Genomic DNA, 55,399 nt, shown 5'->3' with positions numbered 1-55,399 from the left:
CGCACTCCCCCTCCAGGTACGACAGGACCTCCCGGTTGCGCGAGTCCATGCCCAGGGCTCGCGGCGACCCGGTGAAGCCGACGTATTCCAGGTGGCGCAGCAGGGCGTGCACGGAGGGCGTCCACGGGCCGGCGTTGCGCCGTACCGTGTCGCCCACCCGCACGACGGTGCTGACGTTCCCGCCGTGCAGCGGGATCTCCTGCGAAGTCACGTACGTCTCTCCCGAGGCGCCAGGCCGGTCCGCGGCCGTCTCCCCGCGCCCGGGCGGGGCGCGTCACCAGAGTCACCCGAGATTACGCGTCGACGCCAAGCGGCTCGGTGCCGAGGAGCGCGTCGACGAACTGTGCGGGGTCGAACGGGGCCAGGTCGTCGGGGCCCTCGCCCAGTCCCACCAGCTTCACCGGGATGCCGAGCTTGCGTTGCACGGCGATCACGATGCCGCCCTTGGCGGTGCCGTCGAGCTTGGTCAGCACCACGCCGGTGACGTCGACCACCTCGGTGAAGACCCGCGCCTGCTCCAGCCCGTTCTGCCCGGTGGTGGCGTCGAGGACCAGCAGCGTCTCGTCCACCGGCCCGTGCCGGGAGACCACCCGCTTGATCTTGCCGAGCTCGTCCATCAGGCCGACCTTGTTCTGCAACCGGCCGGCGGTGTCGATCAGCACCGCGTCGACGGAGGCCTCGATCCCGCGCTGCACCGCGTCGAACGCCACGCTCGCCGGGTCCGCGCCCTCGGGACCCCGGACCACCTCCGCACCGACCCGGCCGGCCCAGGTGGCGAGCTGATCGGCGGCGGCCGCCCGGAACGTGTCGGCGGCGCCCAGCACCACGCTGCGGCCGTCGGCGACCAGCACCCGGGCCACCTTGCCGCAGGTGGTGGTCTTGCCGGCGCCGTTGACGCCGACCACCAGCAGGACCGCCGGGGTCCCGCCGGGCCGGGTCGAGCGCAGGGTCCGGTCCAGCGTCGGGTCCAGCGCGCCGACCAGCTCGTCGGCGAGCAGGGTACGCAGCTCGGTGGCGCTGCGGGTGCCGAGGACGGAGGTCCGCTCCCGGAGCCGGTCGACGATCTCCCGGGTCGCCTCGACCCCGACGTCGGCGCCGATCAGGCTGTCCTCGATCTCCTCCCAGACCTCCTCGTCGAGGTGGTCGCGGGCGAGCAGCGTCAGCAGCCCCTTGCCGAAGACGTTCTGCGAACGGGACAGCCGGGCACGCAACCGGACCAACCGCCCGGCCGTCGGCTCGGGCCGCTCCCGTACCGGCGGCGCCAGCACCTCGGCGGGGGGCGCGGCGACCTCGGTGGGCGGGGCGCGCGGCGCCTGCACCTCGGTCGGTGGCGGCACGGGTGGGACGGGCGGGGCCGGCGGGATCGGCGGGAGCGGCGGGGCGGGCCGGCCGCCGCGCCGGCGCACCACCAGACCGGCCGTCAGGGCCACCGCGAACAGCACGAGCACGCCGACCACGATCAACACGGCGACGAGGTTGTCCATACGGCCGATCCTGTCAGACGTCGGGCCGGCCGGCGCAGCCGCCGCACCTGCGGCGTGGCGAGTCGCCCGAGTAGGCTCGCCGCCAGATTCCGGCGGCGTCCGCCGGGTACGCCGGCCAGCAGGAGGGATGCGCCAGCCAGCCGGCGGTAAGGAACCGGCTGGACGGGAATCCGCCGCCCGCCGCCCACCACCCGCTCGGAGGTTCCGCCATGCCCACCGCTCGGCTGCTGATCGGCCCGGTACTTCGCCGGGTGGTCGGATCCAGGGCCACCGTCTGGGTGGAGAGCAGCGGGCCGGCGCTGGTCCGGGTGCGTACCCGGGACGGGGCGAGCGGCGAGGCGCCCACCTTCACCGCCTTCGACCACCACTACGCGCTGGTGGTGGTGGAGGGGCTCACGCCCGGCTCGGCCGCACCGTACCAGGTGCTCCTCGACGACGAGCAGGTCTGGCCGGAACCGGGGTCGACGTTCCCGCCGAGCGTGATCCACACCCGCCCCGAGGGCGATCCCGGGGCCACCCTGGTCTTCGGGTCGTGCCGGGAGACCACCCAGCACGCCACCGCGCGGCGGCTGCCCCCGGACGCGCTCGACGCGTACGCCCGGCGGTTGATGGCCGGGTCCGGCGCGGACGCCGACCGGCCCGACCTGCTGGTGCTGCTCGGCGACCAGGTGTACGCCGACCAGACCTCGCCGACGGTGCGCAAGCTGCTGCGGCGGCGCCGCAACCGCCGGGCGGACGCCCCGGTCGACCAGGTGGTCAGCTTCGACGAGTACACCAAGCTCTATCTGGAGTCGTGGCGGGATCCGGAGATCCGCTGGCTCCTCTCCACCGTGCCGAGCGTGATGATCTTCGACGACCACGAGATCATCGACGACTGGAACACCTCGGCGCCGTGGCGGACGGAGACCCACGCCCAGCCGTGGTGGCCGGAGCGGGTCGCCAGCGGGCTCGCCTCCTACTGGGTCTACCAGCACCTCGGCAACCTGTCCCCGGACGAGATCGCCGCCGACCCGGTCTACGCCAAGGTCGTGGCGGCCGAGGACGCCACCGAGGTGCTGCGCGAGTTCGGCCACCGGGTGGACGCCGAGGCGGCCGAGTACGACGCCGCGCTCGGCCGGGGTGAGACACCGGCCGAGGCCGCCGCGGCCGGCCGGTACCAGTGGAGCTACGCCCTGGACGTGGGCCGCACCCGGCTCGTGGTGCTGGACAACCGGTGCAGCCGGGTGCTGGACCGGACGCACCGGGCGATGCTGCCGCCCGCCGAGTGGTCCTGGTTCACCGACCGGGTGCACGGCGACTACGACCACCTGGTCGTCGGCTCGTCACTGCCCTGGCTCCTGCCGCCGGGCATCCACCACCTGGAGTCCTGGAACGAGCGGCTCGCCGACTCGCCCCGCCCCCGGGTGGCGGCGCTCTCCGAACGGCTGCGCCGGGCGCTCGACCTGGAGCACTGGGCCGCGTTCCGCCGCTCGTTCGACGCGCTGGCCATGGTCTTCGCCCGGCTGGGCACCGGCCCGACGGACCACCCGGACGATCCGGTGGGCGCCGGACCGGCGTACCGGCCGCCGGCGTCGATCAGCGTGCTCTCCGGTGACGTGCACCACTCGTACGTCGCCCGTGCCCGGTTCGGCACCGGGATGCGCACCCCGGTGCACCAGTTGACCTGCTCGCCCATCCACAACCAGGTGCCCGCCCCGATGCGCCCGCTGATGCGGCTCGGCTGGTGGCGCGGGCCGGCCCTGGCCACCCGGGCGCTGGCCCGCTCGGCCGGGATCCGCCGCCCGCCGATCGGGTGGCGCCGGCTGGACGGGCCGTACTTCGGCAACGCGGTGAGCACGCTGCGGCACGACCGGCGCTCCGCCGAGGTGGTCATCGAGGGCACCACCCGGGAGGGGCGGCTGCAACCGGTCGCCCACCGCCGCCTGACCGCCTGACCGCCTGACCGCCTGACCGCCTGACCGCCTGGCCCGGGGCCCGGTCGACCGCGCTGGCTCTTCGGCGCCGGCGGTCGTGCGATCATGTCCGGATGACCTGGACCGCCCCGGAAACCGACCGCGACCCGGCTCCCGTGGTGGCCGACGAGCGCACCATGCTCGACGGCTGGCTCGACTTCCACCGGCAAACCCTGCTGACCAGGTGTGCCGGCCTCACCGCCGAGCAGCTCCGGACGGCCAGCGTCGAGCCCTCCCGGATGACCCTGCTGGGTCTGGTCCGGCACTGCGCCGACAACGAGCGGTACTGGTTCCGCCAGCAGTTCGCCGGGCTTGACCTGCCGAACGTGTACTTCACGCCGGAGCAGCCGGACCGCGAGTTCGAGGACATCATCGACGCCGACCCGGAGGCCGACTTCGCCACCTTCCGGGAGGAGATCGAGCTGGCCCGCCAGACGGCGGCCGGCCGCTCGCTCGACGAGACGTTCGTCAGCCCCAAGGGCCGGGACGTCAGCCTGCGCTGGGTCTACCTGCACATGATCGAGGAGTACGCCCGGCACAACGGGCACGCCGACCTCCTCCGCGAACGGATCGACGGCGCCACCGGCGAGTGAGGACGGTGCGGCTGCGGCGCTGGCCACCCCGGAGCGGAACGCGCTCGCGGTGAGCTGGTTGAACGGCGGAACGCGATACCGTCGCACGGCATCCCGGACCGCCCCGGTGATCGACGGCGATCAGACGCCGAGTACCGCCCGCAGGTAGCGCGCGTCGGCCGGACCGGTCCACCGGTACGCGGAGAGGCCGGCCGCCCGGGCGCCGAGCACCGACCGGTCCTCGTCGTCGACGAAGAGCACCCTGGCCGGCGGCACGTCGATGGCCAGGCACGCCTGCTGGAAGAACTCCTTCGCCGGCTTGTGCACCCCGAGCCTCGCGGAGTTGACCACCGTGTCCACCTCGTCGGTGAGGGCCAGTGCGGCCAGGTCGGCGTCGAGCCGGTCGGTCGCGTTGGTGGCCAGCCCGACCCGCAGGCCGGCGGCGCGGGCGGCCCGGACGAAGGTGAGTACGTCCGGATCGACCTCGCCGCGGTAGTCCTGCCACTCCTGCACCGCCGCCCGGGCCTTCTCCGGGTCGCCGGCCGGCCCGGCCAGCGCCTCCGCCACGCTCGTCACCCAGTCGGCGTGGCTCACCTCGCCGGCCACCGCCGGGCGGAGCCGGGACCACCGCATCGCGGTGTCGAGGATCGCGCCGGCCGGCAGCCCGTGCCGGCGTTCCACTCCGGCGGTCACCTCGGGGTCCCACGAACGCAGCACCCCGTCCAGGTCCAGTAGCACCGCGGTCGGGCGTTCCCGGGGCATCAGTCCTCCTCGTCGTTGAGCCGCTGGCTGATCACCTGGGTCACGCCGCTGCGCATGGTCACGCCGTACAAGGCGTCGGCCACCTCCATCGTCCGCTTCTGGTGAGTAACAATGATCAACTGGCTCTTCGCGCGCAACTGGGCCAGCAGCGTGATCAGGCGGCCCAGGTTGACGTCGTCCAGCGCCGCCTCGACCTCGTCCATGATGTAGAACGGGCTGGGCCGGGCCCGGAAGATCGCGACCAGCATGGCCACCGCGGTCAGCGACCGCTCGCCGCCGGAGAGCAGCGAGAGACGCTTGATCTTCTTGCCCGGCGGCCGGGCCTCGACCTCCACCCCCGTGGTCAGCAGATCCTCCGGATCCGTCAGCACCAACCGCCCCTCGCCGCCCGGGAAGAGCACGGTGAAGACCTGCTCGAACTCCCGGGCCGTGTCGGCGAACGCGCTGGCGAAGACCTCCAGGATCCGGTCGTCCACGTCCTTGACCACGGTCAGCAGGTCCCGGCGGGTGGCCTTGAGGTCCTCCAGCTGCTCGGAGAGGAACTTGAAGCGCTCCTCCAGCGCCGCGAACTCCTCCAGCGCCAGCGGGTTCACCTTGCCCAGCAGCGCCAGCTCCCGCTCCGCCTTCGCGGCCCGCTTCTCCTGCACCGGCCGCTCGAACGGCACCGGCTCCGGCACCGGCCGGCCGTCCCGCTCGGCCGCGGTCACCTCGGCCTGGCTCGGCGGGACCGGCTGCTGCGGGCCGTACTCCGCGACCAGCGTCTCCACGTCCAGCGCGAAGTCCTCGGCCGCCTTCGCCTCCAACTGCTCGATCCGCAGCCGCTGCTCGGCGCGGGCCACCTCGTCCCGGTGCACCGCACTGGTCAGCCGCTCCAGGTCGGCGCCGAGCCGCTTGGCCGCGCCGCGTACCTCCTGGAGCTCGGCCTCCCGCGCGGACCGGGCCAGCGCCACCTCGTCCCGGTGCTCCTCGGCGGCGGCGAGCGAGACCGCGAGCCGGGTCAGCGCCTCCCGGGCGCCGATCTCCACGGCCCGGGCGATGGTGGCCCCGCGCACCCGGGCCGCGCGGCGGGCCGCCGCCCGCTCGCGGGCGGCCCGCTCCGCCCGGGCCTGCCGGGCCAGCGAGTCGGCCCGGCCGGCGATGGACGCGACCCGCTCCTCGGCGGTACGCACCGCGAGCCGGACCTCCATCTCGTTCTGCCGCGCCGGCGGCAGGTACGCGGCGAGTTCGTCCCGTTCGGCGGTGGAGGGCTCGGCGTCGATCGGGGTGGCCTCGGCCAGCCGCAGCCGCTCCTCCAGCTCGGCGAGGGTGGCGAGGTCGTGTTCCCGGGCCTGTTCGGCGCGGGACCGGGACTCGGCGAGCCGCTCGGTCTCCGCCTTCGCCGAACGGGCGGCGGCACCCAGCTCGGCGAGCCGACGGGCGGCCGCGTTGCGCTGCCCCTCCGCCTCCCGCTTCACCGCCGCCGCGGCGGCGACCGCCGCCTTGTGCTCCGCCACCTCGGCGCGCGCGTCGTCGAGCTGCTCGCGCAGCTCCGCGCTGCTCTGCTCGGCGGCTGCCCGGTTGATCCGGGCCTCCTCGACGGCGGCCTGCACCTCCAGGTAGCTGGGCGCCTTCGCCGACCCGCCCGCCGCCACGTACGCGCCGAGCACGTCGCCGTCGCGGGTCACCGCGCGCAGTTGCGGGTTGGCCGCCACCACCCGGGCCGCCGCCGCCAGGTCCTCGACCAGGACCACGTCGCGCAGCGCCCGGTGCACCGCCGGGCGGACGTCCTCCGGGCAGCCGACCAGGTCCGGGGCCCAGCGTGCGCCGTCCGGCAGCGCGGGGCGCAGCGAGTCGGCCGAGCCCAGCATGCCCGGCCCGGCCGGACCACCCACCAGGAGGTCGGCGCGTCCGGCATCGGAGATGCGCAGCAGCCGCATCGCCTCGACGGCCTCGTCGACCCCGGCCACCGCCACCGCGTCGGCCAGGCCGCCCAGCGCCGCCGCCAGGGCCGCCTCGTGCCCCGGCTCGACGGTGAGCATGCCGGCCAGGCTGCCCAGCAGCCCCGGCACCTCGTCCCCCCGGGCCAGCAGCGCTCCGGCACCGTCCTTGCGGCGCAGCCCCATGGCCAGCGCCTCCTCGCGCGCCTTCCAGGTCGCCGCGTCCTTCTCCGCCGCGCGTTCGGCGTCCGACAACGCCCGTACGGTGGCCGCCGCCGTCTCCTGGGCGGCGACCGCCTCCGCGTGCCGGGCGTCCAGGTCCGCGTTGTCCCGGTCCGCCTCGCTGGACCGCTCCGCCACCGCGTCGAGTTCGGCCTGCGCCTGCGCGGCCCGGGCCTGCGCGTCGGTGTGCGCGGCGACCAGCCGTTGGATCTCCTCGGCCGCCGAGCCGGTACGGGCCCGCGCCGAGTTGACCTGCCCGGTCAGCTTGGCCAGGCCCTCCCGCCGGTCGGCGATGGCCTTCGCGGCGACGACCAGCGCCCGTTCCGCCTCGGCGAGCTGGCGTTCGAGCTGCTGCCGGCTCTCCACCGCCTCGGCCAGCCGGATCTGGTCCTCGGTCAGCGCGGCACGCAGCTCCTCCTCGTGCGCCCGCACCTGCTCGGCCTCGGCTTCGAGCTGGTCCGGGTCCCGGCCGGGGCGCTCGTCGTCCGGGGTGGCGCTCAGGTGCCGCAGCCGCTCCCGGGCCAGCTGCTCGGTGGAGCGGAACCGCTCGGTGAGCGCGGAGAGCTGGTACCAGGTGTCCTGGGCCCGGGCCAGCAGCGGAGCGTCGGAGGCCAGCTCGGTCTCCAGGTCGGCCAACCGGCGCTGGACCTCGTGGTGCTCCTGCTCGACCTGCTCGCGCCGCTGCCGCAGGGCCGTCTCGTCGGCGATCTCCTTGTCCAGCGTCGAGCGGAGGGTGGCGAGGTCGTCGGCGAGCAGCCGTAGCCGGGCGTCGCGCAGGTCGGCCTGGATCCCCTGCGCCCGGCGGGCCACCTCGGCCTGCTTGCCCAGCGGCTTGAGCTGCCGGCGCAGTTCGGCGGTGAGGTCGGTCAGCCGGTTGAGGTTGACCTGCATCGCGTCCAGCTTGCGCAGGGCCTTCTCCTTGCGCTTGCGGTGCTTGAGTACGCCCGCGGCCTCCTCGACGAACGCCCGCCGGTCCTCCGGCTTCGCGTGCAGTACGGCGTCCAGCTGCCCCTGCCCGACGATGACGTGCATCTCCCGCCCGATGCCGGAGTCGGAGAGCAGTTCCTGGATGTCGAGCAGCCGGCAGGAGTCCCCGTTGATCTCGTACTCGCTCTCACCCGAGCGGAACATCCGACGGGTGATCGACACCTCGGTGTACTCGATCGGGAGGGCGCCGTCGGTGTTGTCGATCGTCAGGGTGACCTCGGCGCGGCCCAGCGGTGCCCGGCCGGCGGTGCCGGCGAAGATCACGTCCTCCATCTTGCCGCCCCGCAACGCCTTGGCGCTGTGCTCGCCGAGCACCCAGGCGATGGCGTCGACGACGTTCGACTTGCCGGAACCGTTCGGTCCCACCACGCAGGTGATCCCCGGCTCCAGCTTGAAGGTCGTGCTCGAGGCGAAGGACTTGAAACCCTTCACCGTCAGGCTCTTGAGATACACGCTCTCGATCCTCGTCCGACGTGACCGCCGGGCGGACTCCCCGCTGGCCGATCCGCCCACTCCGGTCCCGGTCGGCCCCGCTGGCCGGTCGGGCGGCACCCGCGCCCCGGATCTCCGGCCCGGTCCGCCTCGCGCCTTCGAGCGCGGACCCCACCGGCTTGCGCCCGGCGCGGGGAGCCTGGTCAACCCGCAGGGTAACCCGGGGCGGCGTGCGCCACGACGCGGCACGCACCGGTCAGCGTATCGGATCGGCCGATAATGCCTGCCGATAGCGTGACCAGGGGCGGCACCATGGCGTAGCGGGCGGGGCGGCGGCACCGATCCGGAAAAGAACTGCGCGCCGCCACGGATGTGTCGGCGCGCGATTTCTTGATGCGATGGAGTTGTTCAGACGGGGGCGCCGGTCGCCCGGCGCCCGGAGATCACGTCAGCGCGGGCTCGGCCAGCCGGAGCAGGTCGTCTGCCTCGGCAACGGCCGCGGCGAGCCGGTCATTTTCGGCACGCAACCGCGTCGTCTCGAACTCCAGTGCCTGAACCCTGGCACGCAACCGGGTGACCTCGTCGAGCAGGCGCCGGTCGGGCGCCGCACTAACGTGGCCGTAGAGGGCCTTCGCCATTTCGTCTCCTTGTAATGCGCTGCCGGAAAGGCCGGCCAACGCGCGCCCAACTCGTTCGCACTACCCATCCGCGACGAAAGGCGGACATGGTCGGGCGCGACTGGCGACACTTCTATAGTGTGCCGATGTCCCGGCTGAGTCAAGTTCCGCCGGAACACGAGCAGTGTGCCGTTGACCGCACCGCCGACCGGGACCGGGCGAGGGACGAGCCGGGTCGCTGTTCGGACGGCGTCGAGTCTATCGACCGTCGACGCCCCGGTGGTGACCGACGCCCGGCCCCCGCGCGCACCGGGCCGGTCCCGCCGGCGTCCGGCCCCGTTCCGGCCGTGCAACCGCCTCCGACCTCCCCTTATATCTTCCTTAGCCGCGTTGCCCGGGCCAGCGGGCCGGCGTAGCGTCCGGACGGTCCGCCGACCTGCCCGGACAGCCCGAGCAGGCGTTCCGGCGGCGTCTCGGCGCCGATCAGGAGCCGACCCGGAGGCTCAGCCCGGGGCGGCGGCCCGGCAACCGGCCGGGCGGCGGATCAAGGGCCGACGGTCGGCGAGGCGGACCGACGGCGGAGCGGAGGAGGCGTGCGCGTGCGGGAATGGGACGACCCGATCGACCGGGGCGGGGCCGACCGGTGGCCGACCGGCCCGGGCGAACGGCCGGCGTACCCGCCCGAGCGGCCGGGCCACCCGGCGCGGGGGTCGACGCGCGGGAACGTCGAGACCGACCTCGGCTCCTTCACGGTGGGGCGGGGCCGGGCGGATCCGCCGGGCCACCCGACGCACGGTGACGCCGGCCGGCGCGGCGGCCACGGCCGACACCGCCGCCCGAGCCGGCTGCCCGGCCCGCTGGCGCTCGCGCTCACCGTCGCCGTCCTGCTCGGCCTCTTCGGCGTCGGTGCCGCGCTGCTGCCGCCCAGCCTCACGAGCGCACCGGGGGACGCCCGGCCGGACCAGGCCCTGGACGCGGCCGGACCGGTGCAGCCGCCCGCCGCCGATGCCGTACCCGAGCCCGCCACCGAGGTGCCGACCGCCGCACCCGAGCCCACCAGCCGTACCAGCACCGCCCCGCCGCCCTCCCCGACGGCTCGGGTCACGGCCGCCCGTACGCCGTCCCGGACCGCCAGCTCGCCCGCCCGGCGTACGCCCAGCCAGACCGCGAGCCGCACGGAGGCGGCCGGCGACAGCCGGGAGGAGCAGGTCCTCACCATCGTCAACCGGGAGCGCGCGGCCAACGGCTGCGGCGCGGTCGTGCGCAACGACGACCTGACCGAGGCGGCCCGCCTGCACAGCCAGGACCAGGGCGAGCACACCAACATGTCGCACACCGGCAGCGACGGCAGCACGTTCGTGGAGCGTGCCCGGCGGGCCGGCTACCGCAGTCCGATCGGCGAGAACGTGGCCATGGGCTATTCCAGCCCGGCCGCCGTGATGGACGGCTGGATGAACAGTCCCGGCCACCGGGCCAACATCCTCAACTGCGACGCCCGGGCGATGGGGGTCGGGGTGGCGACCGGGGCCGACGACCGCCTGTACTGGACCCAGATCTTCGGCTCCGTGGCCTGAGCCGGCCCCCGGCGGCCGTGCCGGACCGCCTCGCCGGTCGTTGAGCCCGGTGAGGGGGTGTCCGGCTGGTGAAGACCACGGCGCACTGAGATGCGGGTGGGCGGCACCGACCGACGACGCCCGCGGCGACGGCCGCCGGGGCGCTCCGGCGACCGCCCCGGCCGGATCCGGGGGCTCGCCCTGCTCACCGTGCTCGCGCTGGCGCTGCCGGCGGCCACGGCGTGCCGGCCCTTCCCGATCCGGGCGTCCGCCGGCCGCCCCGGGCCGACCGGTCCCGCGATCAGCTGGCAGTGGCAGCTCACCGGCCCGGTCGACGTCACCGTGGACGCCGACGTCTTCGCGCTGGACGGGTTCCGCACCCCGGTGGAGGACATCTACCGGCTGCGCGCCCTGGACCGGTGGCTGGTCTGCTACGTCGAGGCCGGCATCCACCACGACTTCCGCCCGGACGCGGGGCGGTTCCCGGCCGCCGTGCTGGGCCGGCCGACCGGGACCAACGACGGCCGGTGGCTGGACATCCGGCAGTGGTCGGCGCTCGAACCGATCCTGGCCGACCGGTTCCGGCTCTGCCGGGGCAAGGGCTTCACCGCGGTACTGCCGGCCGGCATGGACGGGTACGCCCACCGCTCCGGCTTTCCGCTGACCTTCGACGACCAGCTCCGCTTCAACCGCCGGCTCGCGGCGCTGGCCCGCAACACGGGTCTCTCCCCCGGCCTGACCAACGACCTCGACCAGGCGCTGGCGCTGGAGCCCGCCTTCGACTTCGCCGTCACCGAGGACTGCTTCCGGCGCCGCCAGTGCCAGCGGCTGCTGCCGTTCGTGGAGGCCGGCAAGCCGGTCTTCCACGTCGAGTACCGGGCGGCGATCGCCGACTTCTGCACCACCACCCGCGGCTACGGGTTCGCCTCGATCCGCAAGGACCGTGACCTCGGCGCCCGCCGCGACGTCTGCCCGGCCTGACCGGCGGTACCCGCCGCACGGTCGCCGGCGGTGGAGTCAGCTCCGGGCGGCGGTACGGGGCCGGGGCTGGCAGCGCGGGCAGCTGTAGGAGGAGCGGTTCATGAAGGGCTCCCGCCGGATCGGCGCACCGCACCGGCGGCAGGGCAGTCCCTCCCGCCCGTAGACGTTCAGCTCCCGGTCGAAGTACCCGCTGTCGCCGTTGACGTTGACGTAGAGCGCGTCGAAGCTGGTCCCGCCCTGCTTGATCGCCTCGCCGAGGACGTCCCGGACGTGGCCGAGCAGCCGGCCGATCGCCGGGCCGGTGAGCGCCTCGGTCGGCCGGGCGCCGTGCAGTCTCGCCCGCCACAGCGCCTCGTCGGCGTAGATGTTGCCGACGCCGGAGATCAACGTCTGGTCGAGCAGCGCCCGCTTCACCTCGGTACGCCGCCGGCGTACCGCCGCGACGAACTCCGGGTCGGAGAAGTCGGGGTCCATCGGATCCCGCGCGATGTGCGCGATCTCGGCCGGCAGCGCCGCCCCGCCCTCCGAGACCGAGAGCCCGCCGAAGGTGCGCTGGTCCACGAAACGCAGCTGCGGACCACCGTCGTCGAACGTGAAGCGGATCCGCAGGTGCGTCTCGTCGGCCGCCTCCGCCGGCTTGACCAGCAGTTGCCCCGACATGCCGAGGTGGCCGATGACCGCGTCACCGCTGTCCAGCGGCAGCCAGAGGTATTTGCCCCGGCGCCGGACGTCCACGATCACCTGCCCGGCGAGCACCGCCGCGAAGTGCCCGCCGCCGGCCGGGTGACGGCGTACGGCGCGCGGGTGCAACACCTCGACGCCGGCGATCCGCCGCCCGGTGACCCACCGAGACAGCCCCTCCCGGACCGTCTCCACCTCGGGCAGCTCAGGCATGTGCCACCGTCGTCAGTTCGCCCGGCTCGGAGCCGCGGCGGAGCCGGCGTCCGCGGTACGGGTGGGATCGACCGGCGCCCCGTCCAGCGGCGCGGCGGGGCCGTCCACCGGCAGCGCGTCGAGTGCGGCGGCGTCGGGTGTGGCGGTGGCCGGTGCGGCGACCGACTCCGGCGTGACCGTCGCCCCGGGCGGGAGTGTGCCGCCCACCACGGCCGGCTCGGCGACCGGCTCGGAGAGCGTCCGCCAGGCCGCCTCGGCGGCCCGCTGCTCGGCCTCCTTCTTGCTGCGGCCCTCGGCGCCGCCGTACTTGCGGCCGGCCACCACCACCCAGGCGGTGAACGTCTTCGCGTGGTCCGGCCCGGCCTCGTCGATCCGGTACTCCGGAACGCCGAGCCCCAGCGCCGCGGTCAGCTCCTGCAGGCTGGTCTTCCAGTCCAGCGCCGCACCCCGCCCGGCCGACTCCGCCATCAGCGGGTCGAAGAGGCGGTGGATGACGATCGCGACGGTGTCCAGCCCGTACTGGAGGTAGATCGCGCCGAGCAGCGCCTCCAGGGTGTCGGCGAGGATGCTCGCCTTGTCCCGCCCCCCGGTCGTCTCCTCACCCTTGCCCAGCAGGAGGTAGGGGCCCAGCCCCTCCGGCCCGAGCCGCCGGGCCACGTCCGCCAGCGCCCGCATGTTGACCACGCTGGCCCGCAGCTTGGCCAGCTGACCCTCCGGCAGATCCGGATGGTTGTGGAAGAGCGCCGTGGTGATCACCACGCCGAGCACCGAGTCGCCGAGGAACTCCAGGCGCTCGTTGGTGGGCAGGCCACCGTTCTCGTACGCGAAGGAGCGGTGTGTGAGCGCCCGTTCCAGCAGTTCCGGGTCGAGCGCCACGCCGAACGCCGTCTCCAGGTGGCCGGTCGGCGGTCGTCGCCGCTTGTCCTTGGTCATGCCGTTACCTCGGTGTCGGTGATGCGGTTGCTCCCGTTCAGCTCGGCGAGCAGCGCGGCGAGCGCGGCGATCGCACGGCGGCGGTGCAGGTGGGCGGCGAGCGCGATGCCCGAGGCGACGTCGTCGTCCCGGGCCGCACCGTGGCAGACCACCACGGCACCGGCCACGCCCAGCAGGGCGGCGGCCCGCGGAGCGCCGCCACCGGCCGGTGGGCCGCCGGCCATCGCGTACGCGCCCTCGATCCCCTTGAGCAGCACGTTACCGGTGAACCCGTCGGTGACCACCACGTCCGCGCGGTCACCGGTCGCCACGTCGTACCCCTCGACGAGGCCGACGTAGCGGGCGTCGGCCGGCAGCATCTGCTCGGCCAGGACCGGATCGGCGGCGCGGCGGGCCCGGTCACCCTTGCCCGGCTCCGTACCGATGGAGAGCAGTCCGACCCGCGGCCGGGACACGCCGTGGGCGACCACCGAGTACGCCGCGCCGAGCACGGCGTGTCGGGCCAGGGTGGCCGGGCGCGCCTCCAGCGATCCGCCGACGTCGAGCAGCGCGACGGGACCGGTCAGGGCCGGCAGGGTGGCGACCAGCGCGGGCCGGCGCACTCCCGGCCAGCGGCCGAAACCGAGCACGGCGGCGGTCACGGTGTCGCCGGTCGGGCCGGCGGAGACGACGGCGTCGGCGGCCCCGTCGAGCACGGCGCTCACCGCCACCCGGACCGGGCCGGTCGGCCGGCGGGGCGTGCCGGTGTCGGCGGCGGTCGCGGCGTCCGGAACCGGGCACAGCGCGACCCGGCCGCGATCGGCCGCGGAAAGGGCAGCCAGCAGCCCGTCGGCCACCTCGGGTGGACCGACGAGCAGCAGCCGGAGATCGGGGTCGGCGCCTAACGCCCGCAGAGCGCCGTCAACCACGACGGCGGGAGCATCGTCCCCGCCGAGGAGGTCGACGGCGATCCGCACGGTGCCCGGCTCCATCGGTACGCCGGCCGCAAGTCGGCCGACGTCGGCGGGAGCCGGTACACCGGGCAGTCGCCAGGGCGGGTGCGCCGACCGACCGGCGGTCGGTGGCGTCACTCGAGGTCGGCGATTCAGACGTCGATGACCTGGCGGCCGTTGTAGGTGCCGCAGACACCACAGGCCGCGTGCGGCAGCTTCGGCGACTTGCACTGCGGGCAGGCGACCGTCGCCACGACCGTGGCCTTCCAGTTCGCCCGACGGGACCGGGTGTTGCTGCGCGACATCTTGCGCTTCGGGACGGCCACGGTTCTACTCCTCTTCACGGGTCAGTTGCGACAGGCCCGCCCAGCGTGGGTCGACCTGCTGGTGGCTGTGGTCAGCCGGCAGCTCGTCCCAGTGCACCCCACACTCGGGGCACAGCCCTGGGCAGTCCTCCCGGCACACCGGGTTGGTCGGCAGCGCGAGCACCACCGCGTCCCTCAGTACCGGTTCCAGGTCGATCAGGTCGCCCTGAATCCGACCCACCTCGTCCTCGTCGGTCGTCTCGTCCGTGGTGCTGCGCTCGTAGGCGTACAGCTCCTGGATCGTGACGACCAGCGAGTCGGTGATCGGGCGGAGACAACGACCGCACTCGCCCTCGATCGGACCGGTGACGGTCCCGGAGACGAGCACGCCCTCGGACACCGACTCGAGCCTCAGGTCGAGGCTCAGGTCAGCACCCTCCGGTACCCCGATCAGCTCCACCCCGAGGTCCGCCGGTGCCGGTATCGTCCGCGTGACCGTACGCAGCACTCCAGGCCGGCGCGGCAGGTCCCTCGTGTCGAGGACCAGCGGCGACCTGGGGTTGAGGTGGGTCGGCAGATGTTTGGGCATAGTCAGACTCCGGCCTGTGCGGGCCGACGAGCCAGGTTACCTGAGCAGCGGGCCCATCGTCGAACGGGGGCAGCAGGGACAGTGGCCGAACCGCTCAGAAGGGCAGCGGGCGCTCGTTCTCCTCGCCCGCGAAGGTACCGATCTCGCGCAGCGCGTGCATCTTGTCCCGTCCGCGCTCGATCGAGGCCAGCGCCCGGGTCAGGAACTGCTCGAAGTTGGCCAGCGCGGTGTCGACGTAGTCGTCGACCTCCTCGCGCAGCCGTTGGGCCTCGGCCCGGGCCTCGGCGATGATCCGGGCGCCCTCGTGCTCGGCCGAGACGGTGATCTCGTTCACCGAGACCAGCCGGGCGTGCTCCGCCTCGCCCTCGCTGATGATCCGGTCGGCCTCGCGCTTGCCGGCGTCCATGATCTTGTCGCGCTCTTCCAGCAGCGCGGCCGCCCGGCGCAGTTCCACGGGCAGTTCGACGCGCAGTTCCTCCAGGGCACCGATCATCTCGGCGCGGTCGACCATGGCGTTGTTGCGCGACATCGGGACGGAACGCGCCGTTTCCACCAGGCCGATGATCTCGTCTATCCGATCGAGCGGGTCCACCGGTACCTCACTCCTGTCATTACGTCGGTCGACCTACATGATGAGGCGTCAGGCCGGGTTGCTGCTGAACCAATGATGCGGTGCGCATCGGAGGAGGTGACTAACCGGGCCGGAACCGGCGCGTCGCCGCCCGGGGCCGGCCGGACCGGCGCCTCGCCGGCGTCGACGGGCCGGCACCACCGGCGCGCCGGCGGGACCTCAGGAACCCGGGGTGGTCAATCGCTCCCGCAGGTGGCGCCGGACCACGTCCGGCACGTGCGGCGAGACGTCACCGCCCCACTTGGCAACATCTTTGATCAGGCTCGACGAGAGGAACGAGTAGGTCGGACTGGTCGGCATGAAGAGCGTCTCGACCCCGGCCAGCCCGATGTTCATCTGGGCCATCTGCAACTCGTAGTCGAAGTCGCTGACGGCCCGCAGCCCCCGGACCACGACGGCCGCCCGCTGGGTCCGGCAGAAGTCGACCAGCAGCCCCTGGAACGACTCCACCCGTACGTTGCCGTAGGAGGCGGTCACCTCGCGGAGCATCTCGATCCGTTCCTCGACGGTGAACAGGCCGCGCTTGGACTCGTTGATCAGCACACCGACGATGACCTCGTCGAAGAGCCGGCTGGCCCGACCGATGATGTCGAGGTGGCCGTTGGTGACCGGATCGAACGAGCCGGGACAGACCGCACGTCTCATGATCGGCGACCGTACCAAAGAGTGGTCTCGCCGTACCGGCGACTGCGCTCGGCAGTGAGCCCTTCCACCCAGCGCACGTCCGGGGTACGGCTCGACCGCTCCAGCACCAGCAGACCGTCGGTCGCCAGCCAGCCGTTGCCGACCAGGGCGACCTGGGCCGCGTCGAGTTCCTCCTCCGCCAGCGCGTACGGCGGGTCGGCGAAGATCACGTCGTAGGGCCCGTCCTGCGGCGGGGTGGCGAGCACCTGGGCGACCCGGCCGGTCACCAGCGTCGCGTCCGGGGTGGCCCGGAGCGCGGCCAGGTTCTCCCGGATGACCCGGGCCGCGCGGGGGTCGGACTCGACCAGCAGCACGTGCGCGGCACCTCGGGAGAGCGCCTCCAGCCCCACCGCGCCGGATCCCGCGTACAGGTCGGCGAACCGGGCCCCGGCCAGCTCCACCAGCGAGTCGAGCGCGCTGAACAGCGCCTCCCGGACCCGGTCGGAGGTCGGGCGGGTACGTCCACCGGTCGGGGCGGCTATCCGCCGCCCGCCGTGCACGCCCGCGACGATCCGGGTCATGCCCACTCCCCCTGCCTGACCGACCTCTGCATGGCGCCGACGCTACGCGACGGTCGGGGAAACCGGGAGATGGGCCGGGAACGGACAGATCGGTACACCGCACACACTGAGGGGAATACCTCCGTCACCACCGGTATATCAATCATTTCGAATCAACAACATCATCGTTAGAGAACCCTGAAGGGTGTCCCGCGATCACCGATGTCGCTAAGGTCGTGCGCTGTGCCGGCTAGCGCTCTGTCGGCTTACGACGTCAGGGAGGCGTACTCGCAGGTCACGCCATACCGGCCGTGACCCCCTTTGTACCGCTCCCCCGTCGTATCTTGGCGCCCTCATTTTTTCAGGAGTACGCGTGATCCGTACCAAGCTGCCGCTTCGGCGGCCGCTCGCCATCGTCGGGGCCACGTTCCTCGGCCTGACCGCCGCACTGGTGGTCGCCGCGCCGGCGAGCGCCCACCACAGCGAGGTCAAGGTCAAGGGTGAGTGCAACACCACCACGGGTGAATGGGACGTCACCTGGACCATCCGGAGCGTCGCTCCCGGCGGGGTGAGCAAGTTCAGGTTCACCGAGGCCCAGGCTCAGAAGCTCGTCGGTGAGACGCGGTCGGAGCTGTCGATCCCCGGCATCTCCACCACGGAGCGGGGAGACTACCCGTACGAGGTCAACAAGAACATCGAGTTCAAGCAGAGCCTCCCCGCCGAGACCACCGGCGTCTCGCTGGCGGTCAAGGCCGAGTGGGACAACAAGCACAACGAGAGGGACACGGTCCGCGCCCAGGTCACCTTCACGGGCACCTGCGCCAAGGACGAGGAGGAGCCGCCGCCGGCCACCTCGAAGCCGACGGCCACCGTCGGTGCCGAGTGTGACGGCACTGTCGTGGTCCGGCTGAGCAACGCCGAGGACGCCACGGCTCCGGCCAAGTTCACCGTCGCCGGCAGCGGCGACTTCGAGCAGAAGGTCACCGTCCCGGCCGGCGAGGAGAAGTCGGTCACGGTGCCGGCGGCCAACGCCAGCAAGGTCACGGTGACCGAGGAGGGGCTGAAGGAGCCGCTCTTCGACAAGGCCCCGGCCGCGGCCGAGGACTGCGTCGAGCCGGGCGAGCCCTCCCTCAGCTACGCCTTCACCTGTGACGAGCTGGTCTGGGAGGTCGACAACCCGGAGGACGGCAAGTCGATCACCGTCACCTTCACCCCGAACAAGGGCGAGGCGAAGACCGTCACGGTCGAGCCGGGCAAGGTCGAGACCGTCAAGTTCCCGGCCGAGGAGGGCCTGACCGTCACGCCCAGCTCCGAGGGTGTGCAGGGCAAGCCGCTGGCCTGGGAGAAGCCGGAGAACTGCGAGTCCGGTGGCGGTGGTGGCGAGGGTGAGCTGCCGCTGACCGGTGCCGCTGCCGGTGGCATCGCGGCCGGTGCCGCGCTGCTGCTCGTCGCCGGTATCGTCCTCTACGTGGTGGCCCGCCGCCGTCGGGTGACCTTCACCGCCTGATCGGCAGCAACCAGCTAGATCGCACCGCCTGAGGGCGCGTCGACCGGAAACGGTCGGCGCGCCCTCAGCGTGTGTGCCGGGCAGGCAGCACGTGGGATGTCCCGATCGTCGACGGCGCGGCCACCGCCGCAGTCGGTGCCCGCGCGCGGTGCTGCGCCGTCGCCCCGGTCAGGGCGAAGCGGCGGCCAGGGCCGCGGGGACTCAGCCCTTTTCCAGGTACTCGGCGCGCTCGGCGTCGACCAGGGCGGCCACCGAGTCCGCCAGCGCCGGGTGCCGGTCCAGCTCCGGGTCCTCCTCGACCAGGCTAATCGCCTCGACCCGCGCCTCCCGGATCAGATCCGCGTCGCGGAGCAGGGAGAGCAGCCGCAGGTGCGACCGGCGGCCGGACTGGGTGGCGCCCAGCACGTCGCCCTCGCGGCGCTGCTCCAGGTCGAGTTCGGCCAGCCGGAAGCCGTCGGTGGTGGAGGCGACCGCGTCCAGCCGCTCCCGGGCCGGTGACGCCTCGACCGCCTCGGTGACCAGCAGGCAGAGGCCGGCGGCCGAGCCCCGGCCCACCCGGCCGCGCAACTGGTGCAGCTGGGAGACGCCGAACCGGTCCGCGTCCAGCACGATCATCACCGTGGCGTTCGGTACGTCGACCCCCACCTCGATGACCGTGGTCGCCACCAGCACGTCGAGATCCCCGGCGGCGAACGTACGCATCACCGAGTCCTTCTCGTCCGCCGGCAGCCGGCCGTGCAGTACGCCGATCCGCAGCCCGTGCAACGGTCCGTCGGCGAGCAACGGGGCGACGTCCGCCACCGCCAGCGGGGGTCGCCGGCCGTCCTCACCCGGGCCGGCCGCCTCGCCCGGTGCCCCCACCTCCTCGGCGGTCGCCGCCTGGTCCCCGATCCGCGGGCAGACCACGTACGCCTGGTGGCCGGCGGCCACCTCCTCGCGCAGCCGGCGCCACGCCCGGTCGAGGTACGCCGGCTTCTCCGCCGCCGGTACGACGTGCGAGGCGATCGGCGAGCGCCCGCGCGGCAACTGCGACAGGGTGGAGATCTCCAGGTCGCCGTAGACCGTCATCGCCACCGTGCGCGGGATCGGCGTCGCCGTCATCACCAGGACGTGCGGCGGCTGCTCGGCCTTGGCCCGCAACGCGTCGCGCTGCTCGACCCCGAACCGGTGCTGCTCGTCGACGACCACGAGGCCGAGATCGGCGAAGTCGACCCCCTCGTACAGCAGCGCGTGCGTGCCCACCACGATGCCGGCCTGCCCGGCCGCCACCTCGGCCAGGGCATGCCGCCGGGCCGCCGCACCGAGCGAACCGGTGACCAGGGTCAGCCGGGTGCCGTCCGGGTCGCCGTCCAGTTCACCGGCCCGGGCCAGCGGACCGAGCAGGTCGCGCATGCCCCGGTAGTGCTGCGCCGCCAGCACCTCGGTCGGGGCCAGCAACGCCGCCTGGCCACCCGCGTCGACCACCTGGAGCATCGCGCGCAGTGCGCAGACGGTCTTGCCGGAGCCCACCTCGCCCTGTAGCAGCCGGTGCATCGGATGGGCGGTCGCCAGGTCGGCGGCGATCTCCTCCCCGACCTGGCGCTGCCCCGCCGTCAGCTCGTACGGCAGCCGGGCGTCGAACGCGGCGAGCAGCGCGGCCTCGCGGCGCGGGCGGGGTCGCGCCGGCCAGGCCGCCGCCCGGTACTTGCGCTGCGCCAGCGTCAGCTGCACGGCGAACGCCTCGTCCCACTTCAGACGGTGGCGGGCCCGGTACAGCGCCTCCTTCGTGGCCGGCCGGTGGATGTCGCGCAGCGCGGGGCCCAGGCCGACGAGGTTACGGGTGGCCCGCAGGGTCGCCGGCAGCGGGTCCTCCGGCGGGGCGACGGTGTCCAGCACCACCCGGACACAACGGGCGATCACCCAGGTCGGCACCGCCGCCGCGGCCGGGTAGACCGGGATCAGCGCCCCGGCGAACTCCTCGATCTCCTCGCTCGCCGCCGTACCGGGATCGGCCCCGCCCCCACCGGCACCGGCCTCACCGATGCCGTCCACGTCGCCGAGCAGCACGTAGTCCGGGCCGTTCAGCTGGCGTTTGCCCCGGAACTCGGTGACCTTGCCGGCGAAGAGCCCCCATCGGCCGGGCCGCAGGTCCCGCTCCCGCCACACCTGGTTGCCGAAGAAGGTCAACGTGAGCGTCCCGCCCGAACCGTCGCCGACCGTCACCTCCAGCAGGTTGCCCCGGCGCTGGCGCATCGGCCGTACCGCCGTGCGCTGCACCTGGCCGAGCACGGTGACCTCCTCGCCGACGACCAGGGAGCGGATGTCGGTGTGCTCGCCGCGCTCGTCGTAGCGGCGCGGGAAGTGGTAGAGCAGGTCACCCGCCGTGTGCAGGTCGAGGTGCTTGCCGAGCGCCTTGGCCGTCTTCTCCCCGACCAGCTTCCGCAGCGTGGTGTCCGGCCCGGCCGGTTCCGTCGCCGTCATCCGCACCCCACCAGCATCGTCGTCCGGCCCCCTGCCGACATCGTCATCCGCACCCCTGTCAGGATCGTCGTCCGCGCCGCTGTCGGCCTCGTCATTCGACGCCCACCAGCAGGGGATAGAACGGCTGACCACCGGAGTAGTGGTGCGCCTCGACGAACGGCCACCGCCGGGTCAGGTGCGCCGACAGGAGCTCGGCCAGCTCCGCCGGTGCGTCCGCGCCGAGCAGCAGGGTGACCAGTTCGCCGCCCCCGCCCAACATCCGGTCGAGCAGCGCGACGCAGGTCTCCACCAGGTCCTGGCCGATCAGGTGCACCTCGCCGTCCACCAGGCCGAGCACGTCGCCGGGCTCGCACCGGCCGGCCACCGTCAGCGCCTCCCGGCTCGCGTGGCAGACCTCCGCGTACCGGCAGGCGCCGGCCGCCTCCGCCATCGCGATCACGTCGTCGTCGAAGCGGCGCGCCGGATCCCGTACGGCCAGGGCGGCGAGCGCCTGCACCGGGGACCGGGTCGGCACGACGCTGACCCGTACCCCGAACCGCTGCGCCTCCTGCGTCGCCGCACCGGCCACCGCCTGGGTGTTCGGGTCGTTCGGCAACACCACCACCCGGGGCGCGCCGGTCGACCGGATCGCGGTCAGGAGTTCGGCGGTCGACGGGTTGCCCCCGACCACGGCGGCTCCCTCGGCCGAGAAGATCGCGGCGAGGCCGGCGCCGGCGGAGACCACGACGGCCGCCCGTTCCGGCGCACCTGCCGGCGAGGGCTCTCCGGTGGCCCCGGTCGCCGTCGGCCCCGGCCGTGGCGGTCGCGTCGGGGTCGGCGGCACCGGGCCGTCGTCGAAACCGGCCACGGAGACGCGGTCGTCGAAACGGGTCACGGAGATCTGGTACGGGCGGCCCGCGACCACCCCGGCCTCGATCGCCGCGCCGATGTCGTTGACGTGGACGTGGACGTTCCAGGTGGGCGTCGCGCCCGGCCCCGCCCCGTCGCCGACGACCACCAGCGAGTCGCCGAGCCGGGACAGCTCCGCCCGCAACCGCTGCACGGCCGCCGGCTCGGCGTCGAGCAGGAACTGCACCTCGTAGGCGTACTCCGTCGAGCCGGTCTCCCGAGCGGCGGTCGCCGGCCGTGCGCGCCGGGCCGCCCCGGGCGTCGCCACGCCCGCCGCCCCGGCCGGCGCGGCGCCGGTGACCACCTCCACCAGGGCGTCGAGCAGGACGCAGAGGCCACGGCCACCGGCGTCGACCACCCCGGCCCGGGCCAGCACCGGCAGCTGCTGCGGGGTCCGCGCCAGCGCCTGGCCGGCGGCGGTCGCGGCGGCCCGGGCGACCGTCGGCAGGTCGTCGGAGTCGATGCGTTCGGCCGCACCCGCCGCCGCGGCGGCGACGCTGAGCACGGTGCCCTCGACCGGCCGGGCCACCGCCGCGTACGCCGCCCGGCTGGCCGCCCCCAGCGCCGTGGCGAGAGCCCGGCCGCGCACCACCGGAACGTCGCAGAGCGCGTCGGCCAGCCCGCGCAGGAGCTGCGACACGATCACCCCGGAGTTGCCCCGGGCCCCGAGCAGGGCCCCTCGGGCCAGCCGGCGCAGCACCCGGCCGTGCGAGGTACGGGCGGTCGCCGCCGGGCCGTCCGGCCGGCCGGACGGCCCGGCACCGGTCTCGGCACCGGTCTCGGCACCGGTCTCGGAGGCGGGATGCGTCGCCGACGGATCATCCGGCCCCGCCTCGTCGGCGTCGGGCGTCAGCGCCCGCTGGGCGGAGCTGAGGGTGAGCACGAGGTTGGTGCCGGTGTCCCCGTCCGGCACCGGATAGACGTTGAGATCGTTGATCTCGTCCTGGTGCCGCTCGAGCGCGGCCAGCCCGCCCGCGCACCACCGGCGCAGGGCGGCGGCGTCGAGGGTCTGCAGCACGGCGAGAAGCCTACTGGCGCCCCCCGACTCCCCGCCGCGCAGCGCTGACTACGGTCGACGCGGTCGGCCCCGCCGTCGCGGGCGGGAGCCGACTGGTCGACCGGCCCGGGCATCGGGTAACCTGGCCAGGTTGCCGGGGCAGCACCCTGCCCGCAACCTTACGGACGATCAATTTCCAGGAGTATGCCGTGGCTAGCGTGTGCGACATCTGTGGCAAGGGGCCGGGCTTCGGCCACAACGTGTCCCACTCGCACCGGCGGACCAACCGTCGCTGGAACCCGAACATCCAGTCGGTGCGTACCCCGGCCGGTGGTGGCACGACCCGCAAGCTCCAGGTCTGCACCTCGTGCATCAAGGCCGGCAAGGTCGCCCGCGCCTGACGCGCGGGGCGGCTGACGCCCGCCGACGTACCATCTGTCCGGAAAGCCGCCGGGGCACGTCCCCGGCGGCTTTCCGTGTGCCCGCGCACCGCTTGGCAAAACGGGACGGTACGGCCGAATCAGAGCGAGCGGCCGAAGGAGCGCACCCCGGGCTCGTTGCGGTAGTAGCCGAAGTCCTCGATCCGTTGGTAGCCGCTGGCCTGGTAGAGCGCGATGGCCTCGGGCTGGCGGTCGCCGCACTCCAGGATCAACCGGGCGCGGCCGTGTTCCCGGGCGGAGCGCTCGATCGCGGCCAGCATCTTCCGGGCGACGCCCCGCCCCCGGGCCGTCGGTGCCACGTACATCCGCTTGAGCTCGGCGACCCGGCCGGATTCGCCGTGCGACCGCCAGCCGGCGCAGCCCACCGGTTCGCCGTCCAGGTACGCCAGCAGAAACGCCCCGGAGGGCGGATCGAACTCGCCCGCGTCCACCGGGGTGTCGTCACCGGTGCCGCCGTAACGGGTGCCCAGCTCGGTCAGCGCCGCCTCGACCAGCGGTCGCGCGGCGGGTGAGTCGTAGCGTACGGCGCGGATGTCCAGCTCAGTCACGGGTAAAGGGTACGACCGCCTTCGGGCGTTACCTGCGCCGCCAGCCCACCCGGCCCGACCGCCCCATGATCGCGCTGATCAGGGGGCGGTCACCCGGACACGCCGACGACACGCGCGAAGCACTCCCTGATCACGGCGATCATGGGGGGTGGAGGGGTCAGCGGAAGTGGTCCCAGCCGGTGGGGCCCTTGTAGGGGCGGCCGTCGAGCGTCAGGCCGGCGCCGTGCACGACGTGGCCGATCAGGCGCCAGCCCGACGGCAGACCCAGGTCCTCCGGGAACGTCGCGACGATGGCGTGGTCGTCGCCACCGCCGAGGATCCAGGCGAACGGGTCCACGCCGAGCGCGTGCGCGGCGTCACGCATCTGGTCGGGCACCTCGAACGCGGGCCCGCGCAGGTCGATCCCGACCCGGCTGGCCGTGGCCACGTGGCCGAGATCGGCGAGCAGCCCGTCCGAGACGTCGATCATGGCGGTCGCGCCGTGCCGGGCCCCCTGCGGCCCCGCCCCGTACGGCACCTCCGGCCGCCGGTACGCCTCGACCAGCATCTTCGGGGTACGGAAGCCCCGGGACAGCACCGTGTAGCCGGCGGCCGCGTACCCGAGCCGACCGGCCAGCGCGACCACGTCACCGGCCCGCGCCCCGCTCCGGACGACCGGGGCGCGCCCGCCGAGGTCGCCGAGGGCGGTGACCGCGATCGTCAGGGTGGGGCTGGCCGACATGTCGCCGCCGACCACGCTCGCCCCCACCTTGGCCGCCTCCGCGGCGAGCCCGTCCGCCAACTCCTCCGCCCACTGCACCTCCAGGTCGGGCGGCACACAGAGCGCGACCAGCAGAGCGGTCGGCACGGCACCCATCGCCGCGATGTCGGCCAGGTTGGCCGCCGCCGCCCGGTGCCCGATGTCGACCGCGGTGGACCAGTCCCGCCGGAAGTGCCGCCCCTCCACCAGTACGTCCGTGGAGGCGACCACCCGCCCGTCGGGCGCGTGCACCACCGCCGCGTCGTCGCCCGGCCCGAGCAGCGTGGTGGGCCCGGACGCCAGCCGCGCGGTCACCCGCGCGATCAGCCCGAACTCGCCGGCCCGTGCCACGCTCACGCCGCCTCCCGCCGGTCCGCGTGCCGGCCCGGTGCCCGGGACGTGCGGGACGTCCCCCGCACGACGGCGCCGGCCGTTGCGTGCCGTGGGCCCGCCGCCGCCCGGCGCGCCCCGGATCCGGCCCCGCCCGGCGCGAGCCGGTCGATTCGATCGCTCATCGTGTCTCCCCTGACCACCGATCGGGATCCGACCTGCTCCGTACGGTATTTTCACGGTCGAGCCGCTCGGCGGCGGACGGGAGGCGGGTCGTGGTCCAGGCGTACATCCTCATCCAGACCGAGGTGGGAAGGGCGCGTGACGTGGCCGCGCAGATCTCGGATATTCCTGGAGTCGTCCGCGTCGACGCGGTCACCGGCCCGTACGACGTGGTGGTCCTCACCGAGGCGCACAACGTCGACGAGCTGGGCAAGATGATCGTCAGCAAGGTGCAGTTGGTGCCCGGCATCACCCGCACCCTCACCTGTTCGGTGGTGCGACTGTAGATGGCACGGACCTCAGAATCCGACCGCACGGACCCGGTGGAGCAGCCGGAGCCGGACCGGGAGCGGGCCCCGGAGGCGGTCCCCGGGAAGAGCGCGGCCGGTCGCGACGGCACGACCCGCCAGGCGGCGCTCTGGGCGACCGCGGTCGCCCTGCCGCTGACCGCGCTCGTCGCGCTGCTGGTCTTCACACAGCTGCGCCCCACCCCGCCGGCGGAGCCGGCCGCGTCGGCGACCGCGCCCGGACCGCAGTCCACCGCCCCGGTGCAGATGACCGCGGCCGAGCTTGCCGAGCGACCGGCGATCGTCTGCCGGGCGCTGCTGTCCCGGCTGCCGGCCAGCGTCCTCGGCCTCAACCAGCGGCCGGTCACGGCCGGGCCGGAGCAGAACGCCGCGTACGGCGACCCCGCCCTCACCGTCGCCTGCGGCGTGCCGCCGCCGACGGTGGCGCCGGACGAGCAGCTGTGGATGGTCAACCAGGTCTGCTGGCAGGCGACCCCGGGCGATGCCGGCCTGGTGCTGACCACGGTGGACCGTGAGGTGGCGGTACGGCTGACCGTGCCGCCGGCCCACCGGCAGACGGTGGAGTGGGCCGCTCCGGTGGCCGGGTCGGTGGTTGCCTCGGTGCCCTCGGCGAAGGAGATTCCGTCCGCCTGCGGTGGCTGACCGCCGGCGATGTGCAGCGCCATCACGTCGTCAGTGCAGCCCGGTGCCCCGGCGCAGGGCGGTCCGGATGAGCCGGTTCACCAGCTTCGGGTACTCCAGGCCGGTCGCCGCCCACATCTGCGGGAACATCGACGTCGGGGTGAAGCCCGGCATGGTGTTGATCTCGTTGAGGTAGACGTCCAGCTCCGGGGTGACGAAGAAGTCGACCCGGGCCAGGCCGGCGCAGTCCAGCGCGGTGAACGTACGGCAGGCGTAGTCCTGGACCTGTCGGGTCACCCGGTCGGGCAGGTCCGCCGGGATGTCGTACTCGCAGGCCCCGTCGAGGTACTTCGCCTCGAAGTCGTAGAAGTCGTGCTCGGCGATCCGGATCTCGGCCAGCAGCGACGCCTCCGGACCGCCCCCGGCCTCGTCCTCCAGCACCCCGCACTCGATCTCCCGGCCGACGACCGCCGCCTCCACGAGCACCTTCGGGTCGACCTGGCGGGCCTTGGCCACCGCCGCGTCCAGCTCCGCCCAGTCGGACACCTTGGTGATGCCGACCGACGAACCGGCCCGGGACGGCTTGACGAAGACCGGCAGCCCGAGCCGCTCCCGGTCCTCCTCGGTCAGGCTGACGCCGCTGCGCAGCACCACGTACGGCCCGACCGGGATGCCCTCGGCGGCGGCCAGCTTCTTGGTGAACTCCTTGTCCATCGCCGCCGCCGAGGCGAAGACGTTCGCGCCGACGTACGGGATGCCGGCCATCTCCAGCAGTCCCTGGATGGTGCCGTCCTCCCCGTACGCGCCGTGCAGGGCCGGGAAGACCACGTCGACGCCGGCGAGTGCCCGCGCGCCCTCCCCCGGATCCAGGACCATCAGGCCGTTGCCGGTGGGGTCGGCCGGCAGCACGACAGCGGCGCCGGCCGCGGCGGTGATCTCCGGCAGCCGGCGCTCCGTGATGGCGAGCGCCGCCGGGTCGCCGTCGGTCAGCACCCACTGCCCGTCCCGGGTGATGCCCACCGGGACCACCTCGTACTCGTCGGGGTCGAGGGCCGAGAGGATGCTGCCCGCACTGACGCAGGAGATCGCGTGCTCGGTGCTGCGCCCGCCGAAGACAACGGCCACGCGGGTCTTGCCAGGGGTGGTCACTCCGGTCACCTTTCTCTCGCGTCACCACTCGTCGCGCCCGGCGGGGCGACCGTCCAGCGATCGGTCCCGGCCGCCGGCGGTCGCCGCGCGTCCCGCGACCGCCCGCGCCGCGAGGCGCGACCGCTCGCGCCGGGCCGTGCGGCCGGTCGCGGCACGGGGTGCGGTCGAGCAGCCCGGACGACGGGACCGGCCACCGGTGCCGCCGTCTCCGCTCCTCGTACGCTCACCGGCTGACCCTACTCTGCGTGGCCGGGTGCCGGGTCCACCCCCCGTTTCGGCACCGCCAAACCCTTGCGGCGGGGTGAGCACGTCGGCCACAACGGGTGACCGGGTTCGCCTGTGGCGGCTGGGACCGTCGGGACAAGGGGTGCGAAGCGGTCGGGCGGACATACAGCGTCCCGGTGCTGGCGAGCGCGGTCTAGGCTGCTCGTCTTGTGAGTTCCGAAACGGTGATCGCCAGCCTGACCGCGGCGGTCGACGCCAACCCCGGGGACGTGCCGCTGCGGCTGCACCTCGCCGGGCTGCTCCTCGACGCCCGACGCGCCGGTGAGGCCATCGCGCAGATCGGGCAGGCGTTGGCCCGCGACCCCGCCGACGCCCAGGCCCAGGCGTTGATGCAGCGGGCGCTCGGCGGCGGCGTACCGCCGGCCGGCAGCACCGCGACGCCCGGCCCGACGCCGCCCGCGGCCGGCGCCGCGGACGACGCCCTGGCCGCGTACGAGCGGGAACTCTCCGACGTCGTGCCGCCGCGCTTCGCGCCGGCGGCGGACGAGCCGGAGCCGGTCCGCGGCGATTCGGACCGGGTGTTCGACGTGGAGACGTCCACGGTCCGGCTCGCCGACGTCGGCGGGATGACGGACGTCAAGGAACGGCTGGAGCTGGCCTTCCTCGGCCCGCTGCGCAACCCGGAACTGCGCAGGCTGTACGGCAAGAGCCTGCGCGGCGGCCTGATGCTGTACGGCCCGCCCGGCTGCGGCAAGACCTTCCTGGCCAAGGCGATCGCCGGTGAGATGGGGGCGAAGTTCATCTCACTCTCCATTGTGCAGGTTCTGGACATGTGGATGGGCAACTCGGAGCGCAACCTGCACGAGCTGTTCCAGACGGCCCGGCGCAGCGCGCCCTGCGTGCTCTTCCTGGACGAGGTGGACGCCCTCGGCCACAAGCGGTCCAAGGCCAATTCGAGCAGCATGCGGACCCTCGGCAACCAGCTCCTGGCCGAGTTGGACGGTGTGGAGGGCAACAACGAGGGCGTCTTCGTGCTCGCCGCCACCAACACGCCCTGGGACGTCGATCCGGCGCTGCGCCGGCCGGGCCGGCTCGACCGGGTGGTGCTGGTGCTGCCGCCCGACGCCCCGGCCCGCACGTCGATCCTGGAGTACCACCTGCGGGACCGGCCGATCGCCAACATCGACGTACGGCGGATCGTCGCCGCCACCGAGGACTTCTCCGGCGCCGACCTGGCCCACCTCTGCGAGTCGGCGGCCGAGTTCGCGATGGCGGACTCCATCCGCCGCGGCGAGGTGCGCATGATCGAGCAGCGCGACTTCGAACGGGCGCTCTCCGACGTCCGGCCGTCCACCCGACCGTGGTTCACCACCGCCCGCAACGTGGCCATGTTCGCCAACGAGGGCGGCAGCTACGACGACCTGGTGGCGTACCTGAAGCGGCGCAAGCTGCTCTGACGGCGGAGCGCGGGGCCCAGCGTCGGGACGGGGCGTCAGGGCCGGGCGGAGCGGCGGCGGCCCACGGCGAGCACCTTCACCCGCTGCCGCCCGGCCCGCACCATGCCCAGCGCCGCGAAGGCGGCGGCGATCCGGTCGGCCGCCTCCCGACTGGTCGCGCTGACCACCTGACGGCGCCGCTCGGGCTCGATCCGCTCGTCCCGGCCCTCCCGGCTCAACGGTCGGACGTCGGTCAGCACCACGAGGAAGCGGGTCACCACGACCGGCCTGTCCCTCGACGCGCGGGCCCGGCGAACCGGGCACCTGGTGGGCGGACCCGGGCGGCCGTCCGGGCCGGCGGCACGGCCGGGCGGGCCGGTGCGGTGGCCGGCAGGGCCGCTTCCAGGGGCGGAGGACATCGGTCAGCCCCCACGGCCGACCGCCTCCGGCTCGGCGGTGGTGGCCGCGAGCCCGCCGGAGGAGTCCCGGCACACGTAGGCGAGGTCGGCGTGGATCCACGCGTCGTCGTTGTCGCGCAGGACGGGGCGGGCGCACCACCGACACCGGGAAACCCGGGGCCAGCACCGGGCCGTGGTCATCCGTCACCCCCAGGTCCGCAGCGGCGGGAGGACACGGCGATCGGGTACGGGAATCCGATCGCCGTGCGCCTCATTCCCCTTCGGTCACCCACCGCCACCGTCGACGCGACCACCGGCAGTGAGGAAGCAACAACAGATTGCCAGTTGTGAACGCATGAATGCAACTCTCATGGATGTTCTCTCATGTACGCATTCCCGTCTACATGTGACAGTATCGATGCATGGCTCCGAAGTCGTTCCGCGCCCGCCGTCTCGGCATCGCCCTGCGTACCGCCCGGGAGGCGGCCGGGCTCACGCTCGAACAGGCCGCCGACGAGATCAACAGCACCCGCAGCACGCTGTCCCGGTACGAGAACGCGCAGACGATGGTGACTCCCGCGTCGGTACGCGCGCTGCTCACCCTCTACAAGAGACCGGACAGCGAGCTGGAGGACATGGTCCTACTGGCCAAGGAGGCCCGGAAGCCGGGCTGGTGGGTGTCCTACTCGTACATCCTGGACCGGCGGACCATCGACTTCATCGCCGTCGAGGCCGAGGCCACGGCGATCGCCAACTTCGAGCCCTCGGTGGTACCCGGGCTGTTGCAGACGCCGGAGTACATCCGGGCGATCATGCGCGGCGGCCCGCACACCCTGGCGGACGAGGAGGTGGAGCAGCGGGTGCAGATCCGGCTCGGTCGCCAGCAACGCCTGAAGGAGGCCGATCCGCCGATCTACGACGCGATCGTCGACGAGGGCGCGCTACTGCGTCCGGTCGGCGGCGGGGACGTGCTGGCGGCCCAGCTGAAGACCCTGCTCAAGACCTCGGAGCTGCCGAACGTGACCATCCAGGTCATCCCGCTGCGGGCCGGCTACCACCGGGGCACCCGGGGCTCGCTGCACATCCTCGAGTTCGCCGACCCGGAGGACCCGATCCTCGCCTCGGTGGAGACCGTCGCCGGACAGCTGATCCTCGACCGGCCGCACGACCTCCGGACCTGCGCCAAGATCATGGAACACCTGCGGGCCGTCGCGCTGAGTCCGGCGGAGAGCCGCGACACCATCCACCACATGCTGAAAGGACTCTGAGATGTCACCGGAGACCACCACCCCGACCCTGTCCGGCGCGACCTGGCGGAAGAGCACCCGCAGCGGCGACCAGGGGGCCTGCGTCGAGTTCGCCCTCCTCGGCGGGCCCGGCACCACCGTGCCCGCCGCCGCGTCGCCCGCCGTCGCGATCCGCGACTCCAAAGACGCGACCGGTCCCGTACTCCTCTTCTCGCCGGCCGCCTGGACCGCATTCACCACCGCGCTGCCCGCCTCCCCCACTCTCCCCTGACCAGGGGAGGTTGGCGGTCGGCGAACGGCGTCCCCCTGGCGACGCTCGCCGGCCGCCCAGCCACGGTGCCCCACGCCCCCTGCGCCACCGGTCCGGGCCGGTGGACAGGGGGCGTGGCGGGTTCCGGCCCCCGTGCCACGACCCGGTACAGCCGGGCCACGAGGACCGCCAGCAGCGCCAGCTCGACCACCACCAGAACCCGTTCCACCAGGCCCATCATCACCCGGCCGCCGGGAAACGCGACGTAGTAGAGGGCCAGCAGGCCCAGCACGCTCGCCACCGCCAACGCCCGCAGCGCCGGCACGGCGCCGCGCCAGCGCGCGTCCGCACGCAGGGTCCGGAGCGCCAGCAGCGTGGCCACGGGCAGGGCGACGAAGGCGGCCACCGAGACGTACCGGTGCACCTGGCCGGCGGTGCTCAGCCCGACCGTCCCGATCGGGTCGGTGGGCACCAGGGCGGCCGCCGTCAGGCCCAGGCACCAGACCAGCAGCAGCACCTCCGTGGCGGCCCCGATCGGCGCCCGCGCGGCGCGCAGGGCCAGCGGTACGGCGAGCGAGGTGAGCCCGATGGTGAGGATCGCGATGTTCATCAGCCAGCCGCGGTCGGAAACCGCGTAGTCGCTGATGGTCAGCGACAGTGGACTCATTCCAGGGTCGGGGACGAGGTGGGCGGCGACGCCCAGGACGGCCGTCACGATCAGACCCATGGTCGCGACCAGGGTGAGCGGACGTGCGATCCGGGGCTGCGGGTGGAATCCGGGCGTCATGCGTCCACCCTGCTCCGGGCGTCCCACCAGGGGATCCGGCGCGATCCCGGACGAGTCCCCCGGATCGCACACCCTGAGTCGGTCAGGGTGGGGCGGGCCCTACCGGCGCCGCTACGGCTGGCCCCCCGACCGACCGTCCAGTGCGCGCAGTGCCGCGATGGCGACCCCCCGGGCCCCCGCCATGTCCAGGTCCGGCACCAACGCGAAGCGCGCCCGCGCCTCCTGCTCGGTCCGCAGCGAGGTGTGCTCGCGTACGGTCGCCAGGAACCAGTCGCGGAACGCGGGCGGCGCCTCCACCACCCCGCCACCGACGAAGTACGCGTCGGGGTCGGTGAAGTTGGCCACGATGGTGAAGAGCCGCCCCAGCGCCATCGCCTGCTGCTCGAAGATCCGCAGCGCCATCGGGTCGCCGTCCACCCCGTACGACCGGACCTGCTTGGCGGCCCGGGCCGGCTCCTCACCGGCCAGCGGATGGCCCACGAACCGGGTCGACCAGTACGGCAGCAGGTTGCGCCGGATGCCGGTCAGCGAGGCGACGCTCTCCACGTCCCCGACGAACCCGCAGTTGCACAGCGGCACCGGTTGCCCCTCGGCGAGCAGGCCGTACAGCGGGATGTGCACGTGGCCGAGTTCGCCGGCCATGCCGGCCGTCCCGGTCACCACCTCACCCCGCTCGATGACCCCGCCGCCGAGCCCGGTGCCGACGATGGCGGAGACCGAGGAGCGGTTCAGCGCGTCGTCGCCGAAGTAGGCGTGGTGGGCGTAGAGCGCGGCGGCGTTGCCGTCGTTGTGGTAGACGACCGGCAGCCCGAGCCGCCGTTCCAGCGCACCCCGGATGTCGAAGTCCCGCCACCCGGGCTGGGAGAAGTTCGTGGAGCCCCGGGAGGAGATGACCCCGGTGGCGCTGGCCGGCCCCGGGGTGTCCAACCCGACCGCCCGGACCAGCTCCCGGCGGGTACCCGTGCGGGCGAGCACCTCGTCCATCGCCCTGGCCAGCGCCTCGACCGCCACCTGCGGCCCCTCCAGGACCTGGCACGGGGTCTCCATGAGCTGGTCCACCAGGAAGCGCCCGGTCACGTCGAGCACGGTCGCGTTGTTGCTGTTGCCGCCGTTGTCCAGTCCGACCACGACCGGTAGGTCCGTACTCGCCATCTCAGCTGCCTCCCTCGGCTCGGACGGGCCCCCGGCGTGCCGTCCGGCGCAGGACCGCCGGCCGGTGCCGGCCGGTGGACCGGACACTCGGCGCGGAACGGGATCCGCGCCGACGGGCCGGCCGAGTCGAATGCCCTTACCCTCCCCGGGCCCCGGTTATCCCGCCCGCCCGCTCAGCACCGTGGCGTCCAGGTCGGGGTCGTGCACCACCTCGGCGGTCAGGCCGTGCCGGCCGAGCACCTCGACCGCCGCCGCCACCTGGTCGTCACCGACCTCCACCAGCAGGTGACCGCCGTCGGCCAGCCACTCGCCGGCTCCGGCGGCGACCCGGCGCAGCACGTCGAGACCGTCGGTGCCGCCGTCGAGCGCCACCGGGGGCTCGTGCAGTCGCGCCTCCGCCGGCAGCAACGCCAACACCTCGGTCGGCACGTACGGCACATTCGCCAGCAACAGGTCGACACCGCCGCGCAGGTCCGCCGGCAGCGGCTCGAACAGGTCGCCGAGGAACACCTCGGCGTGCCGGGGCGCCAGGTTGCCGGCGGCGCACCGTACCGCCGCCGGGTCGATGTCCACGGCGACCAGCCGGGCCGGCGGGACCGACGCCGCGACGGCCAGCGCCAGCGCGCCGGAGCCGCAGCAGAGATCCACCACCGTCGGCCGGGACCCGGCCAGCGCCACGGCCCGGCGGACCAGCAGCTCGGTACGGCGGCGCGGCACGAAGACCCCGACCTCCACGGCGACCCGCAGCCCGCAGAACTCCGCCCAGCCGAGCACCTGTTCCAGGGGTAGCCCGGCGACCCGGCGCTCGACCATCGCCACCAACGCCTCGGACGTACACGCGCCGGCGAGGAGCAGCTCCGCCTCCTCCTCGGCGTACACGCAGCCGGCGCCGCGCAGCCGGGCCACGACGGTCGCCGGGTCCACCCCGGGCAGCTCGACCGGAGCCGGGCCGGCCGGGTCGGGGTCGCCGGTGATCGGCATGGGCCTCCTCGGGGTGGACGGCGCAGCGCCGCCCTCCAGGCGATTGTCGTACCGGCCGTGCGGCAGGACGGACGGCCACGCGGCAGGACGGCTAACCGGCGGCGTCCAGCGCCGCGCCGAGGTCGGCCAGCAGGTCGGCGGTGTCCTCCACCCCGCAGGAGAGCCGGACGAAACCGGCGGAGACGTCGTCACCCCACTGCGCCCGGCGGTCGGCGGTGGTGTGCAGACCGCCGAACGAGGTCGCCGCGAACACCAGCCGGCTGTGCGTGAGGAACCGCGCCACCCGGTCGGCGTCGCCGAGGTCGAACGAGACCACCCCGGGCACCCGCCGCATCTGCGCGCTGGCCACCGGGTACGACGGGTCGTCCGGCAGCCCGGGCCACCGTACGCCGGTCACCTCGGGACGCGACCGCAGCGCCCCCGCCACCGCCGCCGCGTTGGCGCTCTGCCGGGCCAACCGCAGGTCGAGGGTGGCCAGCGAACGGTGTGCCAGCCAGGCGTCGAAAGCGCTCGGGATGGACCCGGTGGTGGTCCGCCAGGAACGCACCGGGTCGAGCAGCTCGGCGCAACGACTCGCCACGTAGCCGAGGAGCAGGTCGGAGTGCCCCGTCAGCGCCTTGGTGCCGGAGGCGACGACCAGGTCCGCGCCGAGGTCCAGCGGGCGCTGCCCGAGCGGCGTGGCGGTGGTGTTGTCGACCGCGAGCAGTGCCCCCGCGGCGTGTGCCCGGACCGCCAGCTCGGCCACGTCGCAGACGTCCAGGCCCGGGTTGGCCGGGGTCTCGACCAGCACCAGCCGTACGCCGTCCAGCGCCGGGTACGGCCCGGCGGTCGGTACGAAGTCGACCCGCACCCCCATGCCGACGAGCGTCTCGGTGGCGAACCCGCGCACCGGAAAGTAGCCGTCGGTCGGGAGCAGCACCCGGTCCCCGGGGCGCAGCACCGACAGCAGCACCGCGGTGATCGCGGCCTGCCCGCTGGCGAAGGCCAGGCAGTCGCCCCCCTCCAACTCGCCGATCGCCGCCTCCAGCCGCCGCCGGGTCGGGTTGTCCGGCCGGCCGTACCCGTTCGGTGCCGCCTCCGGGCCGCCCACCGGATCGAGGTGGTACGGCGCGGCGAAGACCGGTCCGGGCAGGAACGGCTCACCCGGCACCGGCTCCGGCAGCCCGGCGTGTACGCACCGGGTGCCGTCCCCGTAGGTCGACCCGTCGGGCCGCCGGCTCTGTTCCGGGTTGCTCATTCCGGCCTCGGCTTCCGGCTCATCAGCACCGCCATCGCGGTGTGCGGGTCGGCGCCCTCGTGGCAGACCCGCTCGACCTGCTCGGTGATCGGCATCTCCACGCCGTGCATCCGGGCCAGGTCGCGGATCGCCAGACAACTCTTGACTCCCTCGGCGGTCTGCCGGGTCGCCGCCTGCGCCTGCTCCAGGGTCTCCCCCCGGCCCAGGTGCTCGCCGAAGGTGCGGTTGCGGGCCAGCGGTGAGGTGCAGGAGGCGACCAGGTCGCCCAGGCCGGCCAGGCCGGCGAAGGTGAGCGGGTCGGCCCCGAGGGCCACGCCGAGCCGGGCGGTCTCGGCCAGCCCGCGGGTGATCAACGTCGCCCGGGTGTTGTCACCGAAGCCCATCGCGGTGGTGATGCCGTAGGCCAGCGCGATCACGTTCTTCACCGCCCCGCCCAGCTCGCAGCCGATCACGTCGTCGTTGGTGTACGGCCGGAAGTACGGCGTGGTGATCGAGGACTGCACCAGCGTCGCGCGGTTCATGTCGGTGCAGGCCACCACGGTCGCGGCGGGCTGCTCCTCGGCGATCTCGGGGGCCAGGTTGGGCCCGGAGACCACCGCCACCCGGTCCGTGGCCACCCCGGCGGTCTCGACGATCACCTCGCTCATCCGCTTGGTGGTGCCGAGCTCGATGCCCTTCATCAGGCTGACCAGCGTCGAGTCGGGTTCGAGGTGGCGGGCCCAATCGGCGAGGTTGCCGCGCAGGGTCTGCGACGGTACGGCCAGCACGACCAGGTCGGCACCGGCGATGGCGGACGCGGCGTCGGTGGTGGCGTGCACCGCCTCGGGCAGGAGCAGGTGCGGCAGATAGTCCGGGTTGGTGCGGAACGACTCGATGGCCTCCGCCACGGCCGGCCGGCGGGCCAAGATGACCACCTCCCGGCCGGCGTCGGCGAGCACCTTGGCGAACGCCGTACCCCAGGAGCCGGCGCCGAGCACGACGGCGTGGCTCATGCGGCACCGCCGGCCGGCGGTCGCTGCCCGGCCCGGTCGCCCGGCTCGGCGCCGCGCCGCTGCTGCGGCGACCAGAGCGGCGGCGGCGTCTCCTGGCGGATCTCGGCCAGCATGTCGCGCAGCCGCAGCATGATCGCGTCGCTCATCTCGTCCAGGGTGGCCTTGCCGGGGGTCGCCCCGGCCCATCGGCTCAGGTCGACCGGCGGGCCGGCCACCACGGTGACCGGGATCCGGGGGCGGAGGCTGAGCTTCTTGGTACGGGGGTCGAAGATCTTCTCCGGGCCCCACATCGCGACCGGGATCACCGGGGCCCCGGTGGCCAGCGCCAGCCGGGCTGCGCCGGTCTTGGCGCGCATCGGCCACAGGTCGGGATGCCGGGTCGTGGTGCCCTCCGGGTAGATCACCACCGCCCCGCCGGAACGGACGGCGGCGCTGAGGGTCTCCAGCGACCGGGCCGCGTCGACGGTGCCGCGTTCGACGGGTATCTGCTGGCACCACAGCAGGATCCGGCCGATCACCGGCACCCGGAACACGCTCGCCTTGCCGAGGAACCGGGGCCAGCGCCCGGCGTCGTAGATGAAGTGCGCGGAGACCAGCGGGTCGGCGTGGGAGAGGTGGTTCGGCACGATGATCACGCCGCTGTCGCCGGCCAGGTGCTCCATGCCGCTCCAGGCGCGCCGCGTCCAGACCGTCATCGTGGGCTTCACCAGCAACACGGCGAACCGTGACCAGAATCCCAGCCTGCGCCGTGCCACTGTGCCTCCTCGTCGTACCGACCGGGCGGCCTGCCCGGAATTGTCCCGCCGGCGCCCGCCCGGGGGGATGCCGCCACCCGCAGCGAAATCATGCCTGCTCGACCTGGGTACGGCCAGGGAGGGGTCGGTGGGCCGTGGCGGCGCCGCCCACCGGATCGGCGCCACCGGCCAGGGGCGGTGCCCGTCGGCGCGACGCCGGCGGGCTGGCAGGATTGCCGTGTGGCTGAGCCGACCTGGACCGTGCTGGTGCCGGTCAAGCGCCTCGATGCCGCCAAGAGCCGGCTGCGCGGAGCGGCCGACGGGGTGCCGCACGAACGGCTCGCCCTGGCCCTGGCGGAGGACACCGTCGGCGCGGTGCTCGGCTGCGCGCCGGTGCGCGAGGTGCTGGTCGTCACCGGCGACCGGACCGCCGCCCGGGTGCTGGGCGGGCTCGGCGCCCGGATCGTCGCGGAACCGCCCGGCGGCGGGCTCAACGCCGCGTTCGACCGGGGTGCCGCGCTGGCCGCCGAGGGCTGGGTCGCCGCCCTCACCGCGGACCTGCCGGCCCTGCGCGCCACCGACCTGACCGGCGCGCTGCGGGCCGCGGCGGCCGGCCCGCCCGGCGTACGACACTTCGTCGCCGACGCCCCGGGCAGCGGCACGGTCCTGCTCACCGCCGGCCCCGGGGTGCCGCTGGATCCGCGCTTCGGCGGGGACTCGGCGGCGGCGCACGCGGCGTCCGGAGCCCGCCCGCTGACCGGCGACTGGCCGACGCTGCGCCGCGACGTCGACACCCCGGCGGATCTGCGGGCCGCCGCGGCGTACGGACTCGGACCGCGTACCACGGCGCTGGCCCGGTGGGCCGTGACCGCCGCCGTGCAGCGCTGACCCCGGATCGGCGGGTACGGTGCTGGCATGCAGGGCACGGTGGCCACCTATGACCCGCGGACCCGGACCGGCACGCTGCTGCTGGACGACGGCACCAGCGTCGCCTTCCCGTCCGCCGCGTTCGACGCCTCCGGGCTGCGCCTGCTCCGGCTCGGTCAGCGGGTCCGCCTGGAACACGATTCCGCCGGTGAACTCGTCCGGATCACCCTGCCGACCTTCACGTGATCACGTCGACGCGGGGCGCCGTCCGTCCTGACGCGGGATCTGCCTTTTTACCCGCATCCGGGCCGACTTGGGGTGATCCGGTGGGGGCAAGTTCATTTTCCGTTCACCATCGCCGGGGAATGATTGGGACGTGAGTACCCCGCCGGCCCGCCGCCCCCCGTCCGCACGTCGCGCGTCCTCCACGCAGCCGGGAGGACCCGTCCCGCAGGCTGATGCCGATCCCACCGAGGTCCCACGGCCCGCCCGGTCCCGCAGGGCCACCGCCCGTTCGGCCCCGTCCCCCGAGCCGGCCGCGGTCCCCGACCAGGCCCCCGACAGCGGGCCGGACGCCGGAGACGGCCCGGATCGGCAGGTCGGGCCGGACGCCGGTGTGACGTCGGTCTCGCCGGAGAACGGAAGCGTCCCGGCACCGCCCCCCGGCCGAAGCGGCCAACCGCCGTTCACCGGGACCGGTCCGCCCCCGACCGGCGGGGACGGGCGGCCCTCCCGCGAGCCGGCCGAGCCGCTGCCGCCGGACCGCTTCCTCAACCGGGAGCTGTCCTGGCTGGATTTCAACGCCCGGGTGCTGGCCCTGGCCGAGGACCCGGCCACCCCGCTGCTGGAACGGGCCAAGTTCCTGGCCATCTTCGCCAACAACCTCGACGAGTTCTACATGGTCCGGGTCGCCGGTATGAAGCGGCGGTTGCAGGCCGGGCTGCCGGTGCGGGGCGGCAACCAGATGCCGCTGCGGCTCCAGCTCGAGCTCGTCTCGCAGACCGCGGCGCAGCTCGTCGCCCGGCACGCCGCGTGCTTCGTCGACGAGGTGATGCCCAAGCTGGCCGCCGAAGACATCGGTCTGGTGCACTGGGACGACCTGCCGACCCCGGAGCGGCAGCGGCTGGACAGCTACTTCCGGGACCAGATCTTCCCGGTGCTCACCCCGCTCGCGGTCGACCCGGCACACCCGTTCCCGTACATCTCCAACCGGTCGCTCAACCTCGCGGTCTCCGTACGGGACCCGGGCGGCGGGCCGGAACTCTTCGCCCGGGTCAAGGTGCCCAACAACGTCCCCCGGTTCGTACGCGTCGCCCGGGACGCCCCCGGCATGCGGTTCCTGCCGGTGGAGGACCTGATCGCCGCCCACCTCGACCAGCTCTTCCCCGGCATGCAGGTGGTCGAGTGCCACCTGTTCCGGGTGACCCGCAACGCCGAGGTGGAGGTCGACGAGGACCGGGACGAGGATCTGCTCCAGGCCCTCGAACGGGAGCTGGCCCGGCGCCGCTTCGGCCCGCCGGTACGCCTGGAGGTGGCCGCCTCGGTCACCGACCACGTGCTCGACCTGCTGGTCCGGGAACTCGACATGGACAGCCAGGACGTGCTGCGGGTGCCGGGGCTGCTCGACCTGTCGTCGCTGTGGCAGGTCTACAACGAGTGCGACCGGCCCGACCTGAAGGACCCGCCGTTCGTGCCGGCCACCCATCCCCGGCTGGTCGAGGGCGAGGTGCCACGCAGCGTCTTCGCCACCCTGCGCGACGGGGACGTCCTGGTGCACCATCCGTACCACTCGTTCGCGACGAGCGTGCAGCGGTTCATCGAGCAGGCGGCCGCCGACCCGGCCGTACTGGCCATCAAGCAGACGCTCTACCGCACCAGCGGGGACTCCCCGATCGTGGACGCGCTGATCGACGCCGCCGCCGCGGGCAAGCAGGTGGTGGTGCTGGTCGAGGTCAAGGCCCGCTTCGACGAGGTGGCGAACATCGGCTGGGCCCGGATGCTGGAGCGGGCCGGCTGCCACGTGGTCTACGGGCTGGTCGGGCTCAAGACGCACTGCAAGACGGCACTGGTGGTCCGGCAGGAGGGCAACCAGATCCGGCGCTACTGCCACATCGGCACCGGCAACTACCACCCGAAGACCGCCCGGCTCTACGAGGACTTCGGCATGCTCACCGCCGACCCGGAGGTGGGTGCCGACCTCACGGACCTGTTCAACGTGCTGACCGGCTACAGCCGGCAGACGGCGTACCGGCGGCTGCTGGTGGCGCCGCAGGGCATCCGCAGCGGGCTCGTCGAACGCATCGAGCGGGAGATCGAGCACGTCCGGCAGGGCCGTCCGGGGCTGGTCCAGTTCAAGGTCAACGCTCTGGTGGACGAGGCGATCGTGGACGCGCTCTACCGCGCCTCCCTGGCCGGGGTCCGGGTCGACCTGCTCATCCGGGGCATGTGCACGCTGCGGCCCGGCGTACGGGGCCTGTCGGAGAACATCCGGGTGCGCTCGATCCTGGGCCGGTTCCTGGAGCACTCCCGGGCCTTCCGGTTCGGCAACGGCGCGGTGGGCGAGGCGGCCGGGGCCGAGGTCCGGCACGACGCCGGCGAGTTCTGGATCGGCTCGGCCGACCTGATGCACCGCAACCTCGACCGGCGGGTGGAGGCCCTGGTGCAGGTCACCAGTCCGGTCGCCCGCGCCGAGCTGGGCGGGCTGATGACGACCGCGATGGGCGAGGAGGTGGAGGCGTTCGAGCTGGCCGGGGACGGCCGCTGGACGCGTCGGGCCGGTCGCCCGGGGACACCGCTGACGCATCTGCAGGACGCGTTGCTGGGCCGCGTCGCCGGAGCCGCAAAGTGAGCGCGGGTGGTGCCCCCGTGGAGGAGGAGCGCAAGTACGAGGTCGGCGCCGACTTCGCCCTGCCCGACCTCTCCGCCGCCGTACCGCCGGGTGGGCGGGTGTGCGAGCTGCCCGAGCTGACCCTCACCGCGACCTACCTCGACACCGCGGACCTGCGGCTGGCCCGGGCCGGGGTGTCGCTGCGCCACCGTCGGGGCGACGACCTGCCGTGGACGGTCAAACTTCCGGCCGACTCCCCCGGCGTACGGCACGAGATCTCCCGCCCGGGGCGACGCAAGAGCCCACCGGCCGACCTGGTCGAGCTGGTCGCGGTCTTCGCCCGGGGCGCCGACCTGGTGCCGGCGGCGGTGGTCCGGACGGTTCGGCGCCGCCACGAGGTGCGGGACGACGCCGACCGGGTGCTGGTGGAGGTCGCCGACGACGCGGTGTCGGTGCTGGACGGCAAGCGGGTCCGGGCGACGTTCCGGGAGATCGAGGTGGAGCGCAAGGCCGGCGACGGGGCCCTGCTCGACGCGGTCGAGGCCCGGCTGACCGAGGCCGGCGCGGTGGCCGGCGAGTTCGTCCCCAAGCACGTCCGGGCGCTCGGCCCGGCCGCCGCCGGGGCGCCGGACCTGGTCCCGCCCGGTGACCTGCCCGAGCAACCCAGTGCCGGGGACGTGGTGACCGCCGCGATCCGCCGGGGCGTGGCGCGGCTGGTCGCGCACGACCCGCTGGTCCGGCTGCGCGCGCCGGTCGGCGACGACGACACCGCCGTGCACCAGATGCGGGTCGCCTGCCGCCGGCTCCGCAGCGACCTGCGGACCTTCGGACCGTTGGTACGCAAGGACTGGGCCCGGCCGCTGCGCGACGAGCTGAAGTGGCTCGCCGCGGTACTCGGCGGGGCCCGCGACGCGGAGGTGCTGCGGGACCGGCTGCGGCGTACCGCGAACGCCGACCCGGTCAGTCCGGTGGACCCGGCGGCGGTGGACCGGATCGACCGGGTACTCGCCGACCGGCAGGCGGCGGCGCTGGCCGCGGTGGACGAGGCGCTCCGCACGGAGCGCTACCTGGCCCTGGTCGAGGGGTTGGTGGACGCGGCCCGGGCGCCCCGGCTGACCGGCCGGGCCGACGGGCCCGCCACCGAGGTGCTGCCCCGGCTGGTGGCCCGGCCGTGGCACCGGCTGACCGACGGCGAGGAGGGCGCGGACGGTGCCGCCGATCTCGACCCGGACGCACCGGACGAGCGGTGGCACGCGGTACGGATCAACGGCAAGCGCGCCCGGTACGCGGTGGACGCCGTCGCCCCGGTGGTCGGCGGCGGCGCGCCGAAGCTGGCCCGTGCGCTGGGCAAGGTGCAGAACCTGCTCGGCGAGCACCAGGACGCGGCGGTCGCCGCGCAGACCTGGTTGGCGATCGCCGCGCAGCGGCCGTCCGACCACGAGCTGGCGGTGACCGCCGGGCGGCTCGTCGAGCGGGAGCGGGCGAGCATCCGCGCCGTCCGGGCCGCGTTCCCGGACACCTGGGGCAGGGCGGCGCGGGGCCGCCGGGTGGCATGGCTGCGGTGAAACCGGTCCGGGCCGCCGGCGGGGTGGTCTGGCGTCCCTCCGGCTCCGGGATAGAGGTCTGCCTGGTGCACCGGCCCCGCTACGACGACTGGTCGCTGCCGAAGGGAAAGCTCGACCCGGGCGAGCATCCGCTGACCGCCGCCGTACGCGAGGTCGCCGAGGAGGCCGACGTACGCGCCGTGCCGCAGGTACGGCTCCCGCCGGTGCACTACGCGATGCGTGACGGCACCCCGAAGGTGGTGCAGTTCTGGTCCATGCGGGCGAACGGCGCCGGCGGGTTCCAGCCGGAGACCGAGGTCGACAACGTGCGCTGGCTGCCGGTCGAGCAGGCTCTCCGGTTGGTCAGCTACGAGCACGACGTCCGGGTGCTCCACGACTTCGCGGCGCTGCCGCCGGTCACCGCCGTGCTGGGCCTGGTCCGGCATGCCCACGCGGGCAAGCGGGGCACCTGGTCGGGCCCGGACACCGCCCGGCCGTTGGAGGCCGCCGGCTGGGCCGAGGCGCGTGCCCTGGCCGGCCTGCTCGCCCCCATCCGTCCGGTACGGCTGCTGTCGGCCGCGCCCCGGCGGTGCGTACAGACGCTGCAGCCGCTCGCCGAACTGCTCGACGAGCGGATCGAGGTCGACTCCGCCTTCGACGAACCGCTGCCGGGACAGGACGCCGAGGAGAACGTACTGGCCGCCGCCGGACGGCTGCTCGAACTGGCCCTGGACGCCACGTCGGCGGCGGTCTGCAGTCAGGGCAAGGTCATTCCGGGGGCACTCGCCCGGCTGGCGGCTTCGGGACTTCCCGCCCGATCGGCGGATCGCAACGGCCGGTCCGGCGCATCGGCTCCGCCGCGGTCGGCCGACGATTACCGTACGGGTAAGGGCTCCGGCTGGCTGCTCGCCTTTGCCGGCGGGCGGTTGGTCGCCGTCGACCGGTTGGTCGGCACCGACCGGCGCGCCGCCGAGCCCGGCTGATCCGCGCTCCGGGCCCGGTGCCCGGAGCACCCCGGACAGCACGAAGGGCGCCCCCCGAAGGATCGGTGGACGCCCTCGCGGTGCTCCGGTCAGCGCCGGGTGGCCTTCTTGGCCGGCGCCTTCTTGGCCGTGGACTTCTTGGTCGCGGTGGCCCGGGTGGCCGTGCTCTTGGCGGCCGTCTTCTTCGCCGCCGCCGTCTTCGTGGCGGTGGCGCCCGTCGTCTTCTTGGCGGTGGACTTCTTCGCCGGTGCCGCCTTCTTGGTCCCGGTTGCCTTGGTCCCGGCGGCCTTGGTGGTGGTCGCCTTGGCGGTGGTGCCCTTGGCGGGCGCCGCCTTCTTGGTCCCCGCCGTCTTCTTGGCCGTGGTGGCCTTCGCCGTGGTCGTGGTCTTCTTCGCCGCGACCGTGTTCTTCGGGGCCCGGCCGCTGGCGACCATCTCCTTGAACCCGGCTCCCGGCCGGAAGGCCGGAACGGATGTCTTCTTCACCTTCACCGACTCGCCGGTGCGAGGGTTGCGGGCTGTTCGAGCGCCACGTACGCGCTTTTCGAACACTCCGAAACCCGTGATGGCCACCCGGTCGCCCTTGGTGACCGCTGCCTGAACCTCCGCGAGGACCGCGTCGAGCGCCGACGTCGCAGCCTTCCGGTCACCCAGACGAGCAGCGAGAGCCTCGATGAGCTCGGCCTTGTTCACGACTTCCCTCCCAATGTGCAACTGGACTCAACGCGAGCCATTCTGCGCGCACGGTATGCCCTGTGCCACCGGGACACAAACATCTGCTCGAAAAAACCCATTGTGTCGCAACGGATTCGCCCCCGCCGGGCGAACCGGCGGGGGCGAAATCGGCTGTGCGGAGGGCGTTCGGGCTATGCCACGACGGGCCGGAAGGGTGATCGTCGCGCCTCGTACGCGGTGATGTCGGCCTCGTGCCGGAGGGTCAGTCCAATGTCGTCCAAGCCCTCCATCAGCCGCCACCGGCTGAAGTCGTCCAGGGGGAAGGACCAGGTGTCCTCGCCGGCCCGGACCTCCCGCGCGGCCAGGTCGACGGTGATCCGGGTGGTCGGGTCGGACTCCACGAGATCCCAGAGAACCTCGACGGCCTTCAATTCCAGCTCGACCGGGAGGAGCCCTTCCTTGAGTGCGTTCCCCCGGAAGATGTCACCGAAGCGGGGGGCGATGACGGCCCGGAAGCCCCAGTCCCGAAGGGCCCAGACGGCGTGCTCCCGGGAGGAGCCCGTGCCGAACTCGGGACCGGCCAGGAGAATCGACGCGCCGGAATATGAAGAATCGTTGAGAACGAATGCGGGGTCCTCCCGCCAGGCGTTGAACAGACCGTCGGCGAAGCCCGTCCGGGTCACCCGCTTGAGGTACACGGCGGGGATGATCTGATCGGTATCCACGTTGGACCGGCGCAGCGGAACGGCCGTGCCGGCGTGCACGGTGAACTTGTCCATGTCGGGTCAGCCCCTTTACAGATCGGCGGGGGCGGCCAGCCGGCCGACCACGGCGGTGGCGGCGGCGACCGGTGGCGAGACCAGGTGGGTACGCCCACCGCGGCCCTGCCGGCCCTCGAAGTTGCGGTTGGAGGTCGAGGCCGAGCGCTGGCCCGGCTTCAGGGTGTCCGGGTTCATCCCGAGACACATCGAGCAGCCGGCAAACCGCCACTCCGCCCCGGCCTCGGTGAAGACCCGGTCCAGGCCCTCGTGCTCGGCCGCCTCGCGCACCGCCGCCGAGCCGGGTACGACGAGCATGCGCACGCCGTCGGCGACCCGGTGCCCCCGCAGCACGTCGGCCGCGGCGCGCAGGTCCTCCAGGCGCCCGTTGGTGCAGGAGCCGACGAAGACCACGTCGACCGGTACGTCCCGCAGCCGGGTGCCGGGCTTGAGGTCCATGTACTCCAGGGCCCGGTGCGCGGCGGTCCGCTCCGCCTCGCTGACGAACTCCTCCGGGTCCGGCACCGCCGCGTTGAGCGCCGCGCCCTGCCCGGGGTTGGTGCCCCAGGTGACGAACGGGGTGATCCGGCTGGCGTCCAGCACCACCTCGGTGTCGAAGGTCGCGTCGGGGTCGGTCGGCAGCGAGCGCCAGTACTCCACCGCGGCGTCCCAGTCCGCGCCCTTCGGCGCGTGGGCGCGGTCCTTGAGGTAGGCGAACGTCGTCTCGTCCGGCGCGATCATGCCGGCCTTGGCGCCCCACTCGATGGACATGTTGGCGATGGTCATCCGGGCCTCCATGGAGAGCCCGCTGATCGCCTCGCCCCGGTATTCCACGATGTGGCCGCGCCCGCCGCCGGTGCCCACCTGGGCGATCAGGGCCAGGATCAGGTCCTTGGCGGTGACCCCCGGCGCCAGCTCGCCGATGACGGTGACCGCCATCGTCTTCGGCCGGATCTGCGGCAGGGTCTGCGTGGCCAGGACGTGTTCGACCTCACTGGTGCCGATGCCGAAGGCCAGTGCCCCGAACGCGCCGTGGGTCGCGGTGTGCGAGTCGCCGCAGACGATCGTCAGGCCCGGCTGGGTCAGCCCGAGCTGGGGGCCGATCACGTGCACGATGCCCTGGTTGTCGTCGCCGAGCGGGTGCAGCCGCAGGCCGAACTCCGCGCAGTTGCGGCGCAGCGTCTCGATCTGGGTGCGCGACGTGGGGTCGGCGATGGTGAGCAGGTCACCCCGCCGGGACCGGAAACTGGGGTCGTCGTACCCGGTCGGCGTGTTGTGGTCCTCGGTCGCGAGCGTGAGGTCGGGCCGGCGGACCGGGCGACCGGCCAGACGCAGGCCGTCGAAGGCCTGCGGGCTGGTCACCTCGTGTAGCAGGTGCAGGTCGATGTAGAGCAGATCCGGCTCACCGTCAGCGGATCGCACCACGTGAGCATCCCAGACCTTCTCGGCCAGGGTCCTGGGCGAGGACGGCTCTGGAGTGACTCCCACCATCTGGACATCCTAAATTCTGGGAGGTAGGTTTCGGCTTGTGGGACACAGTATGAGCGGTGTCGGCGTTCTCGACAAGGCGGTCGTCATCCTCGCGGCCTGCGTCGACGGCGCCAGTCTGGCCGAGCTCGTCGATCGCACCAAGCTGCCCAGGGCCACCGCGCACCGCCTGGCGCAGGCCCTGGAGATCCACCGGATGCTGGTCCGGGACACCCAGGGGCGGTGGCGGCCGGGACCGCGCCTCGGCGAGCTCGCCAATGCCGCTCCCGACGTCCTGCTCACCGCCGCCGAGCCACTGCTCGCCGCGCTGCGCGACGCGACCGGGGAGAGCGCCCAGCTCTACCTGCGCCGGGCGGACGAGCGCATCTGCGTGGCCGCCGCCGAGCGGGCCAGCGGGCTGCGGGACACCGTGCCGGTCGGCTCGGTCCTGCCGATGACGGCCGGCTCCGCGGCACAGATCCTGCTCGCCTGGGAGCCGCCCGAGGCGGTCATGCCGCTGCTGCCCCGCTGCAAGTTCACCGGCCGCACCCTCGCCGAGGTACGGCGGCGCGGCTGGGCGCAGAGCGTCGCCGAGCGGGAGCCGGGGGTGGCGAGCGTCTCGGCCCCGATCCGGGACCGCACCGGTCGGGTGATCGCGTCGGTCAGCATCTCCGGCCCGATCGAGCGGCTGGGCCGGCGGCCCGGGGACCGGCACGCGATGGCGGTGGTCCGGGCGGGACAGCGGCTCAGCGGCCTGTGAGGAGGGGTCCGGGGCAGCACACACCCCGGGCCCGTCACGCGTCGGGCGGGCGGCGGCCGGATCTGCCGGTTTCCGCCATCCGCCCCGGTCCGATATGTGATGCTCGACGGTAGAGCGACCGCCCGACCAGCGGTGTGGGCCACAACGACAACGGCCCGCGCCACCAGTAGTGACGCGGGCCGTCAAAAGTAGCCCCGACCGGATTCGAACCGGCGCTACCGCCTTGAGAGGGCGGCGTCCTAGGCCGCTAGACGACGGGGCCAGGACTCGCTTTCTTGTTGACCTTGCGGCCAACGCTGCTGAACTCTACCAGAGACCAGCAACCGATATCCTTGCGGGACATCGGTGGCTGGGGTACCAGGACTCGAACCTAGACTAACTGAACCAGAATCAGTCGGGCTGCCAATTACCCCATACCCCATCGGTGCTTGCCGCACCGAAAGCGAACTTTACCGGACCCGGTGGTGGAGACCAAATCGGGTCCGGTACCCGTACGCGCACCCGCGCGGACGCCCCGGCTCAGTCCAGCGAGACCACCGGGTTCGACAGTTCGCCGATCCCCTCGATGCGCACCAGGGCGGTATCCCCGTCGGTGAGCTGGCTAACCCCGGCCGGCGTACCGGTCAGGACCACGTCACCCGGGAGCAGCGTCATGACGTGTGAGATGTAGGACACCAGGGTCGGCACGTCGAAGACCATGTCCCGGGTCCGGCCGAGCTGGCGTACCTCCATCTCGTCCGGACCGCGACCGACCTCGCAGCGCACCTCCAGGTCCGAGACGTCCAGCCCGGTGGAGATCCAGGGCCCGATCGGGCAGAACGAGTCGAAGCCCTTGGCCCGGGTCCACTGGCCGTCCGCGCGTTGCAGGTCCCGCGCCGTCACGTCGTTGGCGCAGGTGTAGCCGAAGACGGCCCGCGCGGCGGCGGCCCGGTCGGCCCGCCGTGCCCCGGGTGGGCCGATCACCACCGCCAGCTCGGCCTCGTGCTCCACCTGCTTGGACTGGGCCGGCAGCCGGATCGCGTCCCGGGGGCCGATCACCGAGGTGGACGGCTTGAGGAAGAGCAGCGGCTCGGCCGGCACCTCGTTGCCGAGCTCACTGGCGTGCTCGGCGTAGTTGCGGCCGACGCAGACCACCTTGCTGGGCAGGATCGGGGAGAGCAGCCGGACGTCGGCCAGCGCCCACCGGGCGGTGGTGAACCGGATCTCGCCGAACGGATGGCCCTCGATCTCGGCCACCGTCAGCCCCTCCGGGCCGGCGCCGGGATCACCCTCGACCACGCCGAACGACATTCCCTTTGCATGAGCGAAACGAGCGATACGCACGTCGCCAATGTAGCCGCACCCACCGGTCGCCCGGCGCACCCGGCCGGCGAGGGCGGCCGGCGACGGTTGCCGGGCGGCGCACGATACTCCAGGCCCACGGCGGGGTCAGCGGTTCGTCCCTTCCCCGTCGGGTGACCGGCGGGCCGGCCTAGCGTCGGTTCGGGAGGTCTCTGGGATGCCTGCAACGACCCGACTTCGACCGGTAGGGGCAGCCATCGCGGGTTGCCTGTTGGCGACGGCGGCACCCGCCGCCGGCGCGGCGAGCGCCGCCGCACCGTCGGCCACCTCGGCCCCGTCCGCCACCGCCGCCCCGCCCATCACGGTCGCGATGACCGCCTCCGGCAGCACGCCACCGAACTACCAGATCCGGGTACGCAACGACACCGACGGCACCGTGAAGACGACGGTCCGGCAGGACCTGCCCCCGGGTGCCCGGGTGATGCTGGTCAGCCAGGGCGGCCAGGCGGTCGGCGGACAACCGGGACAACCGGGTACGGAGATCGCCTGGCAGGTGCAGTTGGGGCCCCGGACCACGGCGCTGCTCACCAGCACCCTCGGCCCGCCGGGCAACGGTGCCGACATCACCGCTCCGGCCTGCGCCTACGTCGCCAACGGCACGGTCCCGTACGACTGCGCGACGGCCACCTGGAACGCCACCAACGCCGGCGCGGGCGCGGGCGGCGGCACCTCGGTGCGGGCCGAACCGGGTCCGTCGCTCCCCTGGTGGCGCCGGAGTACCGTGCTGGGCGCGCTGGCGGCGGTCCTGGTGCTGCTGGCCGCCGCCGCATACCTGACCTGGCGACGGCGCGGACGGCGCCGGGGCGCGGCCGGCAGGGCCAACACGGGGCCCGCCGGCGCCCCCGCCGGCCCCCGCGCCACCGGGGACGGCCGCACCATCCGGCGGTCGGGCAATCCGATCGCCCGGGCCACCGCCCGGGTACGCGGCAACGCCAAGATCCCGGTGCCGGCGAGCATCCGGCGCGCCACCGGGCACGTCCCGGGCACCGCCCACGCCACCCGGGAGGACGCGCGGCCCCACGCCGGGAGCCGGGCACCCGGCGACGCCCCGGCCGCCGGCAACACCCGCGCGGGCGCGGACGCCCCGGCCCGCGACGACGGACTGCTCGGCGACGGCGGCCTGGTGGACGACATCGGGACGGCCGGGCCCGGTGGGCTGGTCGGGATCGCCGGCGGGGCCCGGTACGTCGGTCGCGCCCCGCTGCCGCCCCGCACGCCCGCACCCCGGCGGCAGGGCTCGGCACCGCCGGACGACGGGTCGACGCAGGCCACCGGCACCCAGCCGGTCGTACCGGCGGTCGACCCCTCGTCCCGGTTCGTCGGCCGGGCCCGGCGGCTGCCCGGGGTGGCCATCCGGGGCATCCGGCGGGCCCGCCCGCCCGCGTGGCTGGCGGTCGGGCTCGCCAGCGTGCTGGCGGTCGCCGTACTGGCCGGCACGAGTTGGACGGCGTCCACCCGGATGAGCGCCATCAGCAGCGGCCGGCAGCCGTCCAGTGGCGCCTGGGTGGGCCGGACGGCGGCCGGACCGGTGGGCATCTCGCTGCGGGAGAGCGCGTTCGAGTTCACCGTGTACCGGCTGACCTGTCCGCCGGGACCGCAGGGCTGCCGGGCCATCGTCGGGATGCGCAACCTCACCGACCGCAGCCAGCAGTGGTACGGCACCCTGCAACGGGCGTACCTGCCCAACGGTGACTGGGTGAGCGCGGACGTACCCGCCACCCAGGTGGCGAACGCCGGGAAGGACCCGTTCGCCGACCCGGTGCCGGCCGGCCAACGGATGATCTTCCCGTTGGTCTTCGCCCCGGCCGGCGCGGCGGCACCGACCCGGATCGAGCTGCGCAGCGCGGTCTTCTCCGCCGGGGTCAGCGTGCCGGTGCCGCACTAGCCCGGCGGGGTCGGCGTCAACGAACTCGTCATCCGGCCCACCGCGCAGGGCTGAGCGGTCCGGTGGCCGGTGCGCGGTGCGCGCCCCCGCCGGCCGTACCCTGGATCGGTGACCTCGGCCCTCGCTCCCGCCCGCGTGCTCGACGCGACGACCTGGCGGGCCCGGCGGCGGGCCCACGAGGAGCGCGTCGACGGCTGGTTGGCGCCGCACCTGCGCCGCCGGGCCGCCGGGGTGCGCCACCCGGTGGAGGACTTCCTCTTCACCTACTACTCGCACCGTCCGGCCCAGCTGCGTCGCTGGCATCCGGGAGCCGGCGTGGTGCTGCGCGACGCCGACGCGGCCGAGTTCGGCCGCGACTACCGCGCCGAGGCCGCCGGGCTCACCCTCGACACCGAGGCCGTACGGCGGCGTCGCGGCGACTCGGTCGGGTGGATCCGCTCGCTGCTGGCCCGGACGGCGCAGCGGCCGGGACACTTCGGCTGCTTCGGGATGCACGAGTGGGCGATGGTCTACCGGCAGGCCCGGGAGGAGATCCGGCACGACGCCTGGCCGCTGCGGCTCTCCCCCGAGGAGACGGCCCGGACGGTGGAGAACAACCGGATCCGGTGCAGCCACTTCGACGCGTACCGGTTCTTCACCGCGCCGGCCCGGCCGTTGAACCTGCTCGCCCCGACCCGGGAGACGCAGCACGAGAACGAGCAGCCGGGCTGCCTGCACGCCAACATGGACCTCTACAAGTGGGCGTACAAGCTCTCCCCACTGGTGCCGGGCGAACTCGTCGCCGACGCGTTCGCCCTGGCCCGCGACATCCGTACCCTGGACATGCGGGCCAGCCCGTACGACCTGCGCGACCTGGGCCACCCGCCGGTACGGGTCGAGACGCCCGAGGGCCGGGCCGAGTACGCCGCCGCACAGCGGGACTTCGCCGACCGGGCGGCGCCGCTGCGGGCCCGGCTGCTCGCCGCGATCGACGCGGTCGACCCCGGCTGAGCCGAGGCGCGGGTCAGTCCCGCCCGGGCACCGCCATCTCGCCGAGTTCCGACCAGTCGTCCTGGTCGAGGGCGGTGTTCACGATCCGGGGCGTCTCCGCGAGGTACGGCGGAAGGGTCCGCTGGGCGGCCCGGAAGTGCTCCGACCCCACGTGCGCCGCACCGGCGTCACCGTCGCGGAACGCCTCGACGAGCACGTACTCCGTCGGGTCCTCGATGCTGCGGGACCACTCGAACCAGAGGCACCCCGGCTCGGCGCGGGTGGCCCGGGTGAACTCACCGGCGATGTCGGGCCACCGGTCGGCGTACTCCGGCAGGATCCGGAACTTGGCGGCGATGAAGATCATGGCCTGGAGTCTAAAGGAAGGGCCCCTTCTTATCGTTTTCTGCATAGGAAGGGCCCCTTCCTAACACGTCAGATGATGCCGCCGTTGGCCCGCAGCACCTGGCCGTTGACCCAGTGCCCGGCGGGGCTGGCCAGGAAGGCGACCACCTCGGCGATGTCGTCGGGAGTGCCGAGCCGCTCCAGCGGCGGCTGGGCGGCGAGCTGCCTGATCCGCTCCTCGCTGTTGGCCCTGAGCAGGTCGGTGTCGGTGGGGCCGGGGGCGACCGCGTTGACCGTCACGTCCCGGCCGCGCAGCTCGCGGGCCAGCACCAGGGTCATCGCCTCGACCGCGCCCTTGCTGGCCGCGTAGGCGCTGTAGCCGGGGAAGGCCAGGCCGACGACCGAGGAGGAGAAGTTGACGATGGCGCCGCCGGGGCGCAGTCGCCGTACGGCCTGCTGGTCGACGACGAAGGTGCCCCGGATGTTCGTCCGGTGCAGGGCGTCCAGCGCGTCGAGGTCGAGTTCGGCCAGGGGCGCCAGCGGCATCCGGGCGGCCGCGTGCACCACCACGTCGATCCCGCCGTACGCCTGCTCGGCGGTGTCGAAGAGGGCGGCGACCGCGACCTCGTCGGCGACGTCGGCGCGTACCGCGACGGCCCGGCCGCCGGTGGCCTCGACCTCGCGGACCGCCGCCTCGGCCTCCTCGGTGTTGCTGGCGTAGTTGATCACCACGGCGTAGCCGTCGGCGGCCAGCCGGGTGGCGACCCGGCGGCCGATGCCGCGCGAGCCTCCGGTGACGATCGCGGTACGGGTGGCCGGGGTGGTTTCGGTGGTCATTTCCGGTACTCCTTCGAGGGGATGCGGGCGTGCGTTTTCGCCGGTCGTCGACCTGCTCGCGACCGTGGTGGTTCTGCGCCGGGGTGCCCGGCTTCAGGTGGTCGGGTGGTTCGCCAGCCGGGTCAGCCATTCGAGCAGCAGGGCGGTCTCGGCGGCGGAGAGCGGGCTCTGCGGCAGAGCGCGTAGCAGGGCGCCGAGGCTGGCCGCGCGCACCGCGATCTCTCTGTCCGGCTCCCGGGCGCCGCCCGGCCCGTCCGGGGCGATGATCGCGGTGAGGACCGCCTCGCGGACCCGGGTGGAGATCTCCCGGGCGTCGGTGTAGATCGCCGGCCGGGTGATGAGCAGCAGCGCCACCCCGGTGTTGGCCGGCATCACCATCCGGGCGGCCAGTTCCGGGCTGATCCGCAGCCGGCCGGCCGCGGCGCAGCGTTCGAGCACGGCCAGCAGCATCCGGTGCGCCTCGGCCGCCGCGGCGGGCGGGGTGGAGAGCCCGGGCGAGTACATCAGCCGGTAGAAGTTCGGGTTCTCCAGCGCGAAGGCGGTGTGGTTGTCCCAGCCGTCGCGCAGGTCCCGGAGCGGGTCGCCGGAGGGCTTCGCGGCACGCTTCGCGGCGAGGTACTGCTCGAAGCCGAAGTCGACCACCGCCGACAGCAGGCCCTCCTTGTCGCCGAACTGCCGGTAGAGCACCGGGGCACCCACTCCGGCGGCCTCGCAGACCGCCCGGGTCGAGACGTCCGCCTCGGTAGAGCGGGCGAGCAGGTCCGCCGCCGCGTGCAGTATCCGTGTTCTCGTATCCACGTAACGACGATAACACCTCACGCGGAGCGGAGCTACCTCTCAGATGTAATCGTCGTTACGGTCGCCTGCGGGACTAACCTGGCCTGGTGGATCTCACCAAGGCACAGGAGTTGTGGGAGCCGGAGCCGGGCTGGCTGAACACCGCGAGCTACGGACTGCCGCCCCGGCCCGGCTGGGAGGCGCTGCAGGCGGCCCTGGCCCACTGGCGGGTGGGGGGTGACTCCTGGGAGCCGTGGGACGCCTCGACCCACCGCGCCCGCTCCGCCTTCGCTGGCCTGGTCGAGGTGCCGGTGAGCGATGTCGCCCTCGGCGCGACGGTCTCCCAACTCCTCGCCCCGGTCGCGGCGTCGCTGCCGGCCGGCGCCACCGTGGTGGTACCCGAGGTCGAGTTCACCTCCAACCTCTTTCCCTGGCTGGTGCAGGCCGAGCGGGGGGTACGGGTCCGCACCGTGCCGCTGGACCGGCTCGTCGACTCGATCGACTCCGACACCGACCTGGTCGCGTTCAGCCTGGTGCAGTCCGCCGACGGCACGGTTGCGCCGTACGACGAACTGCTGGACGCGGCCGAGGCGCACGATGCGCTGGTGGTGGTCGACGCGACCCAGGCCTGCGGCTGGCTGCCGTTCGAGGCCGGCCGGGCCGACGCGGTGGCGGTGGCGGCGTACAAGTGGTTGATGTCGCCGCGCGGTGCCGCCTTCGGTGTCTACAGTGCCCGGCTGCGGGACCGGATGACCCCGTCGACCGCCAACTGGTACGCCGGGGAGGACCCGCACTCTTCCTACTACGGCCCGCCGTTGCGGCTGGCCGATGACGCCCGCCGGTTCGACCTCTCCCCCGCCTGGTTCTGCTACGTCGGCGCGGCCCCGGCACTGGAGCTGATCACCCAGGTGGGAGTGGCGGCGATCCGGGACCACAACGTGGCGCTCGCCAACCGGTTCCTCCGCGGGCTCGGCCAACCGCCGGGCAACAGCGCCATCGTCAGCGTGGACGTGCCCGGGGCGGCGGAGCGGCTGGCGGCGGCGAAGGTCAGGGCGGCGGTCCGGGCCGGCCGGGTACGCGCCTCGTTCCACGTCTACTCCACCGAGCGGGACGTGGACCTGGCGCTGGACGCCCTGCTCGGCTGAGCCCGCACGGGGGGGTCCCAAGCGACGGGGATGCGGTGCCGCGTGCCGCCCTCAACCGGAAACGCCTGGTCATCCGGCCGGCCGGATGACCAGGTAGGCCGGCGGTGACGACCTGCCCGCGTCGGACCGCACCCCCTAGGCACGACCTGTAGAGCTGGGCGCACGAACGGGGCAGGCGGCGGACGCCGCCAATCCGACGCCGCCAATCCGACGCCGCCAGCCGGACCGCCGACCAGCCCGAGCGGCGGCCAACCCGACCCACGACCAGCCCGAGCGGCAGCCAGCCCGGCGAACCCGACCCACGGCCAACCCGAGCGGCTGCCAACCCGGCCAACCGAACCCACGGCCAACCCGACCCACGGCCAACCCGACCCTCGGCGCCCGCTCGGTGTGCCGGGACCGGTGCTGCTGTGCGGGGGTCAGGCCGCCCGCGCGGCCGTTCAGCCCGAGCGGCGGCCAACCGACCGACGGCAGCCGGCATCAACGGCGCGGGCGACGCAACCGGCATGGACAGCGCGCACGGCACGGTCCGTTCCGCACGGCGTGGGCGCACAGACGGGGCAGCTCTACAGGCGCTCGCGTCCCATGTCGTTGCCCGGCCGCAGTCGCGGGCCGCACGCCCTTGCACGTCGCCGGCCAACGGAGTCGCCGGCCAACGGAGTCGCCGGCCAACGGAGTCGCCGGCCAGCGGATCAGTCCTCGTCGGGCCGGCGCATCCGCTTGATCTGACCCCGCCGCTTCTTCTCGGTGAGCCGTCGCTCCTTGGCCCGCCGGCTCGGTTTGGTCGGTCGGCGGGGCGGCGGGGGCGGGGCGATCGCGTCGGCCAGCAGATTCCCGAGACGGGCCTCGGCGGCCTCCCGGTTGCGCAACTGGGCACGGTGCTCCGACGCCACGATCGTCAGCACCCCGTCCACCAGGCGCCCCGCCAGCCGGTCGAGGGCCCGCGCCTTGAGCCGCTCGGGCAACACCGCCGACCCGGCCACGTCCCAGGAGAGTTCGGCGCGGGAGTCGGTGGTGTTCACGCCCTGCCCTCCCGGACCGCTGGACCGGGAGAACCGCCAGCTCAGTTCGGCGTCCGGGATGACGAGTCCCGGTCGAATCGTCACCGGTGCCATGACCTCAACCCTACGGCTCAGCCGCCCTTCCCGATGATCGTGTCGGCCACCTGCTGAGCCTGCTCGATGGGGATGGCGAAGCCGATCCCGATCGAGCCACTGCCGTCGATGGTGGCGATCGCGGTGTTCACCCCGACCACCTCACCCCGGGCGTTGACCAGCGGGCCGCCGGAGTTGCCCGGGTTGATCGACGCGTCGGTCTGCACCGCCGTGTGCCGGTTGTCGCCGAGCCGTACCTGGCGGTCCAAGGCGCTGATGATGCCGGCGGTCACCGTGCCGGAGAGGCCCAGCGGCGACCCGACCGCCAGCACCGGCTCCCCCACCCGGGTCGCACCCGGCTTGGCCAGCGGCAGCGACGCCAGTCCCACGGACGGCGGCACCCGCAGCACCGCGATGTCGCTGCTGGAGTCCCGCCCCACCACCTGGGCGGCGAACTGCCGTCCGTCCGACGTCTCCACCATCACCGCGCCGCCCGGCTCGCCCCCGCCGCCCCGGGCCACGATATGGTCGT

General features: G+C 73.9%; 56 protein-coding genes and 2 tRNA genes (2 of these 58 running past the window's edge). 20 read left to right on the top strand and 38 right to left on the bottom strand.

Annotated features, from left to right (window positions below; genetic code table 11):
• Positions 1–211, bottom strand: partial view of an aminoglycoside phosphotransferase family protein gene (locus ACQEUR_RS11845; protein WP_433029404.1) — the 5' portion only. Its footprint begins 578 nt before the window's first position; 211 of the gene's 789 nt are visible here — the first part of the coding sequence; its start codon is at positions 209–211; its stop codon lies beyond the left edge, outside the window.
• A gap of 82 nt (positions 212–293) precedes the next feature.
• Positions 294–1,484 (bottom strand): signal recognition particle-docking protein FtsY, encoded by a 1,191-nt coding sequence (gene ftsY, locus ACQEUR_RS11840; RefSeq protein WP_433029402.1) that lies wholly within the window; start codon positions 1,482–1,484, stop codon positions 294–296.
• A 209-nt stretch (positions 1,485–1,693) separates the two neighbouring features.
• Between ftsY and ACQEUR_RS11835 the strand changes: the two genes are divergently transcribed.
• Both ACQEUR_RS11835 and ACQEUR_RS11830 read left to right on the top strand, forming a co-directional pair.
• Positions 1,694–3,418 carry an alkaline phosphatase D family protein gene (locus tag ACQEUR_RS11835; RefSeq protein WP_433029400.1) on the top strand — a complete coding sequence of 575 codons (1,725 nt, stop codon included), beginning with the start codon at positions 1,694–1,696 and terminating at the stop codon, positions 3,416–3,418.
• Positions 3,419–3,510: 92 nt separating this feature from the next.
• Positions 3,511–4,029: a DinB family protein gene (locus ACQEUR_RS11830; RefSeq protein WP_433029398.1), complete on the top strand. Its 519-nt coding sequence runs from the start codon at positions 3,511–3,513 to the stop codon at positions 4,027–4,029.
• Positions 4,030–4,149: 120 nt separating this feature from the next.
• On the opposite strand, the gene ACQEUR_RS11825 is transcribed toward ACQEUR_RS11830, so the two are convergent.
• The 3 genes from ACQEUR_RS11825 to ACQEUR_RS11815 all read right to left on the bottom strand — a co-directional run bounded on the left by ACQEUR_RS11825 (position 4,150) and on the right by ACQEUR_RS11815 (position 8,965).
• Entirely contained in the window at positions 4,150–4,770 is a 621-nt protein-coding gene (locus ACQEUR_RS11825; protein WP_433029396.1) for an HAD-IA family hydrolase, read from the bottom strand.
• Positions 4,770–8,348 carry a chromosome segregation protein SMC gene (smc, locus tag ACQEUR_RS11820; RefSeq protein WP_433029394.1) on the bottom strand — a complete coding sequence of 1,193 codons (3,579 nt, stop codon included), beginning with the start codon at positions 8,346–8,348 and terminating at the stop codon, positions 4,770–4,772. Before smc ends, ACQEUR_RS11825 begins: the two co-directional genes overlap by 1 nt.
• A 422-nt stretch (positions 8,349–8,770) precedes the next feature.
• Positions 8,771–8,965 (bottom strand): hypothetical protein, encoded by a 195-nt coding sequence (locus ACQEUR_RS11815; RefSeq protein ID WP_433029392.1) that lies wholly within the window; start codon positions 8,963–8,965, stop codon positions 8,771–8,773.
• A gap of 578 nt (positions 8,966–9,543) precedes the next feature.
• Between ACQEUR_RS11815 and ACQEUR_RS11810 the strand changes: the two genes are divergently transcribed.
• The gene (locus tag ACQEUR_RS11810; RefSeq protein WP_433029390.1) at positions 9,544–10,518 is read left to right on the top strand and encodes a CAP domain-containing protein; all 975 of its coding nucleotides are present in this window, start codon (positions 9,544–9,546) and stop codon (positions 10,516–10,518) included.
• A 96-nt stretch (positions 10,519–10,614) separates the two neighbouring features.
• The gene (locus ACQEUR_RS11805; RefSeq protein WP_433029388.1) at positions 10,615–11,478 is read left to right on the top strand and encodes an endo alpha-1,4 polygalactosaminidase; all 864 of its coding nucleotides are present in this window, start codon (positions 10,615–10,617) and stop codon (positions 11,476–11,478) included.
• 36 nt (positions 11,479–11,514) lie between these two features.
• Here ACQEUR_RS11805 and mutM read toward each other — a convergent pair whose 3' ends face one another.
• The 8 genes from mutM to rsmD form a co-directional block, all read right to left on the bottom strand.
• Entirely contained in the window at positions 11,515–12,372 is an 858-nt protein-coding gene (gene mutM / locus ACQEUR_RS11800) for a bifunctional DNA-formamidopyrimidine glycosylase/DNA-(apurinic or apyrimidinic site) lyase (protein ID WP_433029386.1), read from the bottom strand.
• Between the two features lie 12 nt (positions 12,373–12,384).
• Positions 12,385–13,305, bottom strand: a complete 921-nt coding sequence (gene rnc / locus ACQEUR_RS11795; RefSeq protein ID WP_433029384.1) for a ribonuclease III — start codon at positions 13,303–13,305, stop codon at positions 12,385–12,387.
• Entirely contained in the window at positions 13,302–14,276 is a 975-nt protein-coding gene (locus tag ACQEUR_RS11790) for a phosphate acyltransferase PlsX (RefSeq protein WP_433029531.1), read from the bottom strand. Before ACQEUR_RS11790 ends, rnc begins: the two co-directional genes overlap by 4 nt.
• Positions 14,277–14,389: 113 nt before the next feature.
• Positions 14,390–14,563 (bottom strand): 50S ribosomal protein L32, encoded by a 174-nt coding sequence (gene rpmF, locus ACQEUR_RS11785; protein WP_433029382.1) that lies wholly within the window; start codon positions 14,561–14,563, stop codon positions 14,390–14,392.
• A 4-nt stretch (positions 14,564–14,567) separates the two neighbouring features.
• Positions 14,568–15,131, bottom strand: coding sequence for a YceD family protein (locus ACQEUR_RS11780; protein WP_433029380.1), 564 nt, complete (start codon positions 15,129–15,131; stop codon positions 14,568–14,570).
• Positions 15,132–15,225: 94 nt separating this feature from the next.
• On the bottom strand, positions 15,226–15,723 hold the full coding sequence (locus ACQEUR_RS11775; protein WP_433029378.1) for a hypothetical protein: 498 nt from the start codon (positions 15,721–15,723) through the stop codon (positions 15,226–15,228).
• Positions 15,724–15,921: 198 nt separating this feature from the next.
• A complete protein-coding gene (gene coaD, locus ACQEUR_RS11770) occupies positions 15,922–16,407 on the bottom strand; it encodes a pantetheine-phosphate adenylyltransferase (protein WP_433029376.1) in 486 nt (161 codons plus the stop codon).
• Positions 16,404–16,967, bottom strand: coding sequence for a 16S rRNA (guanine(966)-N(2))-methyltransferase RsmD (gene rsmD, locus ACQEUR_RS11765; RefSeq protein ID WP_433029374.1), 564 nt, complete (start codon positions 16,965–16,967; stop codon positions 16,404–16,406). The genes coaD and rsmD overlap by 4 nt, the downstream gene beginning before the upstream one ends.
• A gap of 352 nt (positions 16,968–17,319) precedes the next feature.
• On the opposite strand from rsmD, the gene ACQEUR_RS11760 reads away from it, so the two are divergent.
• The gene (locus ACQEUR_RS11760) at positions 17,320–18,453 is read left to right on the top strand and encodes a cell wall anchor protein (RefSeq protein ID WP_433029372.1); all 1,134 of its coding nucleotides are present in this window, start codon (positions 17,320–17,322) and stop codon (positions 18,451–18,453) included.
• Between the two features lie 201 nt (positions 18,454–18,654).
• Here the strand turns inward: ACQEUR_RS11760 and recG are convergent, their stop codons facing one another.
• Both recG and ACQEUR_RS11750 read right to left on the bottom strand, forming a co-directional pair.
• Positions 18,655–20,913, bottom strand: coding sequence for an ATP-dependent DNA helicase RecG (recG, locus tag ACQEUR_RS11755; protein ID WP_433029370.1), 2,259 nt, complete (start codon positions 20,911–20,913; stop codon positions 18,655–18,657).
• Positions 20,914–21,004: 91 nt separating this feature from the next.
• Positions 21,005–22,819 carry a DAK2 domain-containing protein gene (locus tag ACQEUR_RS11750; RefSeq protein WP_433029368.1) on the bottom strand — a complete coding sequence of 605 codons (1,815 nt, stop codon included), beginning with the start codon at positions 22,817–22,819 and terminating at the stop codon, positions 21,005–21,007.
• A 188-nt stretch (positions 22,820–23,007) separates the two neighbouring features.
• Here ACQEUR_RS11750 and rpmB point away from each other — a divergent pair, with 188 nt between their 5' ends.
• Positions 23,008–23,199 (top strand): 50S ribosomal protein L28, encoded by a 192-nt coding sequence (gene rpmB, locus ACQEUR_RS11745; protein ID WP_123555573.1) that lies wholly within the window; start codon positions 23,008–23,010, stop codon positions 23,197–23,199.
• Positions 23,200–23,318: 119 nt separating this feature from the next.
• On the opposite strand, the gene ACQEUR_RS11740 is transcribed toward rpmB, so the two are convergent.
• From ACQEUR_RS11740 to ACQEUR_RS11730, 3 genes are all read right to left on the bottom strand, one after another.
• Entirely contained in the window at positions 23,319–23,786 is a 468-nt protein-coding gene (locus tag ACQEUR_RS11740; protein ID WP_433029365.1) for a GNAT family N-acetyltransferase, read from the bottom strand.
• Between the two features lie 157 nt (positions 23,787–23,943).
• A complete protein-coding gene (locus ACQEUR_RS11735) occupies positions 23,944–24,882 on the bottom strand; it encodes a thiamine-phosphate kinase (protein WP_433029363.1) in 939 nt (312 codons plus the stop codon).
• Positions 24,879–25,040, bottom strand: a complete 162-nt coding sequence (locus tag ACQEUR_RS11730; RefSeq protein ID WP_433029361.1) for a hypothetical protein — start codon at positions 25,038–25,040, stop codon at positions 24,879–24,881. The genes ACQEUR_RS11735 and ACQEUR_RS11730 overlap by 4 nt, the downstream gene beginning before the upstream one ends.
• 90 nt (positions 25,041–25,130) lie before the next feature.
• On the opposite strand from ACQEUR_RS11730, the gene ACQEUR_RS11725 reads away from it, so the two are divergent.
• A complete protein-coding gene (locus tag ACQEUR_RS11725) occupies positions 25,131–25,364 on the top strand; it encodes an Lrp/AsnC ligand binding domain-containing protein (RefSeq protein WP_433029359.1) in 234 nt (77 codons plus the stop codon).
• Positions 25,365–26,027, top strand: coding sequence for a DUF3515 family protein (locus tag ACQEUR_RS11720; protein WP_433029357.1), 663 nt, complete (start codon positions 25,365–25,367; stop codon positions 26,025–26,027).
• A 30-nt stretch (positions 26,028–26,057) separates the two neighbouring features.
• Here ACQEUR_RS11720 and ACQEUR_RS11715 read toward each other — a convergent pair whose 3' ends face one another.
• A complete protein-coding gene (locus ACQEUR_RS11715) occupies positions 26,058–27,155 on the bottom strand; it encodes a D-alanine--D-alanine ligase family protein (RefSeq protein WP_433029355.1) in 1,098 nt (365 codons plus the stop codon).
• Positions 27,156–27,589: 434 nt separating this feature from the next.
• Between ACQEUR_RS11715 and ACQEUR_RS11710 the strand changes: the two genes are divergently transcribed.
• Complete coding sequence (locus tag ACQEUR_RS11710; protein ID WP_433029353.1) at positions 27,590–28,837, top strand: ATP-binding protein; 1,248 nt, start codon at positions 27,590–27,592, stop codon at positions 28,835–28,837.
• A 35-nt stretch (positions 28,838–28,872) separates the two neighbouring features.
• On the opposite strand, the gene ACQEUR_RS11705 is transcribed toward ACQEUR_RS11710, so the two are convergent.
• Both ACQEUR_RS11705 and ACQEUR_RS11700 read right to left on the bottom strand, forming a co-directional pair.
• Positions 28,873–29,094 carry a hypothetical protein gene (locus ACQEUR_RS11705; protein WP_433029351.1) on the bottom strand — a complete coding sequence of 74 codons (222 nt, stop codon included), beginning with the start codon at positions 29,092–29,094 and terminating at the stop codon, positions 28,873–28,875.
• Positions 29,095–29,238: 144 nt separating this feature from the next.
• On the bottom strand, positions 29,239–29,415 hold the full coding sequence (locus ACQEUR_RS11700; RefSeq protein ID WP_433029349.1) for a hypothetical protein: 177 nt from the start codon (positions 29,413–29,415) through the stop codon (positions 29,239–29,241).
• Positions 29,416–29,636: 221 nt separating this feature from the next.
• Between ACQEUR_RS11700 and ACQEUR_RS11695 the strand changes: the two genes are divergently transcribed.
• Both ACQEUR_RS11695 and ACQEUR_RS11690 read left to right on the top strand, forming a co-directional pair.
• On the top strand, positions 29,637–30,482 hold the full coding sequence (locus ACQEUR_RS11695; RefSeq protein ID WP_433029347.1) for a helix-turn-helix domain-containing protein: 846 nt from the start codon (positions 29,637–29,639) through the stop codon (positions 30,480–30,482).
• A 1-nt stretch (position 30,483) separates the two neighbouring features.
• Positions 30,484–30,732: a DUF397 domain-containing protein gene (locus tag ACQEUR_RS11690; RefSeq protein WP_433029345.1), complete on the top strand. Its 249-nt coding sequence runs from the start codon at positions 30,484–30,486 to the stop codon at positions 30,730–30,732.
• Here the strand turns inward: ACQEUR_RS11690 and ACQEUR_RS11685 are convergent.
• The 6 genes from ACQEUR_RS11685 to ACQEUR_RS11660 form a co-directional block, all read right to left on the bottom strand.
• Complete coding sequence (locus ACQEUR_RS11685; RefSeq protein ID WP_433029343.1) at positions 30,695–31,498, bottom strand: DUF998 domain-containing protein; 804 nt, start codon at positions 31,496–31,498, stop codon at positions 30,695–30,697. The two genes, ACQEUR_RS11690 and ACQEUR_RS11685, sit on opposite strands and share 38 nt — an antisense overlap.
• A gap of 111 nt (positions 31,499–31,609) precedes the next feature.
• The gene (locus tag ACQEUR_RS11680) at positions 31,610–32,650 is read right to left on the bottom strand and encodes an ROK family protein (RefSeq protein ID WP_433029341.1); all 1,041 of its coding nucleotides are present in this window, start codon (positions 32,648–32,650) and stop codon (positions 31,610–31,612) included.
• 156 nt (positions 32,651–32,806) lie between these two features.
• The gene (locus ACQEUR_RS11675) at positions 32,807–33,631 is read right to left on the bottom strand and encodes a putative protein N(5)-glutamine methyltransferase (protein WP_433029339.1); all 825 of its coding nucleotides are present in this window, start codon (positions 33,629–33,631) and stop codon (positions 32,807–32,809) included.
• Positions 33,632–33,722: 91 nt separating this feature from the next.
• The gene (locus ACQEUR_RS11670) at positions 33,723–34,868 is read right to left on the bottom strand and encodes a cystathionine gamma-lyase (protein ID WP_433029337.1); all 1,146 of its coding nucleotides are present in this window, start codon (positions 34,866–34,868) and stop codon (positions 33,723–33,725) included.
• Complete coding sequence (locus tag ACQEUR_RS11665) at positions 34,865–35,860, bottom strand: NAD(P)H-dependent glycerol-3-phosphate dehydrogenase (RefSeq protein ID WP_433029335.1); 996 nt, start codon at positions 35,858–35,860, stop codon at positions 34,865–34,867. The genes ACQEUR_RS11670 and ACQEUR_RS11665 overlap by 4 nt, the downstream gene beginning before the upstream one ends.
• Positions 35,857–36,615 carry a lysophospholipid acyltransferase family protein gene (locus ACQEUR_RS11660; RefSeq protein WP_433029333.1) on the bottom strand — a complete coding sequence of 253 codons (759 nt, stop codon included), beginning with the start codon at positions 36,613–36,615 and terminating at the stop codon, positions 35,857–35,859. The genes ACQEUR_RS11665 and ACQEUR_RS11660 overlap by 4 nt, the downstream gene beginning before the upstream one ends.
• Positions 36,616–36,834: 219 nt before the next feature.
• Here ACQEUR_RS11660 and cofC point away from each other — a divergent pair, with 219 nt between their 5' ends.
• The 5 genes from cofC (at position 36,835) to ACQEUR_RS11635 (ending at position 42,815) form a co-directional block, all read left to right on the top strand.
• The gene (gene cofC / locus ACQEUR_RS11655) at positions 36,835–37,482 is read left to right on the top strand and encodes a 2-phospho-L-lactate guanylyltransferase (protein WP_433029331.1); all 648 of its coding nucleotides are present in this window, start codon (positions 36,835–36,837) and stop codon (positions 37,480–37,482) included.
• Positions 37,483–37,509: 27 nt separating this feature from the next.
• Positions 37,510–37,707: a cold-shock protein gene (locus ACQEUR_RS11650; protein ID WP_433029329.1), complete on the top strand. Its 198-nt coding sequence runs from the start codon at positions 37,510–37,512 to the stop codon at positions 37,705–37,707.
• 370 nt (positions 37,708–38,077) lie between these two features.
• Positions 38,078–40,309 carry an RNA degradosome polyphosphate kinase gene (locus tag ACQEUR_RS11645; protein ID WP_433029327.1) on the top strand — a complete coding sequence of 744 codons (2,232 nt, stop codon included), beginning with the start codon at positions 38,078–38,080 and terminating at the stop codon, positions 40,307–40,309.
• Positions 40,310–40,326: 17 nt separating this feature from the next.
• Entirely contained in the window at positions 40,327–41,853 is a 1,527-nt protein-coding gene (locus ACQEUR_RS11640) for a CHAD domain-containing protein (RefSeq protein ID WP_433029325.1), read from the top strand.
• Positions 41,841–42,815, top strand: coding sequence for an NUDIX hydrolase (locus ACQEUR_RS11635; protein ID WP_433029323.1), 975 nt, complete (start codon positions 41,841–41,843; stop codon positions 42,813–42,815). Before ACQEUR_RS11640 ends, ACQEUR_RS11635 begins: the two co-directional genes overlap by 13 nt.
• Before the next feature lie 89 nt (positions 42,816–42,904).
• Here ACQEUR_RS11635 and ACQEUR_RS11630 read toward each other — a convergent pair whose 3' ends face one another.
• The 3 genes from ACQEUR_RS11630 to leuC form a co-directional block, all read right to left on the bottom strand.
• Positions 42,905–43,507, bottom strand: coding sequence for an HU family DNA-binding protein (locus ACQEUR_RS11630; RefSeq protein WP_433029321.1), 603 nt, complete (start codon positions 43,505–43,507; stop codon positions 42,905–42,907).
• 173 nt (positions 43,508–43,680) lie between these two features.
• Positions 43,681–44,268 carry a 3-isopropylmalate dehydratase small subunit gene (gene leuD, locus ACQEUR_RS11625; protein ID WP_433029319.1) on the bottom strand — a complete coding sequence of 196 codons (588 nt, stop codon included), beginning with the start codon at positions 44,266–44,268 and terminating at the stop codon, positions 43,681–43,683.
• A gap of 15 nt (positions 44,269–44,283) precedes the next feature.
• Positions 44,284–45,738 (bottom strand): 3-isopropylmalate dehydratase large subunit, encoded by a 1,455-nt coding sequence (gene leuC / locus ACQEUR_RS11620; protein WP_433029317.1) that lies wholly within the window; start codon positions 45,736–45,738, stop codon positions 44,284–44,286.
• A 49-nt stretch (positions 45,739–45,787) separates the two neighbouring features.
• On the opposite strand from leuC, the gene ACQEUR_RS11615 reads away from it, so the two are divergent.
• Positions 45,788–46,474, top strand: a complete 687-nt coding sequence (locus ACQEUR_RS11615; protein ID WP_433029315.1) for an IclR family transcriptional regulator — start codon at positions 45,788–45,790, stop codon at positions 46,472–46,474.
• Between the two features lie 189 nt (positions 46,475–46,663).
• Here the strand turns inward: ACQEUR_RS11615 and ACQEUR_RS11610 are convergent.
• The 3 genes from ACQEUR_RS11610 to ACQEUR_RS11600 form a co-directional block, all read right to left on the bottom strand.
• Positions 46,664–46,736, bottom strand: a tRNA-Glu gene (locus tag ACQEUR_RS11610).
• Positions 46,737–46,820: 84 nt separating this feature from the next.
• Positions 46,821–46,895 (bottom strand) — tRNA-Gln (locus ACQEUR_RS11605).
• Positions 46,896–46,993: 98 nt separating this feature from the next.
• Complete coding sequence (locus ACQEUR_RS11600) at positions 46,994–47,797, bottom strand: fumarylacetoacetate hydrolase family protein (protein WP_433029313.1); 804 nt, start codon at positions 47,795–47,797, stop codon at positions 46,994–46,996.
• Between the two features lie 175 nt (positions 47,798–47,972).
• On the opposite strand from ACQEUR_RS11600, the gene ACQEUR_RS11595 reads away from it, so the two are divergent.
• Positions 47,973–49,700, top strand: a complete 1,728-nt coding sequence (locus tag ACQEUR_RS11595) for a hypothetical protein (protein WP_433029311.1) — start codon at positions 47,973–47,975, stop codon at positions 49,698–49,700.
• 108 nt (positions 49,701–49,808) lie between these two features.
• Complete coding sequence (locus ACQEUR_RS11590) at positions 49,809–50,690, top strand: 3-methyladenine DNA glycosylase (RefSeq protein WP_433029309.1); 882 nt, start codon at positions 49,809–49,811, stop codon at positions 50,688–50,690.
• Positions 50,691–50,703: 13 nt separating this feature from the next.
• Here the strand turns inward: ACQEUR_RS11590 and ACQEUR_RS11585 are convergent, their stop codons facing one another.
• The 3 genes from ACQEUR_RS11585 to ACQEUR_RS11575 form a co-directional block, all read right to left on the bottom strand.
• A complete protein-coding gene (locus ACQEUR_RS11585) occupies positions 50,704–51,036 on the bottom strand; it encodes a putative quinol monooxygenase (protein WP_433029307.1) in 333 nt (110 codons plus the stop codon).
• 68 nt (positions 51,037–51,104) lie between these two features.
• On the bottom strand, positions 51,105–51,851 hold the full coding sequence (locus tag ACQEUR_RS11580) for an SDR family oxidoreductase (protein ID WP_433029305.1): 747 nt from the start codon (positions 51,849–51,851) through the stop codon (positions 51,105–51,107).
• A gap of 93 nt (positions 51,852–51,944) precedes the next feature.
• Positions 51,945–52,649 (bottom strand): TetR/AcrR family transcriptional regulator, encoded by a 705-nt coding sequence (locus tag ACQEUR_RS11575; RefSeq protein ID WP_433029303.1) that lies wholly within the window; start codon positions 52,647–52,649, stop codon positions 51,945–51,947.
• An 86-nt stretch (positions 52,650–52,735) separates the two neighbouring features.
• On the opposite strand from ACQEUR_RS11575, the gene ACQEUR_RS11570 reads away from it, so the two are divergent.
• Positions 52,736–53,773 (top strand): aminotransferase class V-fold PLP-dependent enzyme, encoded by a 1,038-nt coding sequence (locus ACQEUR_RS11570; RefSeq protein WP_433029301.1) that lies wholly within the window; start codon positions 52,736–52,738, stop codon positions 53,771–53,773.
• A gap of 692 nt (positions 53,774–54,465) precedes the next feature.
• Here ACQEUR_RS11570 and arfB read toward each other — a convergent pair.
• Together arfB and ACQEUR_RS11560 are read right to left on the bottom strand one after the other, a co-directional pair.
• Positions 54,466–54,888 carry an alternative ribosome rescue aminoacyl-tRNA hydrolase ArfB gene (gene arfB, locus ACQEUR_RS11565; RefSeq protein WP_433029299.1) on the bottom strand — a complete coding sequence of 141 codons (423 nt, stop codon included), beginning with the start codon at positions 54,886–54,888 and terminating at the stop codon, positions 54,466–54,468.
• Between the two features lie 17 nt (positions 54,889–54,905).
• A protein-coding gene (locus tag ACQEUR_RS11560) for a S1C family serine protease (RefSeq protein ID WP_433029297.1) crosses the window boundary here: on the bottom strand, positions 54,906–55,399 show its 3' portion. It continues 379 nt past the right edge of the window; only the last 494 of its 873 coding nucleotides appear in the window; the start codon falls outside the window, past its right edge; its stop codon occupies positions 54,906–54,908.

Origin of the sequence: Plantactinospora sp. CA-290183, assembly GCF_050936375.1 — a bacterium.
GTDB lineage: Bacteria > Actinomycetota > Actinomycetes > Mycobacteriales > Micromonosporaceae > Plantactinospora.
This window is presented reverse-complemented; position numbering and strand designations above follow the sequence as displayed.

What these genes read in the sequence shown, in the direction of transcription:
- coaD (WP_433029376.1), bottom strand. Translation starts at nt 16,407, where the DNA reads ATGAGACGTGCGGTCTGTCCCGGCTCGTTCGATCCGGTCACCAACGGC.
- ACQEUR_RS11790 (WP_433029531.1), bottom strand. Translation starts at nt 14,276, where the DNA reads ATGGAGCCGGGCACCGTGCGGATCGCCGTCGACCTCCTCGGCGGGGAC.
- ACQEUR_RS11690 (WP_433029345.1), top strand. Translation starts at nt 30,484, where the DNA reads ATGTCACCGGAGACCACCACCCCGACCCTGTCCGGCGCGACCTGGCGG.
- ACQEUR_RS11635 (WP_433029323.1), top strand. Translation starts at nt 41,841, where the DNA reads ATGGCTGCGGTGAAACCGGTCCGGGCCGCCGGCGGGGTGGTCTGGCGT.
- ftsY (WP_433029402.1), bottom strand. Translation starts at nt 1,484, where the DNA reads ATGGACAACCTCGTCGCCGTGTTGATCGTGGTCGGCGTGCTCGTGCTG.
- ACQEUR_RS11695 (WP_433029347.1), top strand. Translation starts at nt 29,637, where the DNA reads ATGGCTCCGAAGTCGTTCCGCGCCCGCCGTCTCGGCATCGCCCTGCGT.
- ACQEUR_RS11720 (WP_433029357.1), top strand. Translation starts at nt 25,365, where the DNA reads ATGGCACGGACCTCAGAATCCGACCGCACGGACCCGGTGGAGCAGCCG.
- ACQEUR_RS11585 (WP_433029307.1), bottom strand. Translation starts at nt 51,036, where the DNA reads ATGATCTTCATCGCCGCCAAGTTCCGGATCCTGCCGGAGTACGCCGAC.
- leuC (WP_433029317.1), bottom strand. Translation starts at nt 45,738, where the DNA reads ATGGTGGGAGTCACTCCAGAGCCGTCCTCGCCCAGGACCCTGGCCGAG.
- ACQEUR_RS11580 (WP_433029305.1), bottom strand. Translation starts at nt 51,851, where the DNA reads ATGACCACCGAAACCACCCCGGCCACCCGTACCGCGATCGTCACCGGA.
- ACQEUR_RS11730 (WP_433029361.1), bottom strand. Translation starts at nt 25,040, where the DNA reads ATGAGCGATCGAATCGACCGGCTCGCGCCGGGCGGGGCCGGATCCGGG.
- ACQEUR_RS11685 (WP_433029343.1), bottom strand. Translation starts at nt 31,498, where the DNA reads ATGACGCCCGGATTCCACCCGCAGCCCCGGATCGCACGTCCGCTCACC.
- ACQEUR_RS11700 (WP_433029349.1), bottom strand. Translation starts at nt 29,415, where the DNA reads ATGACCACGGCCCGGTGCTGGCCCCGGGTTTCCCGGTGTCGGTGGTGC.
- ACQEUR_RS11650 (WP_433029329.1), top strand. Translation starts at nt 37,510, where the DNA reads ATGCAGGGCACGGTGGCCACCTATGACCCGCGGACCCGGACCGGCACG.
- mutM (WP_433029386.1), bottom strand. Translation starts at nt 12,372, where the DNA reads ATGCCTGAGCTGCCCGAGGTGGAGACGGTCCGGGAGGGGCTGTCTCGG.
- ACQEUR_RS11830 (WP_433029398.1), top strand. Translation starts at nt 3,511, where the DNA reads ATGACCTGGACCGCCCCGGAAACCGACCGCGACCCGGCTCCCGTGGTG.
- arfB (WP_433029299.1), bottom strand. Translation starts at nt 54,888, where the DNA reads ATGGCACCGGTGACGATTCGACCGGGACTCGTCATCCCGGACGCCGAA.
- ACQEUR_RS11665 (WP_433029335.1), bottom strand. Translation starts at nt 35,860, where the DNA reads ATGAGCCACGCCGTCGTGCTCGGCGCCGGCTCCTGGGGTACGGCGTTC.
- leuD (WP_433029319.1), bottom strand. Translation starts at nt 44,268, where the DNA reads ATGGACAAGTTCACCGTGCACGCCGGCACGGCCGTTCCGCTGCGCCGG.
- ACQEUR_RS11825 (WP_433029396.1), bottom strand. Translation starts at nt 4,770, where the DNA reads ATGCCCCGGGAACGCCCGACCGCGGTGCTACTGGACCTGGACGGGGTG.
- ACQEUR_RS11615 (WP_433029315.1), top strand. Translation starts at nt 45,788, where the DNA reads ATGAGCGGTGTCGGCGTTCTCGACAAGGCGGTCGTCATCCTCGCGGCC.
- ACQEUR_RS11670 (WP_433029337.1), bottom strand. Translation starts at nt 34,868, where the DNA reads ATGAGCAACCCGGAACAGAGCCGGCGGCCCGACGGGTCGACCTACGGG.
- rsmD (WP_433029374.1), bottom strand. Translation starts at nt 16,967, where the DNA reads ATGACCCGGATCGTCGCGGGCGTGCACGGCGGGCGGCGGATAGCCGCC.
- ACQEUR_RS11680 (WP_433029341.1), bottom strand. Translation starts at nt 32,650, where the DNA reads ATGGCGAGTACGGACCTACCGGTCGTGGTCGGACTGGACAACGGCGGC.
- ACQEUR_RS11815 (WP_433029392.1), bottom strand. Translation starts at nt 8,965, where the DNA reads ATGGCGAAGGCCCTCTACGGCCACGTTAGTGCGGCGCCCGACCGGCGC.
- ACQEUR_RS11780 (WP_433029380.1), bottom strand. Translation starts at nt 15,131, where the DNA reads ATGCCCAAACATCTGCCGACCCACCTCAACCCCAGGTCGCCGCTGGTC.
- ACQEUR_RS11675 (WP_433029339.1), bottom strand. Translation starts at nt 33,631, where the DNA reads ATGCCGATCACCGGCGACCCCGACCCGGCCGGCCCGGCTCCGGTCGAG.
- rnc (WP_433029384.1), bottom strand. Translation starts at nt 13,305, where the DNA reads ATGACCAAGGACAAGCGGCGACGACCGCCGACCGGCCACCTGGAGACG.
- ACQEUR_RS11595 (WP_433029311.1), top strand. Translation starts at nt 47,973, where the DNA reads ATGCCTGCAACGACCCGACTTCGACCGGTAGGGGCAGCCATCGCGGGT.
- recG (WP_433029370.1), bottom strand. Translation starts at nt 20,913, where the DNA reads ATGACGGCGACGGAACCGGCCGGGCCGGACACCACGCTGCGGAAGCTG.
- ACQEUR_RS11835 (WP_433029400.1), top strand. Translation starts at nt 1,694, where the DNA reads ATGCCCACCGCTCGGCTGCTGATCGGCCCGGTACTTCGCCGGGTGGTC.